The organism is Pseudomonas sp. NY15374 (assembly GCF_048068255.1).
Lineage (GTDB): Bacteria > Pseudomonadota > Gammaproteobacteria > Pseudomonadales > Pseudomonadaceae > Aquipseudomonas > Aquipseudomonas machongensis.
Genome location: NZ_JBLUPZ010000009.1, coordinates 1 through 57671 on the forward strand (window position 1 = coordinate 1; position 57671 = coordinate 57671).

Consider the following 57671-nt stretch of genomic DNA (forward strand, 5'->3'; position numbering starts at 1 on the left):
GGCCCCCCGGGGGTGGTGGTGGGGCCAGTGTCTCCCGGGGGGGGGGGGGGGCGGCCCCGACTTGGGGGGGGGGGCACAAACCTGCCTGGGGGGGCCACCCCCGCTCCCACAGAGGAACACACCTCCATCAGAGGGCGGGCCGAGGGTCTATCAGACGTCCTGATAGCTCTCGATCGACGGGCAGGCGCAGACCAGATTGCGGTCGCCGTACACGTTGTCGACCCGACCGACCGGTGGCCAGTACTTGCTTTCGACCAGGCTCGGCAGCGGATAAACCGCCTGCTCGCGGCTGTAGCCGTGGGACCATTCGCCGACCAGTTCCGCCGCGGTGTGCGGGGCGTTCTTGAGCGGGTTGTCGTCCTTGTCCAGGCTGCCGTTCTCCACGGCGCGAATCTCTTCGCGGATCTGGATCATCGCATCGCAGAAACGGTCCAGTTCTTCCTTGGACTCGCTTTCGGTCGGTTCGATCATCAGCGTGCCCGCCACCGGGAACGACATGGTCGGAGCATGGAAGCCGAAGTCGATCAAACGCTTGGCCACGTCATCGACGCTGATGCCGCTGGTGTCCTTGAGCGGACGCAGGTCGAGGATGCATTCGTGGGCGACCAGGCCGTTGCCACCGGTGTACAGCACAGGATAGTGCTCTTCCAGGCGACGGGCGATGTAGTTGGCGTTGAGGATCGCCATCTGCGACGCACGCTTGAGGCCTGCTCCACCCATCATGCGAATGTACATCCAGGTGATCGGCAGGATGCTGGCGCTGCCGAACGGTGCAGCGCAGACCGTACCGGCAGTGTTTTCCAGCGCGGCATGGCCGGGCAGGAACGGCGCCAGGTGCGACTTGACGCCGATCGGGCCGACGCCCGGGCCGCCACCGCCGTGGGGGATGCAGAAGGTCTTGTGCAGGTTGAGGTGCGACACGTCGCCACCGAACTTGCCCGGAGCGCACAGGCCGACCATGGCGTTCATGTTGGCGCCATCGATGTACACCTGGCCGCCGTTGTCGTGAATGATCGCGCAGATCTCGCCGATCGCTTCCTCGAACACGCCGTGGGTCGAGGGGTAGGTGATCATGATCGCGGCCAGGCGCTCGCGGTGTTCGAGGGCCTTGGCGCGCAGGTCGTCGATGTCGACGTTGCCCCGGGCGTCGCAGGCGGTGACCACCACGCGCATCCCGGCCATGTGTGCGGTGGCCGGGTTGGTACCGTGTGCCGACGACGGGATCAGGCAGATGTCGCGGTGGCTTTCGCCGCGGCTGCGGTGGTAGGCGCGGATCGCCAGCAGGCCCGCGTATTCGCCCTGGGAACCGGCGTTGGGCTGCAGCGACACGGCATCGTAGCCGGTGGCGGCGCAGAGCATGGCTTCAAGCTCGGTGGTCATCTGCAGGTAGCCCTGGCTCTGCTCGGCCGGGGCGAAGGGGTGCAGGTTGCCGAACTCGGCCCAGGTGACCGGAATCATTTCGCTGGCAGCATTGAGCTTCATGGTGCACGAGCCCAGCGGGATCATGCTGCGATCCAGCGCCAAGTCCTTGTCGGCCAGGCGGCGCAGGTAGCGCATCAGTTCGGTTTCGCTGTGGTAGCGGTTGAACACCGGGTGCTCGAGGATCGCCGATTGGCGCACCAGTGCAGCTGGCAGGCGCGGGCTGTGGTTGGCGGCGAGGGTGGCGAAGTCCGGCAGCGCCTGTCCATTGGCGAACAATGCCCAGAGCGCCTCGACATCTGCCTGGGTGCTGGTTTCGTCCAGCGACAGCCCCAGGTGTGCGGTGTCGACCTGGCGCAGGTTCAAGCCCTTGGCGCGCGCTTGCTCGTGCAGGTTGGCGGTGGCGGCACCGGTGGCCAGGGTCAGGGTGTCGAAGAATTCACCGGTAACGACCTTGGCGCCGAGCTTGGCCAGACCCGCAGCGAGAATCGCGGTGAGGGCGTGGGTACGTTCAGCGATGCGCTTGAGGCCGGCCGGGCCGTGGTAGACGGCGTACATACTGGCGATGTTGGCCAGCAGGACCTGTGCGGTGCAGATGTTGCTGGTGGCCTTTTCGCGGCGGATGTGTTGCTCGCGGGTTTGCATGGCCAGGCGCAGGGCGGTCTTGCCGAAACGGTCGATCGAAACGCCGACCAGGCGGCCCGGCATGTCACGTTTGAAGGCATCGCGGGTGGCGAAGTAGGCCGCGTGCGGGCCGCCGAAGCCCAGCGGTACGCCGAAGCGCTGGGCACTGCCGATGGCCACGTCGGCGTCGAATTCGCCCGGAGGAGTCAGCAAGGTCAGGGCCAGCAGGTCGGCGGCCACGGCCACCAGGGCACCGGCGCCGTGCAGGCGCTGCACCAGCTCGCGGTAGTCGAACACATCACCGTTGCTTGCCGGGTATTGCAGCAGGGCGCCGAAGAAGGCGCTGACATCGCCCAGTTCACGCTCGTCACCGACCACGACCTCGATGCCCAGCGGCTCGGCACGGGTACGCAGCACGTCAAGGGTTTGCGGGTGGCAATGCACGGAGGCGAAGAAGGCATGGCTGCCCTTGTTCTTCGACAGGCGTTTGCAGAAGGTCATGGCCTCGGCAGCGGCGGTGGCTTCGTCGAGCAGCGAGGCGTTGGCGATCGGCAGGCCGGTGAGGTCGCTGATCAGGGTCTGGAAGTTCAGCAGCGCTTCCAGGCGACCCTGGGAGATTTCCGGCTGGTAAGGGGTGTAGGCGGTGTACCACGCCGGGTTTTCCAGAAGGTTGCGCAGGATCGGCGCTGGCGTGTGGGTGTTGTAGTAGCCCTGGCCGATGAAGCTCTTGAACAGCTGGTTCTTGCCGGCGATCGCCTTGAGGGCGGCGAGGGCATCGGCCTCGCTCTGGCCGTCGGCGTCACCGAGCACGCTGGTGCCCTTGATGCTGTCGGGAATGACGGCGGCGGTCATGGCGTCGAGAGAGTCGAAGCCCAGGGTGGTCAGCATGGCCTGTTCGTCGGCGCTGCGTGGGCCGATGTGACGGGCGATGAATTCGTTGGCGGTGCCGAGGTTGATGGTCATGGTCGTGGTCCTCAGGCGTCGTCGTTGGCTTTGAGCAGGCGGTCGTAGGCATCCTGGTCGAGCAGGGCCGTCACCTCGCTCATGTCTGCAGGAATGAAGCGGAAGAACCAGCCTTCGCCCAGCGGGTCTTCGTTGACCTGCTCGGGGTTGTCGTTGAGACCTTCGTTGACCGCGACCACTTCACCGGTAAGCGGCATGTACACGCCGCTGGCAGCCTTGACCGACTCGACGGTGGAGGCTTCGGCGCCTTTTTCATACTGCTGCAGGTCCGGCAGTTGCACGAAGACCACATCGCCAAGGGCGTTCTGGGCATAGGCGGTGATACCTACGGTGACGCTGCCGTCAGCTTCGACGCGCAGCCATTCGTGATCTTCGGTGAAACGCAACTCGCTCATGGGAAATCCTCGGGAAGCAGGGCGTTGGGCGCGGTGGGTCCGCGCTCTTGGGTGGATTTCCCTAAGCAATAATGCGGCCATGAGAATAAATTTCTTATAAATCAGCTATTTAACTGATTTTTACAGACGGACCAATCCTACTATGTAATGAAATCGATACAGCGTAGGGTGTAAACGAAAGCGTCGAGGGATCAAACCCTTGGATAACTGCACTCAAGTCTGCCTGTATCGAAATCATTACGATGTAATGATTTCGATACGTTTGGGTGCAGGTGTACCTTGTGTTAGTCAAACCTTGGCTGGAATCCCGTATTTGCGCAGCCGCTGCGCAATCGCGGTATGCGACGTCTGCAGCCTTCCCGCCAGCTGCCGAGTCGAAGGGTAGCTCGCATACAGGCGCTGCAGCAGCTCGCGCTCGAAGTCGCCCACGGCCTGCTCCAGGCTGCTCACCTCGCCATCCTGGCCACGCGCCACGGAGGTACCGGCAATATCCAGGTCACCGATATCCACCAGGTTGCTCTCGCAGATTGCCGCCGCGCGGAAGATCACGTTCTGCAACTGGCGCACGTTGCCTGGCCAGGGGTTGGCCAGCAGTGCCGGATGGGTGGCTGGGGTCAGGCGGCACGGAGGGCGCTGGATCTGCGTGCAGGCCTGCTGCATGAAGAAGTGCGCCAGCGACAGGATGTCCTGGCCGCGTTCGCGCAGCGGCGGGACCTGCAGGTTGAGCACGTTCAGACGGTAGAACAGGTCTTCGCGGAAGGTGCCTTCGGCGACCATGCGTTCGAGATCGCGGTGGGTGGCGCTGATGATACGCACGTCCACCTTCACCTCACGGTCGCCACCGACCCGGCGAAAGCTGCCGTCGCTGAGAAAGCGCAGCAGCTTGGCCTGCAGGTAGGGCGACATCTCGCCGATCTCGTCGAGAAACACCGTGCCCTGGTTGGCCAGCTCCATCAGCCCTGGCTTGCCGCCACGTTGTGCGCCGGTGAAGGCGCCCGGGGCATAGCCGAACAGTTCGCTCTCGGCCAGGCTTTCGGGTAGCGCGGCGCAGTTCAATGCGAGGAAAGGTGCTGCGTGACGACTGCTGATGGTGTGGCAGGCGCGGGCCACCAGCTCCTTGCCGGTGCCGGTCTCGCCGTGCACCAGCAAGGGCGCATCGAGTGTGGCGACGCGCAGGGCGCGGGCCTTGAGGGTGCGGATCGCCGGGGAGTCGCCGAGCAGGGCGTCGAAGCCTTCGGCGTGATCATGGTGTAGCGCCGAGAGACGTTCGCCCATGCGATTGGGCGGATACAGGGTGAGCAGGCCGCCGGCATTGGTGATCGGCGTCGCATCCAGCAGCAGGCTCTGGCCATTGAGCTGCATCTCGCGCATTGGCAGGTGGAAGTTGTTGTCCAGCAGAGCCTGGAGCAGGTCGCTGTCACCAAACAGCTCGCCCACCGAGCGACCGGCCGATTCGCGTCCGCACAGGGCGATCAGCGCCGGGTTGGCCAGCAGCACCTTGCCAGCGCTGTCCACCGCCAGCACCGGGTCGCTCATGGCCGCGAGCAGGGCGTCGAGTTGCAGGTGTCGGCGCTGGCCGGGGAGGATATCGACCACTTCCACCGACTGCACGCCGCGCACCTCGAACAGCGCATCGTGCAACTCTTCGAGTACGGCTGGGCTGAGCGTGGGAGCGTCGATGTAGACGTTCGGTGGCACCATTTCCACGGCATCGAGGTTGAGGTTGCGGGCACCGAGCAGGGCCAGGACTTCCTGGGTGATGCCAACGCGGTCGATAAAGCTGACGTGGATGCGCATGGGGGCAACGGGCGTAGGGGGAAAGGGCGCCAGTATGCCATTGGCGAGGGGGAAGGCCCAATCACGGGACAAGTCGGGGCGCCGAACCGCCGCTTGCACAGGTATTCCAGCGTGCCTGTGCGAGCGGGCCTGCCCGGCGATGGCAGTATCAGGTATTACCCAGGTGTTCAGGCTTGATCGGATCCCCGGACTTCACATCCAGCTTCTGGCGGATGTCCTCGAACATATGGTCGTAGAGCTTGTGCGGCGAGCCCAGGTTTTCGAATTTCTTCGGCGCCGGCAGGTACGACTGGGCCTTGCGGCTCAACTGCATGAGGAAGCTCGGCAGTACCTGGTCCTTGGCCAGGAAAAACTTCTCGTCGACAGACTTGCCTTCGATGCTGCCATGCATGCGGAACTGGATACCGCGGCCTTCCGTGGGATCCTGGGTGGCTTCGTACTCGATGTTGAGGTCGTAGCTGTGGTCATTCTTGTTCAGCGCCGTGCGCTCGATATGAACATGACCAGGATGGTACTGGGCCATGATGGCGTCCTCCGGAAGGTTGAAAATGGCCGGCGCCGTGCACCGGCCAACTGCACTCAACGGTAGCTGATACCTGGCTTGGCGGTCGACACCCGCGTACCGGCAGTGCCCTTGACGATCTCTTCGATGTTTTCCAGCGAGCTGATCACCGCGACCTTGCCCGTGTTGCGGGCGAAATCGCAGGCGGCCTGCACCTTCGGCCCCATCGAGCCCGCTGCGAAGCCGAGTTTTTCCAGCTCGTCAGGATGCGCCTGGGCAATGGCTTTTTGCGTCGGCTTGCCGAAATCGATGTAGGCAGCATCGACATCGGTGGCGATGATCAGCAGGTCGGCGTCCAGTTGCTCGGCCAGCAGCGCCGAGCACAGGTCCTTGTCGATCACCGCCTCGATGCCTTTGAGCTTGCGGTTTTCGTCGTACATCGTGGGGATGCCGCCGCCGCCGGCGCAGATGACGATGCTGCTTTTTTCCAGCAGCCACTTGATCGGGCGGATCTCGAAGATGCGCTTGGGTTTGGGGCTGGCGACCACGCGGCGGTACTTGTCGCCGTCGGCCTTGACCACCCAGCCTTTCTCCCTGGCCAGGCGCTCGGCCTCGTCCTTGGCGTAGACCGGGCCGATGAACTTGGTCGGATCCTTGAAGGCCGGGTCGTTGGCGTCGACCTCGACTTGTGTCAGCAGGGTGGCGAAGGGCACCTCGAAGTCGAGCAGGTTGCCCAGCTCCTGTTCGATCATGTACCCGATCATGCCTTCGGTCTCGGCACCGAGCACGTCCAGCGGGTAGGCTTCGTCGGGCTTGTAGGCCTGGCCCTGGAGCGACAGCAAGCCGACCTGCGGGCCATTGCCGTGGGCGATGACCAGTTCGTTGCCGGGGTGGATCTTGGCGATCTGCTCGGTGGCAGTGCGGATATTGGTGCGCTGGTTGTCGGCAGTCATTGGCTCGCCGCGGCGCAGGAGGGCGTTGCCGCCCAGTGCAACAACGATACGCATGGGGAAATGTCCTTCAGAAAATGTTCAAGGGTCGGGCAAGGCCTGTGGGAGCGGGTTTACCCGCGAAGCCAGCGACGCGGTGCATGGCACCGGCTATGCCGGTGTTCGCGGGTAAACCCGCTCCCACAAAAGCCCGCCCCTGCAGGGGTGGCCGTCAGAGATCAGCCAGGGTCGATACCAGGATCGCCTTGATCGTGTGCATGCGGTTTTCCGCTTGCTCGAAGGCGATGCACGCTGGTGACTCGAACACGTCATCGGTCACTTCGATGCCGTTGGCCAGGTGCGGGTATTTCTCGGCGATCTGCTTGCCGACCTTGGTCTCGGAGTTGTGGAACGCCGGCAGGCAGTGCATGAACTTGCTGCGCGGGTTACCGGTGGCTTTCATCAGTTCCTTGTTCACCTGATAGGGCAGCAGTTGCTCGATGCGCTCGCCCCAGGCATCCACAGGTTCTCCCATCGACACCCAGACGTCGGTATGGACGAAATCGACGCCCTTGACCGCCGCCTTCGGGTCTTCGGTGAGGGTGATGCGCGCGCCGCTTTCCTCGGCGTACTGCTTGCAGCGCTGCACCAGATCGTCATGCGGCCACAGCGCCTTGGGCGCGGCGATACGCACGTCCATGCCGAGCTTGGCGCCGATCAGCAACAGCGAGTTGCCCATGTTGTTGCGCGCATCGCCCAGGTAGGCGTAGCTGATGTCGTGCAGCGGCTTGTCGCTGTGTTCGCGCATGGTCAGCACGTCGGCGATCATCTGGGTTGGGTGGTATTCGTCGGTCAGGCCGTTGAACACCGGCACGCCGGCGAACTTGGCCAGTTCTTCGACGATCTCCTGCTTGAAGCCGCGGTACTCGATGGCGTCGTACATGCGCCCGAGCACGCGGGCGGTGTCCTTCATGCTCTCCTTGTGGCCGATCTGCGAGGAGTTGGGGTCGATGTAGGTGACGTTGGCGCCCTGGTCGTAGGCGGCGACTTCGAAGGCGCAGCGGGTGCGGGTCGAGGTCTTCTCGAAGATCAGCGCAATGTTGTTGCCCTTCAGGTGCTGCTGCTCGGTGCCGGTGTACTTGGCGCGCTTGAGATCGCGGGAGAGGTCCAGCAGGTAGCGCAGCTCACGGGTGGTGTGGTGCTCTAGGCTGAGCAGGTTGCGGTTGTGGATGTTGAACGCCATGACAGTGTCTCCTTGAATGCGGTGAGTGCCCGGCCCGCGCCTCGTAAGCGTGGGCCGGATTGAGGGCGTTAGTAGTCGATAGGGTCGCGCACGATCGGGCAGGTCATGCAGTGGCCGCCGCCGCGGCCTCGGCCCAGTTCACCGGCGCTGATGGTGATGACCTCGATCCCGGCCTTGCGCAGCAATGTGTTGGTGTAGGTGTTGCGGTCGTAGCCGATGACCACGCCTGGCTCCAGGGCCACCACGTTGTTGCCGTCATCCCATTGCTCGCGTTCGGCGGCGAAGCTGTTGCCGCCGGTCTCGACCACGCGCAGCTTCACCCCGAGCTGCTCGCCGACCACCTCGATGAACGACTTGTTTTCACGGCGCACATCCATGCCGTAGGGCTTGCTTTCGTCGGGGCGGATGATGAACGGGACGATCTCGCGCACCACTTCCGGGAAGACCGTGACCAGGTCGCGGTCGCAGAAGCTGAACACGGTGTCCAGGTGCATTGCGGCACGCGACTTGGGCAGGCCGGCGACGATGACCTTTTCCACTGCGCCCTTGGCGAACAGGTTCTGCGCCAGTTGGCCGATGGCCTGGCGCGAGGTGCGCTCGCCCATGCCGATGAGCACGATGCCCTTGCCGATCGGCATGACGTCGCCGCCTTCCAGGGTGGCGCTGCCGTGCTCCTTGTCAGGGTCGCCGTACCAGACCTGGAAGTCGGCGCCGGTGAATTCCTTGTGGAACTTGTACACGGCAGTGGTCAGCAAGGTTTCCTGGCGTCGTGCCGGCCAGTACATCGGGTTCAGCGTGACGCCGCCGTAGATCCAGCAGGTGGTGTCGCGGGTGAACTGGGTGTTGGGCAGGGGCGGCAGGATGAAGCTGGAGTGGCCGAGGTAGTCGTTGTACATCTTCACCACATCGGCGCCTTCGCTCTGCGGCAGGTCCTGGCCGGCCACGCCGCCGATCAGGAACTCGGCCAGGTGGCGCGGATCGAGGCCTTCGAGCCAGCTGCGCACTTCATTGGTCAGGCCAACGCCGACGGTATTGGGGGTGATCTTGCGATCGAGAATCCACGCCAGGGCCTCCTTGTTCTGCACGATGTCGGTCAGCAGGTTGTGCATTTCCAGCACATCGACGCCGCGCTCGCGCATCTTGGTGACGAAGTCGAAATGGTCACGCTTGGCCTGGTCGACCCAGATCACGTCGTCGAAGAGCAGTTCATCGCAGTTGCTGGGGGTCAGTCGCTTGTGCGCCAGTCCCGGGGCGCAGACCATCACCTTGCGTAGCTTGCCGGCTTCGGAGTGCACGCCGTATTTCTGTTTTTCCGTGGACATGATGATTCCTCCAATCATACGAAGACGTGGTCAAAGGGTCAGGAAGCCGTCGTACAGCCCGTAGGCCGCCACCAGGGCGCCGACGATCACAGCGGCGAAGATCAGTTTTTCCACGTTGGTGAAAATCGGTTGGCCGACCTCGCGCTTGGCCTTGGCGAACAGGATCGCGCCAGGCGCGTAGAGCAGGGCCGACAGCAGCAGGTACTTCACGCCTCCGGCATACAGCAGCCAGATCGCGTACAACAGGGCGATACCGCCGATGATCAGGTCCTTCTTGCGTTCGGCGAGGGCCTGTTCGTAGGTTTCGCTGCGCACCGCCAGCAGTACTGCGTAGGCCGCCGACCACAGGTAGGGCACCAGGATCATCGAGGTGGCGAGGTAGATCAGCGACAGGTAGGTGCTGTTGGAGAACAGGGTGATGACCAGGAAGATCTGCACCATGGCGTTGGTCAGCCACAGGGCGTTGGCCGGCACCTGGTTGGCGTTCTCGCGGCGCAGGAACTCGGGCATGGTGTGGTCCTTGGCGGCGGCGAACATGATCTCCGCGCACAGCAGCACCCATGACAGCAGTGCCCCCAGCAGCGAGATGATCAGGCCGACGCTGATCAGCACCGCACCCCAGTGACCGACCACATGCTCCAGCACCGCGGCCATCGACGGGTTCTGCAGCTTGGCCAGCTCCGGCTGGGTCATCACGCCCATCGACAGCACGTTGACCAGCACCAGGAACAGCAGCACGGTGATGAAACCGATGACCGTGGCCTTGCCCACGTCGGAGCGTTTTTCCGCCCGCGAGGAGAAGATGCTTGCGCCCTCGATGCCGATGAACACCCACACGGTGACCAGCATCATGTTGCGCACCTGATCCATCACGCTGCCGAGGTCGGGCGAGCCCAGGCCCCAGATGTCGGCGGTGAACACATCGAGCTTGAAGGCGAACAGGCAGATCAGCGCGAACAGCGCCAGTGGCACGACTTTGGCCACGGTGGTGACCAGGTTGATGAACGCCGCCTCCTTGATGCCGCGCAGGACCAGGAAGTGCACACCCCACAGCAGCAGCGATGCGCCGATCACTGCCGCCGGGGTATTGCCTTCACCGAAGACCGGGAAGAAGTACCCCAGGGTGCTGAACAGCAGGACGAAGTAGCCGACGTTGCCCAGCCAGGCACTGATCCAGTAGCCCCAGGCTGACGAGAAGCCCATGTAGTCGCCAAAGCCGGCCTTGGCATAGGCGTACACGCCACCATCGAGGTCGGGTTTGCGGTTGGCCAAGGTCTGGAACACGAAGGCCAGGGTGAGCATGCCGACGGCGGTGATGGCCCAGCCGATCAGCACGGCACCGACACCTGCGCTGGCGGCCATGTTTTGCGGCAGGGAGAAGATCCCGCCACCAATCATCGAGCCCACGACAAGTGCAACTAATGCGCCGAGTTTAAGTTTTCCGGGAGAATCAGACATTTAACAACTCCATGCCAGGAGAAAGTTGACGACAGAATAAATCCGGCGCTGTAGTCATTCGCTGATGTGGATCAGTTCATGGCGCAACAGCGTGAGAAAATTCTTGCTCGGGTCTCCTGGAGAGTGCCGACGGCTTTGCTGCAAGCCTTGTGCGCTGGCACCTCCATGTACTTCTAGAGCAAACGCTCTGTTTGGCTTGCGAAATCTGAAAGCTAGTCGTTTCTAGCGGTTTCGCAAATTTTTCACGTGTCATTCGACAGGGCGTCGCGAATTTGCGAGTTGCTCGACAATGTGAATATTGGCGGCCGTCGGCATATAGACAAATGCGTTATGAGTGCTATAGCTTTAATGGCGTTGATTAATAAACAAACTGTAACATTTATATGTAGTGGCCGTTATGTTTCAGACAGGCGTGAGGGAGCTGCAGATGGGCGAACCGGGACATAAGCTTCGCCTGGGGGCGCTGATCGCCCTGGTGGTCGGTTCGATGATCGGCGGCGGGATCTTTTCATTGCCGCAGAACATGGCCGCCCGTGCCGATGTTGGCGCAGTACTGATCGGCTGGAGCATCACGGCGGTCGGCATGCTCGCGCTGGCCTTCGTGTTCCAGACCCTGGCCAACCGCAAGCCCGACCTGGACTCGGGCGTCTACGCCTACGCCAAGGCCGGCTTTGGTGACTACATGGGCTTCTCGTCGGCCTGGGGCTACTGGATCAGTGCCTGGCTGGGCAACGTCGGCTATTTCGTGCTGTTGTTCAGCACCCTGGGTTTCTACTTTCCCGTATTCGGTGAGGGCAATACGCCGATAGCCATCGGCTGCGCTTCGCTGTTGCTGTGGGCAGTGCATTTCCTGGTACTGCGTGGCATCAAGGAAGCGACCTTCATCAACCAGGTCACCACGGTGGCCAAGGTCGTACCGCTGCTGATCTTCATCATCATCGCGGCCTTCGCCTTCCGCGCGGATATCTTCACCCGCGATATCTGGGGGCTGGGCAACCCGAAGTTCGGCAGCGTCCTGGAGCAGGTGCGCAACATGATGCTGGTGACGGTGTTCGTGTTCATCGGCATCGAGGGCGCCAGTGTCTATTCCGGGCGTGCGCTACACCGTTCGGATGTCGGCAAGGCCACGGTGATCGGCTTTCTCGGGGTGCTGGCGCTACTGGTGCTGGTCAACGTGCTGTCGCTGGGGGTGATGACCCAGCCTGAACTGGCGGGGTTGCAGAACCCGTCGCTGGCGTCGGTGCTGGAACATATCGTCGGGCCCTGGGGGGCGATGCTGATCAGTATCGGGTTGGCGGTTTCGTTGCTTGGGGCGCTGCTGTCATGGGCGTTGCTGTGTGCCGAGATTCTCTTCGCAACCGCTCGCGACAAGACCATGCCGCGTTTTCTGGCCAGGGAAAATGCCAATCATGTACCGGCCAATGCACTGTGGCTGACCAACAGCATGATCCAGGGGTTCCTGCTGATCACCCTGTTCTCGGCTGGCACCTATACCAGCCTGATCTACCTGGCGTCGTCGATGATCCTGGTGCCGTACTTCTGGTCGGCGGCCTATGCCGTGTTGCTGGCCTGGCGGGGCGAGAGCTATGCCGGGCAGGCGGGGCTGCGGCGCAAGGATCTGGCCGTGGCGCTGCTGGCGCTGTTGTATGCGGTGTGGCTGCTGTATGCCGGGGGGCTCAAGTACCTGTTGCTGTCGGCCCTGCTCTATGCCCCGGGAGTGATCCTGTTCGCCCGGGCCAGGCACGAGCAGGGGCAGGCATTGTTCAGCCATTGGGAGAAGCTGATATTCGCGGCGGTACTGGTGGGCGCAGGGGTAGCGGCTTATGCGCTGTACTCGGGGGCGCTGAGTTTGTAAGTCGGTGGCGGTTGTTGCGGCCTCATCGCGGGACAAGTCGCAGCGGCGCACCGCTCCCACGCATGCTCACAAACTCGATGGGTCAGCCCCCTTTTGTGGGAGCGGGCTGGTCCCGCGATGAGGCCATAAATCGTCACCAACGCGCTTGAGCCGAACCCAGCTCGCAAGCCCCACGTGCCCAGTGCATCGACGCCTGCCCCACCTTCAACGGCCCCTTGATCCTTTGCGCGGGCCCCCAGGGCGTCTGCTCCAGATGCGGGTCGAGATCCTCCGGCGTTTCTGCGGCCAGGGGCAAGTCATCCGCCATCGTTCCATGCTCCACCAACAGCTTGGCGGTGCGAGCCAAGGACAGCCGTGCCCGGTAACCGGCGCCATGAGCCAGGCGCTGTTCCAGCCCGCGGATCGCCTCGGCTGCCATCAGGTACCCGGTTGCATGGTCCAGCGCCTGCACCGGCAAAGGCACAGGTCTGTCCGTTTGTTGCCAGCGCATGCCTTCGCGGGCGATGCCGCTGCTCATCTGCACCAGGCTGTCGAAGCCGCGGCGTGCTTGCCAGGGGCCGCTCCAGCCGTAGGCGTTGAGGCTCACATCGATCAGGCCTGGGTTGAGCTGGCGCCTGTGCTGCGCGCCAAAACCCAGATGCTCCAGTGCATCGGCGCGATAGCCATGCAGGAGAATGTCGGCCTCGCCTAGCAGCCGTTCGAACACCTCGCGGTCAGGCGTCGCACGCAGATCCAGGCGCGCACAGCGCTTGCCCAGGGTGACTTCGGCGACCACCGCCGGCTCATCCCAACCGAATGGGTCGATGCGCAGCACTTCGGCGCCGAAGGCGGCCAGCAAGCGGCTGGCGGTGGGGCCAGCGAGGATACGCGTCAGATCCAGCACCTTGATACCGGCCAGCGGACGTGTTTCACAGCCTTGCCAGGCCAATGGCGCTGCCGCGTCGAACTGCTCGCGCAGCACCAAGGGCTCCTTGTTCACGGCCTGCCCCTGCGGGTGTTCGCACCATTGCGCCCAGCTGCGCATCTTCGCCGCACAGCCTCCGGCTTCGACCACGGCGCTTTCCAGCGCCTCACCGTCCCAGCGCAGGACCTGCGCCGCGACCGCCTGGCGATCGGCGGGGGTGCCCAGCACGCCGAGTGCGGCCTGACGATGATGGGGGGCGTTGGTGTGCAGGCGAATCCAGCCATCGCGGGTGGGATAGTCACCTGCGACGGCGTCCCACAGGGGAGGGGGCTGCCAGCCATGTGGGCGCAGGCTGGTGGCAAACCAGAACGAGGCCAGGCGCCGATCGACGCTGACCAGCGGGCAGTTGTCGGTCTGGCGCTGCAGCAGGCTGGCCAGTGCCAGCCCGGCAGCGGCCATGCTCGCGGCGGCCAGGTCGGTGACGGCAAACGTCGAGGGCAGCCCACCAACGCCTTGCCAGCGCAGGGCGGCGTGGTCGAGGTCAAGTTCACGGACGATGGTGTCGAGCAACTGGGGCATGCAAGATCCTCCTTGGTGGATCCCATTGCAGTACATCCCGCGCGGGGATGCAAATGCTCAGCGTTGCAGTTGGGCGGGCAGTGGTGCGGTGGGTTGTTCGGGACGCGACCAGATCCACAGGTTGCCCAGGGTCATGCCGGCGATGGCAAGGAACACTGGCCAGTGGTGCTCGAGCATGGTGAGCATCAGCCCTGCGCACAGCAGCATGCTGATGGTGGCGCTGACCTTGGCGCGGCGCTGGATCACCTTGCCGTTGCGCCAGTTCCACAGGATCGGTCCGAACAGACGGTGGTTCTCCAGCCAGGCGGACAGGCGCGGTGAGCTGCGGGTCGCTGCCCAGGCGGCCAGGAGGATGAACTCGGTGGTGGGCAGGCCGGGAATGACGATGGCGACCAGACCTATCCCGAGGCTGACATAAGCCAGGATCGCATACAGCAGGCGGGACAGTCGGGAGCGGGCAAGTCGGGTCATGGTCTCACTGCAAAGCGGTCCGGCCACCCGAATGGTGGCCGGCAAGTGCGTCTCAGGCCAGCGCTGCATCCGTGGCGTAGGCGTGCTTGAGCAGCTCGGTGAAGCGCTCGAAGGCCGCGACTGCGCCACGCTCGGCGGCAGCGTCCTCTTCGGCCGACAGTTCCAGGCTGTCGAGGATGCGGGTGAACTGTTTCCAGCCTTCTGCACGACCACCGGCGGGCTCGCCCAGGTGACGGGCGCCAAAGCTGTCGGACAGGTCCAGGGCCACGGCACGCTTGATCAGGAACGCAGCGCCCAGTTTGGAGCCTTCGGAGACGAAGATCCAGCCCAGGGCTTCGCCCAGGCTTGGTTTGACCAGGGCGCCTGCGACCGGGGCCGGTACTTCGGTGTTCAGGTCGGCCAGGTCCAGGCGCGCCTGTTCGGCCCGGCAACGCTCGGCCAGGTCAGGGACGATGGCGATCAGTGCCGGGTCGGTGTACAGCGCCTGCAGTTCGGACTGGAACAGGTACTGGGCGACGACGAAGCGGGCGAAGCTCTCGCGGCTGTCGAACGGCGCGTGCGACTTGACCAGAGCGTCCAGCTCGGTGTGCGGTGCGTGGGTGACCTGGTTCAGGCGTTGCGAGCGCAGGGCGGCGCGCTCGGAGGTGTGGCGGGTCATGGGGGCATCCTTGGGAAATGGGGCTGTCTAGGTACAAGACGAAAGAGAAGACGCAGGACAGTAAAAAAACCTCACCTGGGAGTGGGAGGCATTTGTGTTCGGGAGGGGGTTACGGGAGCGGCACAAGGCCGCCCCCGCGGGTACCGGGATCAGATATCCCAGACCACATTGATGGCGAAGTTGCGTCCCGGCATGGTCAGGCGGTCGAGGTTGGCCGGCTGGGTCACCGCCGCCTCGCCAAGGCCGTCGTAGCCGCGCACGTCATCCCACTGCCAGTACTTCTTGTCGGTGAGGTTGTAGAGGCCTGCGTTGACGGTCACATCCTCGGTCACCTTGTAGAACCCGGTCAGGTCGAGCACGCCGTAGCCCGGCGTGCGGAACTGCGAGCTGGCGCCATCCGGGGCGAAGAAGGTGCTGTCGTCCACGCGGGTCTTGCGCTTGACCAGTGTCCAGCTGAGCAGGCCGCCGTATTTCTGCTGCTCGTAGCCCAGGCCCATCACCGCGGTCAGCGGGTTGACGCTGTTCAGCGGCTGGCCATTGTCGTCGTTGCGGCCATGGGCATAGGCCAGCGAGCCTTGGGTGTAGAGGCCTTGCGGTGCGCCGAAGTGATCGAGGTTCAGGCGGCCCTTGAACTCGGCGCCCTTGATGGTCGCGTGCTTGATGTTGTTGGCCTGGAAGGTCGAGCCCAGGTTGGCGGACTGCACGGCGTCTTCGTTGATGAAGTCGCGGTACTTGTTGTAGAACACCGCCACGTCGAAATTGCCGGCCTCGAAGTTGCCGCGCAGGCCCGTCTCGTAGCTCTTGCTCTTTTCAGGCTCGAGGTTGGGGTTGGGTTCGACGCGGTAGCCCAGGGTCGGGTTGTCGAAGCGGCCGTACATGGCCTTTGCGGTCGGGGTACGGAAACCCTCGGCGTACTGGCCGTACCAGGTGTAGTTGTCGTTGAAGGCATAGGTGACGCCGAACTTGGGCGAGACGCGGTGCCATTTCTTGTCGCCGTCATCGACGCTGGACGGCGCTGTGCCGGTGCCCTGGATGCCACGCAGGAATTCTGCGGTCATCTTCGGTTCCATGCGGGTGTAGTCGTAACGCGCACCTGGCAGGAAGGTCCAGTTGTTCCAGCGGATCTCGTCCTGGGCGAACAGGCTGTAGGTGTTGATGGTCGGGTCCGGGAAGTCGCTGACCAGCGCCTGGCTATCGCTCACGCTGTTCTGGCCGATGGCGCGGCAGGTGCCACCGATGTTCAGGCAGGTGCCGGTGCCGCTGCGCGAGCCGGTGACCTTCTCGTGCTTGAGGGTGGTGCCGTAGGTGAGCAGGTGATCGGTCTCACCGATGCTGAAGGCCTTGTCGAACTGACCATCGAACACCCATTGGCGATCCTTGTAGGTGGTCTGGCGATCACGGAACACCTGGCGACCGGAGGCGAAATAGAGTTCGTCGGTGCGCTGGTCGGTCTTGGCGATCTGGTAGTTGAGGCTCCACTTCACGTGGTCTGCGACCAGGCTGTCGAGGCCGAATTCGTGGTTGATGCCGAAGCGCTCGCGGGTGACGGTGTCGTTGCCCTGGCGCATGCGATAGGAGTTCATGGCGCCGAAGCCAGGGATGAACGGGCCGCCCACCGCGCTGAGGATGTTCTGGTCGCGGTCGTCCTTGTAGTGCTCGTAGGTGAAGCCCAGGCGCGCGTCGTCGGCGTAGTTCCAGCCCAGCTTGGCCAGTACGTTGGTGGTGCGCACGTCTTCCGGGTTGGCTTCGGTGCGGCCAAGGCCGGTGCCGCCGTGGCCACCGTAGGATTCGGTCTCGTGGCCGTTGCGCTGGCTCAGGTGCAGCAGGCCGTCGAAGTCGCCCTGGCGGCCAGCGACGGTGGCGGAGGTCAGCCAGCTTTCGTCGGCCGAGCTGTAGCCGGTCTTCAGGCGCGCGCCCACGTCCTTGCCAGGCTTGATGATGTCGTCCGGGTCGAGGGTGTAGTAGCTCACCGCGCCGCCGATGGCGTTGCTGCCGTACAGCACCGAGGCCGGACCACGCAGGATCTCGACGCGCTTGACGATTTCGGGGTCGACGTAGTTGCGCTGGGTCTGGGCGTAGGGGCCGTAGAAGAAGCTGTCGGGGATCGATACGCCATCGACCTGGGTGAGGATTCGCTCTCCGTCGATGCCACGGATGTTGTAGCCGTTCAGGCCGCTGCGCTGGCCGACACCGCCAACCGAGACACCCGGCTCGTAGCGCACCAGTTGCTTGATGTCGTTGACGTTCTGGCGGTCCAGTTGCTCGCGGGTCTGCACACTGACGGTGCTCGGTACCTGACTCACGTCCTGGGCGCTGCGGGTGGCGCTGACGGTCAGCTGTTGCAGGGCAATGGCGTTGCCTGCGGTCTGGCGCTCGAGCACGACGTTGCCGTTGCCGATCTTGCGAAAGCCCAGGCCTGTGCCGTGCAGCAGTTTCTGCAGTGCCGCTTCCGGCGCCAGTGCCCCTTGCACGCCCGGCGAAGCCACGCCCTCGGCCAGATCGGCGGAGAAGCCGACCTGCCAGCCGGTGACTTCACTGAACGCGTTGATCGCCGATACCAGTGGCTGCTGGGCGATGGCGAAGCGATAGTCGCCCATCCGCGGGCTGGCGGCCTGGGCCGGCTCTGCGGCCAGCGCCGGCAGGCTGCAGGCGCCGCTGGCCAGCAGGGCCAGGGTCAGCAGGGACAGTTGTCCCATGCGTCGGGAAGAGGGGGATGGGCGGGTTGGACCTGAGGACATCGGAAGCGCTCCCTGTCGCGCGAACTGTTATAGGTGAGTGCAGTTCTTGTTTTCGAACAAGAATCAATTGCATTGGCTATAACGAGACGGGCTTGGGATGGGAGTCGCGTAAAAATAATTGGTGGGAGCAACTGTCTTGCTCAAAAATCACAGGCCTGCCCACCCCCTTTGGGAGCGGCGTCACTCAGTTGAGAATCACCACCGCCGGGTATTCGTGCAACTGCGCCGAGGTGATATGGGCCAGGGCTCGCAGGGTCTCCAGAGGCTGGTCCAGGCGGTAGTTGCCGGTAACGGCCACCTGTTCCAGATGGTCGTTGCGGTTGATGATCCAGCCCGGGTAGTAGCGGCGCAGTTCGGCGAGTACTTGGCTCAACGGGCAGTTCTCGAACACCAGGCGGCCATCGATCCAGGCCAGTTCCTTGTGCAGGTCGGCGCGCTGGCGCTGACCGAAACCGTCTGGCCCGACGCTGATGCTGTCTCCGGCGCTCAGGCGGATGCGCTGGTCGCTGGCGGCCTGCAGGTCGACGTCGCCGCGCTGCACACGTACCTGCGCCTGGCCATCGAGGTAGCGTACGGCGAAGTTGGTGTCGCGCACCTGCGCACGCAAGGGGCCGGCCTGGACTTCAAGCGGTGGCTGGTTGCCGCCGGGCACTTCGAAATAGGCCTCGCCCTGCAACAGCCGTGCAACCTGGCGCCCGTCGCGCTGGTCGCTGGCAAAGGCCGAGTTGGTGTTGAGCAGCACCTTGGCGCCATCGTCCAGTTGCAGGCGCTGGCGTTCGCCGACCACGGTCAGGTGATCGGCCTGCAGGCGCACCGGCAGGTTGCCGAAGGTGAACAGCCCGACCAGCAGCACGGCTGCGGTGGCCAGGGGTTTCCAGTGGCGGCGCAGGCGTCCGCGCAGCGAGGTGCGGCGCTGTTGGTGCAGATCGCCCGCCAGATGGCGCAGGGCGGCGCCATTCCACAGCGCCTCGGCTTCGACATAGGCTTCGGCGTTCTGCTCGGCAGCGCCCAGCCAGGCTTCGAAGTCCTGGGTGTCCTGCTCGGTGGGGCATTGCAGGCGGATCAACCAGTCCTGCGCTTCGTCCATGGCACGGGCGCGGGCATCTGGCTCGGCGGGCGATGGGCGAGGGGCAGGGTTGCTCACGGGGGATCCTTGCATGGCGTTTTTTGCAGATGATCGGCGCTGTGGACAGGCATGGCAAGAGCCAGCACCTGCCCAGGTGGCGAGCGGTCGCTCACTTGAGGCGGTCGGCTACACCCATGCAGATCGCCATGATCAGCTTCAGTTCTTTCTGTACGGTGCTGGCCGAGACTTGCAACTGCTCGGCGATTTCCAGGTAGCTGGCACCGTGCAGGCGGCTGAGGATGAAGATGCGCTGCTGGCGTGCGGTGAGCTGGCCGAGGCTGACGCTCAGGCGCTTGAGCAGTTGCTCGGCATGCACCGCATCCTCGCTGTTGCCCAGCGGCGCGGCGACATTGTGCAGCACTTGCTCGGGCACGTCGTCGACCAGTGTGCGTGACTGCACGCGGCGCGCGCGCAAGTGGTCGAGGGCAAGGTTGCGGGCGGTCTGGAACACGAAGGGTTCGAGGTGTTCGATAGGGCGCTCGCCCAGCGCACGGGTAACCCGCAGGTAGGTTTCCTGCAGCAGGTCTTCCGCCGTGCTGGGGTTGCCGACCATGCGCTGCAAGGTGCGCAGCAGGGTGAGGCGTTGGGTGAGGAAGACTGAGTTGAACCGGGACTGACTCACGGGGAAACCTGGCCGATGAGGGGTGAATGATAATGCTTATCATCCGTGCGTCAGGTCAAGCAGAGAAATGTCATGAAGGGGTAAAGGTGGGGCCGCCAGGCAGCCCCAAGGACTTTTTCATTGTGCCCGGAACAGCGCCAGGCAGTTGTCCAGCATGCGGTTGGAGAAGCCCCACTCGTTGTCGTACCAGGCCAGCACCTTGAGCATGCGGCCGTTGGCGCGGGTGTGGTTGGCGTCGAAGATCGACGACAGCGGGTTGTGGTTGAAGTCGCATGACACCAGCGGCAGGCTGTTGTAGCCGAGCACGCGGGAATGGCGGCTGGCTTCGAGGAACAAGCGGTTGACCTCGTCGGCACTGGCTTCGCGCTTGAGGTTGACGGTCAGGTCGACCAGCGACACGTTGATCACCGGCACCCGTACCGCCATGCCGGTGAGCTTGCCGGCCAGTTCCGGCAGCACCAGGCCCACGGCTTCGGCGGCGCCAGTCTTGCTCGGGATCATCGATTGAGTGGCCGAGCGGGCCCGGTAGGGGTCGCTGTGGTAGACGTCGGTCAGCACCTGGTCGTTGGTGTAGGCGTGGATGGTGGTCATCAGCCCCTGCTCGATGCCGAACTCACGCTGCAGCACCTGGGCGATCGGCGCCAGGCAGTTGGTGGTGCACGAGGCGTTGGAGATGACTTGGTGCGAGGCGCGCAGCACGTCGTGGTTGACGCCATACACCACGGTAGCATCGGCGCCCTTGGCCGGCGCCGAGATGATCACCTTGCCGGCGCCAGCCGTGATGTGGGCCGCGGCCTTGGCGCGGTCGGTGAACAGCCCGGTGCATTCGAACACCACATCGATGGCTTCGGCTTTCCAGGGCAGTTCGGCGGGGTTGCGGATGGCGCTGACGGCGATGCGATCGCCGTTGACCGTCAGGCTTTCATGATCGGCCTCGACGGTGGCATCGAAGGTGCCATGTACGCTGTCGTACTTGAGCAGGTGGGCATTCATCGCGCTGTCGCCCAGGTCGTTGATGGCGACGACCTGCAGGTCCTGGCGGTAGCCTTGGGTATAGAGTGCGCGCAGGACGTTGCGTCCGATGCGGCCGAATCCGTTGATCGCGATGCGAAGGGTCATTGGCATTACCTCTGGCAGTTCGGGTGAAGCCTGTGGCACAAAATGGGATGAGGCTTCACTGAAACGGTTTTGTTATTGGAATTACAAGATTATTCACTCCAAGATAGAAAACAAGCATTTTTAGTGGCAATATTTTGGTAAACCTACAACGAGTGATCGAGCCTTCCACGCCAACGACCTTTCCGGCCCCTGCCTTGAGCCTAGGTCGCAATCGTTTGGAGTGGAAATGCCGGTTCAGGTCGCCCTTACACATAGCCTGGAGTCCAGTACATGCATCCGCGCATCCTTGAGGTCACCGCAAGGCTGACCGAACGCAGCCGTGCCACCCGTGAACGCTACCTTGAGCTCATTCGCGGCGCGGCCAGCGACGGCCCGATGCGCGCCAGCCTGCAGTGCGCCAACTTCGCCCACGGCGTGGCCGGTTGCGGCAGCCAGGACAAGCACAGCCTGCGGATGATGAACGCTGCCAACGTGGCCATCGTCTCTGCCTACAACGACATGCTCTCGGCGCACCAGCCGTACCAGCACTTCCCCGAACAGATCAAACAGGCGCTGCGCGATATCGGCTCGGTCGGCCAGTTCGCCGGTGGCGTACCGGCCATGTGCGATGGCGTGACCCAGGGTGAACCTGGCATGGAGCTGGCGATCGCCAGCCGCGAAGTGATCGCCATGTCCACGGCCATCGCCCTGTCGCACAACATGTTCGATGCCGCGCTGATGCTGGGCATCTGCGACAAGATCGTGCCCGGCCTGATGATGGGTGCGTTGCGTTTCGGCCACCTGCCGACCATCTTCGTGCCTGGCGGGCCGATGCCTTCGGGCATCTCCAACAAGGAAAAGGCCGACGTGCGCCAGCGCTACGCCGAGGGCAAGGCCAGCCGCGAGGAGTTGCTGGAGTCGGAGATGAAGTCCTACCACAGCCCCGGCACCTGCACCTTCTATGGGACAGCCAACACCAACCAGCTGGTGATGGAAGTCATGGGCCTGCACCTGCCGGGCGCCTCGTTCGTCAACCCCTACACTCCATTGCGCGATGCGCTGACCGCCGAGGCGGCGCAGCAGGTCACGCGCATGACCAAGGCCAGCGGCAGCTTCATGCCGTTGGGCGAGATCGTCGACGAGAAGGCGCTGGTCAATTCCATCGTCGCTCTGCACGCCACCGGCGGCTCGACCAACCACACCCTGCATATCCCGGCGATTGCCCAGGCTGCCGGGATCCAGCTGACCTGGCAGGACATGGCCGACCTCTCCGAGGTGGTGCCGACGCTGTCTCACGTCTATCCCAACGGCAAGGCCGACATCAACCACTTCCAGGCCGCAGGCGGCATGAGCTTCCTGATCCGCGAACTGCTCGACGCCGGGCTGCTGCACGAGGACGTCAATACCGTGGCCGGCCATGGTCTGCGTCGCTACACCCAAGAACCGTTCCTCGACGACGGCAAGCTGGTGTGGCGCGAGGGGCCGCAGCACAGCCTGGACGAAAGCATCCTGCGCCCGGTCGCCCGGCCATTCTCGGCCGAGGGCGGGTTGCGGGTGATGGAAGGCAACCTGGGGCGCGGGGTGATGAAAGTCTCTGCCGTGGCGCCGGAACACCAGGTGGTCGAGGCTCCGGCGCGAGTGTTCCACGATCAGCAGTCGCTGGCCGATGCCTTCAAGGCTGGCGAATTGGAGCGCGATTTCGTCGCCGTGGTGCGCTTCCAGGGCCCACGCTGCAACGGCATGCCCGAGCTGCACAAGCTCACGCCGTTCCTCGGTGTGCTGCAGGACCGCGGCTACAAGGTCGCGCTGGTCACCGACGGACGCATGTCCGGTGCTTCGGGCAAGATCCCGGCGGCGATCCACGTGTGCCCCGAAGCCTATGACGGTGGCCCGCTGGCACGGGTGCGCGATGGTGATATCGTGCGCGTCGACGGTGTCGAAGGCACGCTGCAACTGATGGTGTCGGCCGAGGAACTGGCCAGTCGCGATCAGCCTGATGCACCCCAGGGTAATGACCTGGGGTGCGGGCGCGAGCTGTTCGGCTTCATGCGCGTCGCGTTCAGCCCGGCAGAGCAGGGCGCCAGCGCCTTTACCTCTGCCCTGGAGCGTTTCAAATGAAGGCCTCGCTGGTCGGTGACATCGGCGGTACCAACGCCCGCTTTGCCCTGTGGCGTGACAATGACCTGCACGCGGTGCAGGTGCTGGCGACGGCGGACTATTCCAGCCCCGAGCAGGCTATCGAGGCCTACCTCAAGGACCAGGGCCTCGAACGTGGCGACGTCTCGGACGTGTGCCTGTCGGTGGCCGGCCCTGTCGATGGTGACGAATTTCGCTTCACCAACAATCACTGGCGCCTGAGCCGCTCGGCCTTCTGCAAGGTCCTGCAGGTCGAGCGCCTGTCGCTGATCAACGACTTTTCCGCCATGGCGCTGGGCATGACCCGCCTCAAGCCTGGCGAGTTCGTCGAGGTGTGCCCCGGTCAGGCGGACGCCGCGCGCCCGGCGCTGGTCATCGGTGCGGGTACCGGCCTTGGCGTCGGCACCTTGCTCAGCCTTGGCGAGCAGCACTGGATGGCGCTGCCGGGCGAGGGCGGGCATGTCGACCTGCCGGTGGGCAATGCCCGTGAGGCGGCGATCCACCAGCAGATCCACAGCCAGATCGGCCATGTCAGCGCCGAGACCGTGCTCAGTGGTGGTGGGCTGGTGCGGCTGTACCAGGCGATCTGCGCGCTGGATGGCGCTATACCCCGTCACAAGACCCCTGCGCAGATCACCGATGCTGCGCTGGGCGGCGAACCGCAGGCCCTGGCGGTGATCGAACAGTTCTCACGCTTTCTCGGGCGTGTAGCGGGTAACAATGTGCTGACCCTGGGCGCGCGCGGTGGGGTCTATATTGTTGGCGGTGTGGTGCCGCGCTTCGCCGAGCTGTTCCTGCGCAGCGGTTTCGCGACAAGCTTTGCCGACAAGGGCTGCATGAGCGGCTACTTCCCGGGTGTGCCGGTGTGGCTGGTGACGGCGGAGTTTTCCGGGTTGCTCGGAGCCGGTGTGGCCTTGCAGCAGATGCTGGACCACTGAAGGTCGGTTGTGCTGCCATTCGCGGACAAGCCCGTTTCCACAAGGCACTGTGGGAGCGGGCTTGCCCGCGAATGGCCTCGACACCGATAGAATGTCGCCACAACAGGCATCAAGACCTGTAACGACCAAAGGGAATTCATTGTGAGCACTGCCGGTAAAACCATCCTGATGGTCGACGACGATCAGGACATTCGCGAGTTGCTGCAGACCTACCTCAGCCGCTCCGGCCTCCAGGTCCATGCCGAACCCGACGGCCAGGGCTTTCGCCGCGCGCTGGATGCCGGCAACTACGACCTGGTGATCCTCGACGTGATGCTGCCCGACGAGGACGGCTTCAGCCTGTGCCGCTGGGTGCGCCAGCACCCGCGCCAGTCGCGGGTGCCGATCATCATGCTCACCGCCAGCTCCGATGAAGCCGACCGTGTCATCGGCCTGGAACTGGGCGCCGACGATTACCTGGGCAAACCCTTCAGCCCGCGCGAACTGCAGGCGCGAATCAAGGCCCTGCTGCGTCGCTGCGACTTCACCACGGCCACCCCTGCCAGCGCGGTGCTTACCTTCGAAGACTGGCGCCTGGATACGGTCAGCCATCGTCTGTTCCACCGCGATGGCGAAGAAGTGATTCTCTCCGGTGCCGACTTCGCCCTGCTCAAGCTGTTTCTCGACCATCCCCAGCAGATCCTCGACCGCGACACCATTGGCAATGCCACCCGCGGGCGTGAGCCGATGCCGCTGGACCGCATCGTCGACATGGCGGTGAGCCGCCTGCGCCAGCGCCTGCGTGACACCGACAAGCCGCCGCGGCTGATCCGCACCGTGCGCGGCAGCGGCTACCTGCTTGCCGCGAATGTCAGCTGTGCCGGCTGAGCAGGCTGTCGAGCGCCGCTGGCGCCTGCTGCCGCGTTCGTTGCTGGGGCGCATGCTGCTGCTCACCTTGCTGGTGGTGCTGATCGCCCAGGGGTTGTCGAGCGTGATCTGGGTCGCCCAGTTGCGGGCCAGCCAGTTGCAGGGCCTGCGCGCCAGCGCCAGCAGCCTTGCGCACTCGATGAGCGCCAGCGTCAGCTACTTCCGCTCCCTGCCGGTCGCCTACCGGCCGATGGTGCTCGATCAGCTGCGCAGCATGGGCGGTACGCGCTTTTTCGTCTCGCTCAACGAAAAGCCGCTGGACATGCCGGTGCTGCCCATCACCCCGCGCAAGCAAGCGGTGATCGAGGTGTTCCAGCATGTGCTGCACGAACGCCTGGGGCAGCAGATGGAAATCTCCGTCGAGTTCGTCAGCCCCGACGACCTGCGCATCTTCAACAGCGGCCTGAAGCTCGACGAACTGCCGCGCTCCTGGGCCCACTACGCGTTGACCCTCGAACCGCTCAATCCGCCGGTGCTGGTCACCCAGATCCGCCTGGACGAAGGCGAGTGGCTGTACATCGCCTCGCTGTTGCCCGAGCCCTATACCGGTCTTGAACCCGAGCGCCTGCCGCGCCAGCAGATCGGCTTCATCGCCCTCACCACCCTGTTGCTGCTGTTGTTCATCGGCTTGCTGGTGCACTGGCAGAGCTGGCCGCTCAAGCGCCTGGCGCGGGCAGCGCGGGAGATGTCACTGGGGGCGGACGTGCCGCCGGTGGCCGAAGGTGGCGGCAGCGAGGTGGTCGAGGTAGGGCGCGCTTTCAATGCCATGCGTGAGCGTATCAGCCGCTACCTGACCGAACGCTCGCAGCTGTTCAGCGCCATCTCCCACGACCTGCGCACGCCGATTACCCGCCTGCGCCTGCGGGTGGAACTGCTCGAAGACGAGCACCTGCAAGCGAAGTTCAGCCGCGATCTCGACGAGCTGGAGCTGCTGGTCAAGGGCGCTTTGCAGTGCGTGAAGGATACCGACATCCACGAGAACATCGAACCGATCGACCTCAACCAGGTGCTGGAAATCCTCGCCGAACCCTACCTGCGTGATGGTCGAATCACGGTCGAAGGGCGTGTGCTGGCGCCTTATCCGGGCAAGCCACTGGCGTTGCGGCGCTGCATCGGCAACCTGATCGATAACGCCATCAAGTACGGCGAGCGTGCGCACCTGCGCATCATCGACAACGCCGAGGCCTTCGTGCTGCAGGTCGACGACCAGGGCCCCGGCGTGCCGGAGCAGCGCCTGGAGCAGGTGTTCGAGCCGCATTTCCGCCTGGCGGGGCAGCAGCAGGGGTATGGGCTGGGGCTGGGGATTGCGCGTAACATCGCCCACAGCCATGGCGGGGAGGTGAGTTTGTTGAACCTGCGTGAGGGTGGGTTAAGAGTGACCTTGTTCCTGCCCCGGAATATCGATTGATAGGGCCGGCCCTATCGCGGGACAAGCCCGCTCCCACAGGTACCTGTAGGAGCGGGCTTGTCCCGCGATGAGGCCACTGAAATTGTCACGGGACGGTGACATTCACACAGGCCTTCGTGACATGCCCGCCGGGACGGCTGGCTAGAATTCGCTGACGACAGGCACCCGGCCTGTCCCTGGCAAGGATTGAGCAGGTGATGGACAGCGTCGATTTCCCTTTCTGCAGTTGGCTCGACTCCCCGGTTCACAACGCCTGGCTGGTCGCCGAGGGCCAGCGCCTGGTGACCTTCGCCAAGGCCTCGCGCCTGCCTGGCGGTTTTGGCAGCCTCGATGCCCAGGGCCGACTGCCCGACGGCGCAATCGCCGAAACCCTGCACACTGCGCGCATGACCCATTGCTTCGCCATGGCGCATGTGCAGGGCATCCCTGGCTGCCTGCCGCTGGTGGAGCACGGTGTCGCGGCACTGCTCGCAGGATCGCTGCGCGATGCGCGGGATGATGGCTGGTTCGCCCGCGCCGATGGCGAGGGCGATACCGGCAAGACCGCCTACCTGCATGCCTTCGTCGCCTTGGCCGCCAGTTCCGCGGTGGTCGCTGGCGCACCTGGCGCCGAGCAATTGCTCGGGGCGGCCACCGCGGTCATCGAGACGCGTTTCTGGAGCGAGGAAGAGGGCGCCCTGCGCGAGTCCTTCGCCCATGACTGGACGCAGCCGGAAGCCTACCGTGGCGCCAACAGCAACATGCACGCCACCGAGGCCTTCCTCGCCCTGGCCGATGTCACCGGCCACACGCACTGGCTCGACCGCGCCCTGCGCATCGTCGAGCGGATCATCCATACCCATGCCGCGGCTAACGGCTTCGGTGTCATCGAGCATTTCGACGTGCAGTGGCAGGCACTGCACGACTACAACTACGACAACCCCACCGACGGCTTTCGCCCCTACGGCACCACACCCGGCCATGCCTTCGAGTGGGCACGCCTGGTTCTGCACCTGGAGGCCGCGCGCCAGCGTGCCGGCCTGCCTGTCCCGCAGTGGCTACTGGACGACGCGCGGGGGCTGTTCGCCAATGCCTGTCGTCACGCCTGGCACGCCGATGGCGCGCCGGGCATCGTCTACACCCTCGATTGGCAGAACCGGCCAGTAGTGCGGGCGCGTTTGCACTGGACCCACGCCGAAGCCTGTGCGACGGCTGCAGCGTTGTTGCGTCGTACCGGGGAAGGTGAATACGAGCAGTGGTACCGGCGTTTCTGGGACTTCATCGACAGCCATTTCATCGATCGCGTCCACGGCAGCTGGCACCATGAGCTGGACCCGCAGAACCGCCCTGGCGCAAGCATCTGGGGCGGCAAGCCCGATCTTTACCACGCCTACCAGGCGGTGCTCCTGCCGCGCCTGCCGTTGGCACCCAGCCTGGCCACTGCGCTGGCCCTGGGCAATGTAACCAAGTGATGACATTCGCGCATCGCTTCGTTACCTGCCCTGGTCTGCGCGCTCATTAGACTCCATGCAACGCAAGCGAACGACTTGCACCGCATAACAACAAGAAAGGTATACCGATGAATTCCACTCTGCGCCTCGCCGCCGCTATTTCCCTCGCCTCGCTCATGCCCCTCAGCGCCTTCGCCGCCGAATCCAAAGGCAGCGTCGAGGTGGTGCACTGGTGGACCTCCGGCGGCGAGAAAGCTGCCGTCGACGTCCTCAAGGCCCAAGTCGAGAAAGACGGCTTCACCTGGAAGGACGGCGCTGTGGCCGGTGGCGGTGGTTCCACCGCGATGACCGTGCTCAAGAGCCGCGCCGTCGCCGGCAACCCGCCAGGCGTCGCCCAGATCAAGGGCCCCGATATCCAGGACTGGGCCGCCACCGGCCTGCTCGACAGCGATGTGCTCAAGGACGTCGCCAAGCAGGAGAAGTGGGACAGCCTGCTCGACAAGAAAGTCGCCGACACCGTCAAGTACGAAGGTGACTACGTCGCCGTGCCGGTGAACATCCACCGCATCAACTGGCTGTGGATCAACCCCGAGGTGTTCAAGAAGGCCGGCATCGACAAGGCGCCGACCACCCTCGACGAATTCTACGCCGCAGCCGACAAGCTCAAGGCCGCAGGCTTCATCCCCCTGGCCCACGGTGGCCAGCCGTGGCAGGACAGCACCGTGTTCGAGAACGTGGTGCTGGCGGTGATGGGGGTGGAGGGCTACAAGAAGGCCCTGGTCGACCTCGACGAAAAAGCCCTGACCGGCCCGGAGATGGTCAAGGCGCTGACCGAGCTCAAGAAGGTCGCCACCTACATGGACCCTGACGGCAAGGGCCAGGACTGGAACCTCGAGGCCGCGAAGGTCATCAACGGCAAGGCCGGCATGCAGATCATGGGCGACTGGGCCAAGAGCGAGTGGACCCTGGCCAAGAAGACCGCGGGCAAGGACTACCAGTGCGTACCCTTCCCCGGTACCGAAAAGGGCTTCCTGTACAACATCGACTCGCTGGCGGTGTTCAAGCAGAAGAACGAAGGCACCACGGCAGGTCAGCAGGACATCGCCAAGCGTGTACTGGGTGAAGACTTCCAGAAGACCTTCAGCATCAACAAGGGCTCGATCCCGGTGCGCAACGACATGCTGGCCGACATGAGCAAGTATGGCTTCGACAGTTGCGCCCAGACCGCTGCCAAGGACTTCCTGGCCGACGCCAAGTCGGGTGGACTGCAACCGAGCATGGCGCACAACATGGCGACCACGCTCGCCGTGCAGGGGGCGTTCTTCGATGTGGTGACCAACTACATCAACGATCCGAAGGCCGATCCGGCCGATGCGGCGAAGAAGCTCAACGCAGCGGTCAAGGCTGCCCAATAACGGCCCAATCGCGGGACAAGCCCGCTCCCACAGGTTTGGCGCCATGCGCTGAACCTGTGGGTGGGCCAGGTCTTTGTGGGAGCGGGCTTGTCCCGCGATGCGGTGCGCAGCACCGCCCTCGTTCCGGTATCTGAAATCATGACTACGACCACCGCCCAACTGCGGACCTCACCCCTGGACGCGCTCCAGCGCTGGCTACCGAAACTGGTGCTGGCGCCGAGCATGTTCATCGTGCTGGTGGGCTTCTACGGCTACATCCTCTGGACCTTCGTCCTGTCGTTCACCACCTCGACCTTCCTGCCCACCTACAAATGGGCGGGCCTGGCCCAGTACGCGCGGCTGTTCGACAACGACCGCTGGTGGGTGGCGAGCAAGAACCTGCTGGTGTTCGGCGGGATGTTCATCGGCATCACCCTGGTGATCGGCGTGCTGCTGGCGGTGTTCCTCGACCAGCGCATCCGCCGCGAAGGGGTGATCCGCACCATCTACCTGTACCCCATGGCACTGTCGATGATCGTGACCGGTACCGCCTGGAAGTGGCTGCTCAACCCCGGCATGGGCCTGGACAAGCTGCTGCGCGACTGGGGCTGGGAGGGTTTTCGTCTCGACTGGCTGATCGATCCGGACCGGGTCGTCTACTGCCTGGTGATCGCCGCCGTGTGGCAGGCCTCGGGCTTCATCATGGCGATGTTCCTTGCCGGGCTGCGCGGTGTCGACCAGTCGATCATCCGTGCTGCGCAAATCGACGGCGCGAGCATGCCGCGCATCTACTGGACCGTGGTGCTGCCAAGCCTGCGCCCGGTGTTCTTCAGCTCGCTGATGATCCTCTCGCACATCGCCATCAAGAGCTTCGACCTGGTGGCCGCGATGACCGCCGGTGGCCCTGGCTATTCCTCGGACCTGCCAGCGATGTTCATGTATTCGTTCACCTTCAGCCGCGGGCAGATGGGCATGGGTTCTGCCAGCGCGATCCTGATGCTCGGCGCGATCCTCGCGATCCTCGTGCCTTACCTGTATTCCGAGCTGAGGACCAAACGCAATGACCACTAACCTCGACAAACCGGCCCTCAGCCTGGGCCGCATCGCCATCCACGCCGTGCTGCTGCTGGCGGTGCTGCTCTACCTGGTGCCGCTGGTAGTGATGCTGCTGACCAGCTTCAAGACCCCGGAAGACATCAGCACCGGCAACCTGTTGAGCTGGCCCGAGCTGTTCACCACGATTGGCTGGGTCAAGGCCTGGGCCACGGTCAGCGGCTACTTCTGGAACTCGATCCTGATCACCGTGCCGGCGGTGCTGATCTCCACGGCCATCGGCGCGCTGAACGGCTACGTGCTGTCGATGTGGCGCTTCCGTGGCTCGCAACTGTTCTTCGGTCTGCTGCTGTTCGGCTGCTTCCTGCCCTTCCAGACCGTGCTGCTGCCGGCTTCGTTCACTCTCGGCAAGCTGGGACTTGCCAGCACCACCTCGGGGCTGGTGCTGGTGCACGTGGTCTATGGTCTGGCCTTCACCACGCTGTTCTTCCGCAACTACTACGTGAGCATTCCCGAGGCACTGGTCAAGGCGGCACGCCTGGATGGTGCCGGGTTCTTCACCATCTTTCGCCGCATCATCCTGCCGATGTCGACGCCGATCATCATGGTCTGTCTGATCTGGCAGTTCACCCAGATCTGGAACGACTTCCTGTTCGGCGTGGTGTTCTCCAGCGGCGATTCGCAACCGATCACCGTGGCCCTGAACAACCTGGTCAACACCAGCACCGGTGCCAAGGAATACAACGTCGACATGGCCGCGGCAATGATCGCCGCACTGCCAACCCTGCTGGTCTATGTGGTCGCAGGCAAGTATTTCGTGCGTGGGCTGACCGCCGGCGCAGTCAAGGGGTAAGTCATGGCAACGCTCGAACTTCGCAATGTAAACAAGACCTACGGCACCGGCTTGCCGGACACCCTCAAGGATATCCAGCTGGCCATCAAGGATGGCGAGTTCCTGATCCTGGTCGGCCCTTCCGGCTGCGGCAAGTCCACCTTGATGAACTGCATCGCCGGCCTCGAGAACATCACCGGTGGGGCGATCCTGATCGATGATCAGGACGTCTCCGGCATGAGCCCGAAGGATCGTGACATCGCCATGGTGTTCCAGTCCTACGCGCTGTACCCGACCATGAGCGTGCGCGAGAACATCGAGTTCGGCCTGAAGATCCGCAAGATGCCGCAGTCGGCGATCGACGAAGAAGTCGCGCGGGTAGCCAAGCTGCTGCAGATCGAACACCTGCTCAATCGCAAGCCTGGCCAGCTCTCCGGTGGCCAGCAACAGCGCGTGGCCATGGGCCGGGCGCTGGCGCGCAGGCCGAAGATCTACCTGTTCGACGAGCCGTTGTCGAACCTCGACGCCAAGCTGCGGGTCGAGATGCGCACCGAAATGAAATTGATGCACCAGCGTCTGAAAACCACCACGGTGTACGTGACCCACGACCAGATCGAGGCCATGACCCTGGGTGACAAGGTCGCGGTGATGAAGGACGGCGTCATCCAGCAGTTCGGTACGCCCCAGAAGATCTACAACGATCCGGCCAACCTGTTCGTCGCCAGCTTCATCGGTTCGCCACCGATGAACTTCATCCCGGTGCGCATCAGCAAGCAGGACGGGCGCCTGTTCGCCCTGCTCGACAGCGGCCAGGCCCGCTGCGAACTGCCCCTGGGCGCTGCCAGCGAAGCGCTGGACGGCCGCGAAGTGATCCTCGGCGTGCGCCCTGAACAGATCGCACTCGGTAGCGCCGAAGGCAACGGCTTGCCGGCGGTGCGTGCAGAAGTGCAGGTCCTGGAACCTACCGGGCCGGACCTGCTGGTGTTCGTCACCCTCAACCAGACCAAAGTCTGCTGCCGGTTGGCGCCGGACGTCGCCTGCAATGTCGGCGACAGCCTCAACCTGCAGTTCGATCCGGCGCGGGTCCTGCTGTTCGACGCGAGCAGCGGCGAACGCCTGGACCTGCCTGCAGCGGACGCTCCAGCCAAGGACAACGTGACACGTATCAAGGGACGTTGAAGCAAGCAAACCATCGATAACAAGAAAAGAGGAAACAAGGGATGGACCATCGCAAGCGTATCAAGGCACTAGGCTCGCTGACCCTGCTCGCCCTCGTTGGCAGCAATGGCGCGCATGCTGCCGAGGCTTTCTCCAGCGAGTCGAAATGGATGACTGGCGACTGGGGTGGGGCTCGCACCGAGCTGTTGGAAAAAGGCTATGACTTCACCCTCGACTACGTCGGTGAAGTAGCCGGTAACCTGCACGGTGGCTACAACAACGACAAGACCGCGCGCTACAGCGACCAGTTCGCCCTCGGCGCGCACCTGGACCTGCAGAAGATCCTCGGCTGGCACGATGCGGAGTTCAAGCTGGCGATCACCGAGCGTAGCGGTCGCAACCTGTCCAACGACCGCATCAGCGACCCGCGCGCCGGGCAGTTCAGCTCGGTGCAGGAAGTCTGGGGCCGTGGCCAGACCTGGCGCCTGACGCAGATGTGGGTCAAGCAGAAGTACTTCGACGGCGCGCTGGACGTGAAGGTCGGCCGCTTCGGGGAAGGCGAGGACTTCAACAGCTTCCCTTGCGACTTCCAGAACCTGGCGTTCTGCGGTTCGCAGGTGGGTAACTGGGTGGGTGGCATCTGGTACAACTGGCCGGTCAGCCAGTGGGCGCTGCGGGTGAAGTACAACATCACGCCGGAGTTCTTCGTCCAGGTCGGTGCCTACGAGCAGAACCCGTCCAACCTCGAGACCGGCAACGGCTTCAAGCTAAGTGGCAGCGGGACCAAGGGCGCCATCCTGCCGGTGGAGATGGTCTGGTCGCCGAAGGTCAACGGCCTGCCGGGCGAATACCGCCTGGGCTATTACTACAGCACCGCCAAGGCCGACGACGTCTACGACGACATCAACGGCAACCCGCAGGCGTTGACTGGCCAAGCCTTCAAGTCGCACTCGAGCAAACATGGCTGGTGGGTCGTGGCCCAGCAGCAGGTCACCGCGCACAACGGCGATGCCAACCGCGGCCTGAGCCTGTTCGCCAACTTCACCGTGCACGACAAGGCGACCAACGTGGTCGACAATTACCAGCAGGTAGGGATGGTCTACAAGGGCGCCTTCGATGCACGGCCCAAGGATGATATCGGCTTCGGCATCGCCCGCATTCACGTCAATGACGACGTGAAGAAGCGCGCTGAGCTGCTCAACGCCCAGAGCGGTATCAATGACTACGACAACCCTGGCTTCGTACCGCTGCAGCGCACCGAGTACAACGCCGAGCTGTACTACGGCTTCCACGTCACCAACTGGCTGACCGTGCGGCCGAACCTGCAGTACATCAAGAGCCCGGGCGGTGTGGACGATGTCGACAACGCGTTGGTCGCAGGCTTGAAGATTCAGTCGTCATTCTGAGAAAAATTGTTGTAAATTTACGCCATCCATCCCCACACCCCGAGATCCACTGTTCTTCAGTGGATCTCGGGCTTGGGTAAAGACAGCGCTATCTCAAACAACAAGAGCTTTCTGAACATGTCTGAACATCCGCTCCATCGCTTTTTCACTTCGCAGCGGCCCCGGCCGGTTTTCGAGTGGGAGCGTTACCAGCAGCGCGATGTCCTGATCATCGATCACCCGCGCTGCCAGGCGGTGTTCAGCCGCCAGGGCGCACAGTTGCTGCACTTTCAGCCGAGCGGCGAGAAACCCTGGTTGTGGTGCGCCGAGCAATGGCCACAGGTCGGTGCGATCCGTGGCGGCGTGCCGGTGTGCTGGCCCTGGTATGGCCGTCATCCCAGCGAGGACCTGTGGCCGGCCCACGGCTGGGGGCGTTTGCTGGACTGGAAGCTGCTCGACAGCCGCGAGGACGAGGAGGGCGTCACGCTCAAGTGGCGCCTGGACCTGTGCGACTGGCAGGTCGACTTGCACGCCCGGCTGGGCTCGAGCATGGAACTGCGCCTGTGCACGGAGCACCAGGACAGCGAACCCTGCCAGCTGAGCCACGCATTGCTCGCGTTCTGGCGCATCAGCGACGTGTCGCAGATTGCCTTGTCAGGCCTTGAGGATATCGACGGCTACGACCGCCTCAACCGCCAGGCCTGCCGTGAAGACGGCGTGCTCACGCTCAACGGGGGGTGTCAGAGGGTCTACCCCGGTACACCGAAAGTGCAGTTGCATGACTCGGCCTGGGGGCGTGACCTGTGCATCGACACCAGCGACAGCGACGACACGGTGGTCTGGCACCCGGGTAATCGCCCATTGATGGGAGTGAGCGGGCGCGAGAGCCAGGGCTTCGTCTGCGTCGAGGCTGCCAGTGGCAGCGGCGAGGGCCTGAGCCTGGCGCCTGGGCAGCGCGCGCAGTTGCGGCTGCAGGCGCATCGGCTCGCCTGAGTCAGCTGTCTTCGGCAGGGTAGCGGCTGGCGTTGAGGCTTTCCTTGATCTTGCGCAGGTGTGGCTGGAAATCCGAGCCGCGGCGCAGGGTCATGCCGGTCGCCAGTACATCGAGCACCGTCAACTGGATGATGCGCGAGGTCATCGGCATATAGATGTCGGTGTCCTCCGGCAACGGCAGGTGCAGGCTCATGCTGCAGGCCTTGGCCAGTGGCGAGCCGGCGGCCGTGATACCCAGCACCGAGGCGCCGTTTTCCCTGGCCTGCTTCGCCACTTCGACCAGTTCGCGGGTGCGCCCAGTGTAGGAAATGATCACGAACAGATCACCGGTGTGCGCGACCGACGCCAGCATGCGCTGCATCAGCACGTCGGGATGCGCCGACACCGCCAGGTTGAAGCGGAAGAACTTGTGCTGGGCGTCCATGGCCACCGGGGCCGAGGCGCCCAGGCCGAAGAAGTGGATCTGCCGGGCCTGGATCATCATGTCCACGGCGCGGCTGACCTGCTGCGGGTCGATCTGCTGGCAGGCGCTGTCGAGCGAGGCGATGGCGCTGGCGAAGATCTTCTGGGTGTAGGCCGCCGGATCGTCGTCGGCTTCCACTGCGCGGCTCACGTAGGCGGCGCCACTGGCCAGGCTCTGCGCCAGTTGCAGCTTGAGTTCGGGGTAGCCGCTGACGCCGAACGAGCGGCAGAAGCGGTTGACGGTCGGTTCGCTGACCTTGGCCGCCTGGGCCAGGGCGGCAATGCTGAAACGGGTGGCTTGCTGCGGGTTGAGGAGGATGACTTCGGCGACTTTGCGTTCGGCCTTGTTCAGCTCGTCGAGGCGTCCCTGGATCTGTTCCAGGAGGTTTCGCACACGGTCCATGGGATGTCCTTGGGTCGGAAAGACGGCCGGCTGAGGGAACAGTCGGCTTTTTGCACGGTTGTCTATCGTACTGATGGTGGGATTGTCATACCACTTGTCTGTAATCGCTGTACGAGATGTTGTTATTTTTACTACATCGCGCTTGAAAATTGTCATCGAAAACGGTATTTCTAGGCCAACTTTAATAAAAGAACCAACATCATGGTTGCTATCAGTGTAGAACCTTGCACATTCGCCCTCTTTGGCGCCCTTGGCGACCTGGCGTTGCGCAAGCTGTTTCCTGCCCTCTACGAACTGGACCGCGCCGGCCTGCTGCATTCGGATACCCGGCTGCTGGCCCTGGCCCGCGAAGCCGGTACTCCCGAGCAGCACCTGGCGAACATCGAAGCCCAGCTGCGCCGCTTCGTGCCGGCGGCCGATATCGAACCCCAGGCCCTGCAACGGTTTCTCGACCGCCTGAACTACCTGCACCTGGACTTCGTCCAGCCCGAAGGCTACCAGGCCCTGGCCGAGCAGGCCGGTGAAGGGCAGCCACTGATCGCCTATTTCGCCACTGCGGCGGCGGTCTACGGGGCCATCTGCGAAAACCTCGACAAGGCCGGCCTGGCATCGCGCACGCGCGTCGTGCTGGAAAAACCCATCGGGCACGACCTGGAGTCGTCGCGTCGGGTCAATGACGCCGTGGCGCGCTTCTTCCCCGAAAGCCGGGTCTATCGCATCGACCACTACCTGGGCAAGGAAACGGTACAGAACCTCATCGCCTTGCGCTTTGCCAACAGCCTGTTCGAAACCCAGTGGAACCAGAACTCCATCTCCCACGTGGAGATCACCGTTGCCGAGAAAGTCGGTATCGAAGGCCGCTGGGGCTACTTCGACAAGGCCGGCCAACTGCGCGACATGATCCAGAACCACTTGCTGCAGTTGCTGTGCCTGATCGCCATGGACCCGCCCAGCGATCTGTCGGCCGACAGCATCCGCGACGAGAAGGTCAAGGTGCTCAAGGCGCTGGCACCGATCACCGGCGAGGGGCTGAGCACCCGTGTGGTGCGCGGCCAGTACATCGCCGGCTACAGCGACGGCACCCCGGTGCCCGGCTACCTGGAAGAAGAGAACGCCAACGCCCAGAGCGACACCGAAACCTTCGTCGCCCTGCGCGCCGACATTCGCAACTGGCGTTGGTCGGGCGTGCCGTTCTATCTGCGTACCGGCAAGCGCATGCCGCAGAAGCTGTCGCAGATCGTCATCCACTTCAAGGAGACGCCGCACTACATCTTCGCGCCGGAGCAGCGTTTGCAGATCGGCAACAAGCTGATCATCCGTCTGCAGCCCGACGAAGGTATCTCGCTGCGGGTGATGACCAAGGAGCAGGGGCTGGACAAGGGCATGCAACTGCGCAGCGGCCCTCTGCAACTGAATTTTTCCGACACCTGGCGCAGCGCGCGGATTCCGGATGCCTACGAGCGTTTGCTGCTCGAAGTGATGCGTGGCAACCAGAACCTGTTCGTGCGCAAGGACGAGATCGAGTACGCCTGGACCTGGTGCGACCAGTTGATCGCCGGCTGGAAGAACGCCGGTGACGCGCCCAAGCCGTATGCGGCCGGATCCTGGGGCCCGATGAGCTCGATTGCACTGATCACACGCGATGGGAGAGCCTGGTATGGCGATATCTGAACTGCAACTGCCGGCGACCGTGAAGGTTCACGCGCTGACAGACGCCAAGCGCCTGGCCGCGACGCTGGCCAGTGACGTGGCCGAGCGCCTGCGCGCCGCCATCGCCAGCAAGGGCCAGGCCTGCGTGGTGCTATCTGGCGGGCGTAGCCCGGTACCGTTCCTCGAGCAACTGGCCCTGGAAAAACTCGACTGGTCGAAGGTGACCGTGTCGCTGGCCGACGAGCGCTGGGTGCCGGTCGAGCATGCCGACAGCAATGCTGGGCTGCTGGCCCGGCACTTGCTCAAGGGTGAGGCGGCCAAGGCGCGGTTCATGGGCCTGTACCAGCGCGCCGACAACCTCGACGCCGCGGCCCAACAGGCCGACCAGGTGCTTGCCGACCTGCCGCCGATCGACGTGCTGGTGTTGGGCATGGGCGACGATGGCCACACCGCATCGCTGTTCCCGGCCAGCCCGAACCTGGCCGAGGGCCTCGATCCGAAGAGCGCGCGCCGCTGCCTGCCACTGCTGGCACCGAGCGTGCCACACCAGCGCTTGTCGATGACCCGTGCGCTGCTGTCGAGCGCTGCTTTCATCGCTCTGTCCGTGCAGGGGCCAGGCAAACTCGCTACCCTGCGCGCCGCTCTGGCTGGCGACGACCTCACGCAAATGCCCATTCGCGCCTTTCTTCACGACCCCCTGGACATCTACTGGTGCCCATGAGCCAAGGATCCACTGTCATGACCACGCTTGAACGCCCACAACCTTTGCTCTCGATGGCCGAGAAAGCCGCCCGGATCGATGAGATCTGCGGCAAGGCGCGCATCCTGCCGGTGATCACCATCGCCCGCGAGGAAGACATCCTGCCGCTGGCCGACGCCCTGGCAGCCGGTGGTATCCGTACCCTGGAGGTGACCCTGCGTTCGCAGCACGGCCTCAAGGCCATCCAGGTGCTGCGTGAGCAGCGTCCTGAGCTGTGCATCGGTGCCGGTACCGTGCTCGATCCTGCGATGTTCGCGGCCGTGGAAGCGGCGGGTGCGCAATTCGTGGTGACGCCGGGAATTACCCGCGAGGTGCTCGAAGCCGGTGTGCAGAGTGATATTCCATTGCTGCCGGGAATCAGCACGCCGTCGGAAATCATGGCTGGCTACGCACTTGGCTATCGTCGCTTCAAGCTGTTCCCCGCCGAGATCGTTGGCGGCGTGGCAGCAATCAAGGCCTACGGCGGCCCGTTCGGCGATATCCGCTTCTGCCCCACCGGCGGGGTGAATCCGGCCAACGCGCGCAACTACATGGCGTTGCCGAATGTGATGTGCGTGGGCGGGACCTGGATGCTGGACAGCAGCTGGATCAAGAACGGTGACTGGGCGCGGATCGAAGCCTGCAGCGCCGAGGCGATGGCACTGCTGGACTGATACGAATTTCGTTGTGTTCTGTACGGCTTGTGGGGCGCTTGGTCGGCGCCCCTTTTTTTATGTGCAGGTTTTGCCTCCATCATGGCCCGCCATGAAATGAAAAAGCCCGCATCGACCGATGCGGGCTCTGTGTGCTGCGCGTGCGGTTACGCCGCCTTGGCGGCCTGCTGGCTCAGCGAGCGATTCAATGCGCTGAACAGTGCCTTGAAGCTTGCGGTGGTGATGTTCTCATCGATACCCACGCCATGCACCGGACGACCGCCGGCCACACGCAGTTCGATGTAGGCTGCGGCCTTGGCATTGGTACCTGCACCGATGGCGTGCTCGTTGTAGTCCATGATCTCGACCGCGATCGGCAGGCCAGCTACCAGGGCTTCGAGGGCACCGTTGCCCTTGCCGCGCCAGTGCAGGGTGGTCTCGCCTTCGCCGGCGACTTCCACTTCCACGGCACTGCTGCCGTTCTCTTCCTGCAGACGATGGCTGACCAGGGCGTAAGGGGCGTTGGCCTGCAGATACTCTTTGTGCAACAGGCTGTAGATCTGCTGGGCAGTCATTTCCAGGCCGAGACGGTCGGTCTCGCCCTGAACCACCTGGCTGAACTCGATCTGCATGCGGCGCGGCAGGCTGATGCCGTATTCCTGTTCGAGCAGGTAGGTGATACCGCCCTTGCCGGACTGGCTGTTGACGCGGATGACCGCCTCGTAGCTGCGGCCGATGTCGGCCGGGTCGATCGGCAGGTACGGCACCTCCCACAGCTCGCCGTCCTGCTGCTTGGCGAAGCCCTTGCGGATGGCGTCCTGGTGCGAGCCGGAGAAAGCGGTATGCACCAGGTCACCAACGTACGGATGGCGTGGGTGCACCGGCAGCTGGTTGCACTCTTCGACGACCTTGCGCACGCCGTCGATGTCGGAGAAGTCCAGTTGCGGGTCGATACCCTGGGTGTAGAGGTTCAGCGCGAGCGTGACCAGGTCGACGTTGCCGGTACGCTCACCGTTGCCGAACAGGCAGCCTTCGGCGCGGTCGGCACCCGCCATCAGGCCCAGCTCGGTGGCGGCGATGCCGGTGCCACGGTCGTTGTGGGTGTGCAGGCTGATGATCACGCTGTCGCGGCGGTTGACGTTGCGGCAGAACCATTCGATCTGGTCGGCGTAGACGTTTGGCGTGGCGACTTCCACGGTGGCCGGCAGGTTGAGGATGATCTTGTGCTCAGGGGTCGGGTTCCACACCTCGATCACCGCGTCACACACTTCCTTGGCGAACTCAAGCTCGGTGGCGCTGAAGGTTTCTGGCGAGTACTGGAAGGTCCAGTGCGTTTCGGGCTGCTGGGCGGCGTACTTGACGAACAGCTTGGCGGCGTTCACCGCGATGTCCTTCACGCCTTGCTTGTCCTGGTTGAAGACGATGCGGCGGAACGCCGGGCAGGTGGCGTTGTACAGGTGCACGATGGCTTTCTTCGCGCCGCGCAGGGACTCGAAGGTCCGGGCGATCAGGTCTTCACGGGCCTGGGTCAGTACCTGGATGGTGGTGTCGTCGGGGATGTGGCCATCTTCGATCAGGGTACGCACGAAGTCGAAGTCAGTCTGCGAGGCAGACGGGAACGACGCCTCGATCTCTTTCACGCCAACCTGCACCAGGGTTTTCCAGAAACGCAGCTTCTTCTCTGCGTCCATCGGCTCGATCAGCGACTGGTTCCCGTCACGCAGGTCGGAGCTGCACCAGATTGGTGCCTGGGTGATGGCCTTCGATGGCCAGGTACGGTCTGGCAGGTCGATGGTCGGGAAGGCGCGGTATTTCTTCGACGGATCTTTGAGCATGGACATTTGGAGCAATCCTTTAATGTGCGGCCTGATCGGGCCTGCCAAGCGATAACGAGATGAAGAGGCGAGGCGACGCGGTTCACCCAGGTAGTCGTGCACTGACCAGGCAAAGGCTGCGGTGTTGGCGGAGCAGAATGAGGGTGATCGAGGTTTTCATGCCCTCAACCCTAACCAGTGGAAGTGGGGGATGGCAAGTGTTCAAAAAAAATTGAGAGGAATGCTTAAAAAAAGCATTTGAGTGAGATTTTATGGCTGCAGCTTGGTTTTTATTGATTTTTTATTGTGCCGAGGTTCGCTGCTGCGCAAGGTGGTGCGACTGCGGCGCGGCCATCGCGGGACAAGCCCGCTCCCACAGGAAATCCCCGGTGTGAGCGGGCTTGTCACCGATCTCAGGGCTGGAACGCCCCGATGAAGATCGCCGGGTCCACCCGAGCATCGTTCAGGCTGACGTTCCAGTGCATGTGCGGCCCGGTGGCCCGGCCCGTGGAGCCGACCTTGCCGACCACGTCGCCGCGGCGCAGCACCTGCCCCGGTCGCACATCGACCTTGGACATATGGCAGAACATGCTGATGAAACCCTGGCCATGGTCGACGAACACCGTGCGGCCATTGAAGAAGTAGTCGCCAACCAGGATCACCTTGCCGTTGGCCGGGGTCTTGATCGGCGTGCCGGCGGGTACGGCGAAGTCCAGCCCGGCGTGGGGGTTGCGCTCTTCGCCATTGAAGAAGCGGCGCACGCCGAACTTGCTCGACAGTGGGCCGTTGACCGGCTTGTCGAGGATCAGGTTGCTCGGCACGCCCGGGCTGAAGCTGCGGTAGGCCTTGACCTGTTCGGCCAGCTCGCGGTCGATGCGCTTGAGGTCATCCGGCTCGGGATTGACCTGGCGCTTGTTCTTCAGGGTGATGTGTTGCTCGGGGTATTTCTTGCTGCCCACGTTGAAGGACAGGGTGCGAGAACCTTGGCTGAGGGTGGCTGCGCCGGGTTTCTGCGTCAGCGGGATACCGACGATGGCCAGCCAGGTGTCCTGTTCCTTGACCACCAGCACCGGCTTGCCGTCGAAGCGCGCGCTCGGTGCACTGGCGGCAGGGCCGAGGTCGACCACCGCCACGCCGCCGGGGACCGGCTTGTTGAGGGTGCGGGTGATGTAGCTGGCCTGGGCCGTGGCGGCCAGCAGCAGGGCGCAGAGTGCGAGCAGGGGGGCAAGCAGGCGGGGCATGTGTCAGTCCAGTAAGGAGAGGGTGACCGGAGTCTGGTGGTTGTCTTCGACCCGGACCTGCAGTTCGCCTTCGTTCAGGCGTGCGGTCAGGCGCTGGCCGTTGCGGGTCTGGGTGGCGCTGCGGATGGCCTGGCCGCGCTCGTCGAGCAGGATGCTGTAGCCGCGGGCCAGGGTGGCCAGTGGGCTGACCACTTGCAGCGTCTGCAATTGCGCCTGGAAGCGCTGGCGACGGTCCTTGAGCGTTTCGCGCATGGCCCGCGGCAAGCGCTCGGCGAGGCTGTCCAGGCGCTGTCCGAGTAGCTTGAGGGCGCGCCCGGGATGCTGCGCGGCCAGGCGCGTGTCGAGGCGGCCCAGGCGTTGCTGGCGCTGGCTCATGTCGAGCATGAAGGCGCGGCGCAAGCGCATGTCCAGGTCATCCAGGCGTTGGGCCTGCTGGCGCAGGCGTTCGCCGGGGTGACGCAGGCGACGGGCCATGCCTTCCAGGCGCAGGCGATCGTGGCTCAGGCGGTGCTGCATGCGCAGCAGCAGGCGGCGTTGCAGGCTGTCGAGACGCTGTTGCAGGCCGCTGTTGTCAGGCGCGAGCAGTTCGGCGGCCGCCGAAGGCGTCGGTGCGCGCACGTCGGCCACGAAGTCGCTGATCGACACGTCGGTCTCATGGCCCACCGCACTGACGACGGGGGTCACGCAGGCGGCAATGGCACGTGCGACGGCTTCTTCGTTGAAGCACCAGAGGTCTTCCAGCGAGCCGCCGCCACGGGCGAGGATCAGTGCATCGAAGCCGAGGCTGTCGGCTCGCTGCAAGGCTCGCACGATCTGGCCAATGGCTTCGCGCCCCTGTACCGCCGTGGGGATCAGGTTGAGTTCGACTTGCGGTGCACGGCGGCGGAATACACTGATGATGTCGCGGATCACCGCGCCGGTGGGCGAGGTGACGATGCCGATGCGTCGCGGGTGAGCCGGCAGCGGCTGCTTGCGTTCGGCACTGAACAGCCCTTCGTTGCCGAGCTTTTCCTTCAAGGCTTCGAAGGCCAGGCGCAAGGCGCCGTCACCGGCGGGCTCGACGGTATCGACGATCAACTGGTAATCACCGCGCCCCTCGAACAGCGAGACCTTGCCGCGCACCTTGACCGCCAGGCCGTCACGCAGGGCCTGGCGGACCCTGACAGCGTTCTGCCGGAACAATGCGCAGCGGATCTGGGCGCCGCTGTCCTTGAGGGTGAAGTACAGGTGGCCGGAGGCCGGGCGGGCGAGGTTGGATATCTCGCCTTCCACCCAGACACTGCGGAACACGTCTTCGAGCAGCACACGGGCGCGGCCGTTGAGCTGGCTGACGGTGAGGACCTCGCGGTCCAGGCCGAGTCGTTCGAAAGGGTCTCTGATCATGCCGGTCATGATAAGGGGCAGGGTGGGGGGGTTATCAAGGTCAAATCCTGTAAGCTCCAGTGTATTTCCAGCCCACCCCCAAAGGACTACCTCAGGACTCGGCACGATGCTCGAACTTCTCCCCGCCACCCCATTGGAATGGCTCCCCATCCTGCTGGCCGTCGCCGCCGCCTACATCGTCTTCGGCATCGCCGGCTTCGGTACCGCCTTGGTGGCCGGCCCGGTACTGATCCACTTCATGCCGTTGTCGCGGATCATCCCCCTGCTGGTGCTGCTGGACTTCGTCGCCGCCTTCGGCAACCTGTTGCCCTCGCGCCGCGATGTGGTTCGCGGCGAACTGCTGCGTTTGCTGCCGTGCATGGCAGTGGGTTGTGCCTTGGGCGTGGTGTTCCTGCTGCACCTGAAATCCGACCTGCTGTTGTTGCTGATGGGGCTGTTCGTTACCGCCTATGCCATCTACAGCCTGGCGGTGAAGGTGCGGCCGGCGAAGCTGTCCGGGCTGTGGGCGGTGCCGATGGGCACGATTGGCGGGCTGTTCGGTGCACTGTTCGGCAGCGGTGGCTTCCTCTATGCGATCTACTTGAGCGCCCGGCTGGAGGTGAAGGAGCAGGTACGCGCCACCCAGAGCGCGCTGATCAGTTGCAGCACCCTGGTGCGCCTGTCGCTGTTCCTGATCGCCGGGGTCTATGCCGACGCCAGCCTGTTGATGCTGGCAGCCTGCCTGCTGCCGGTGATGTTCGCAGGGCTTTGGGTCGGCAGGCGCCTGAGCCTGAAACTGTCCCGCGAAGCCTTCGTGCGGCTGGTCACCTGGCTGGTGCTGGCCAGCGGGGTGGCGCTGATCGGTCGCTACCTGAGCGGCTGAGCAGGGCGTAGAATTACGCGATTACCGCAGTTTTCAGGCCCGTCCCGTTCATGAACACCCAGAGCATCATCGTCCCCAAGCAGTCCACCGTTCCGGTTCACGAGGCCCGCGCCAGGGCGATCCTGCGCTGGCTGGTGCGCGAGAAGATCGTCGAGGAGCAACTGAGCACCTGCGGGCGCACCGGCAACCGCATGGGGCATGCCCTGGCCCAAGGCGCGCGCAAGGTGGCGCTGCATCCCGAGAAACTGCCCTTCGGCGAGCCGGTCAACGGCCTGGAGGTGATGCTCAAGCGCTGCATCTATACCCCCACCGACGGTTTTCGCGAGGAAGCGGGGTGCCCTGAGTGTCGGCGCGAGGTCGGCGAGCCGCTGTTCGAAAGCCTGGAAGAGTGGATGCCCGGCGTCAGTGACAACTTCACCTGCCCCCTGTGCGGCTTCGAGGACGACATCAACGGCTTTCTTTATCTGCAACCCTGTGCCTTTTCCAACCTGGGGTTCATCTTCAACAACTGGGGCGAGGCCGGGTTTACCCAGGCGTTCCTCGACAGTTTCGCCGACTGGCTGGATCAGCCGGTCGCCGTGGTGCAGGTGAAGGTGGCCTGAGCGGCAGGAACTGGACCGAAGGCCCCTTTTTTGCATTGAGCGGCGCGCCATGGATGAGTATAATGGCGCGCTTCCATTTTTCCCGCCCGGGAGCCCCCGCGATGCTGCGTATCAGCCAAGAAGCCCTGACCTTCGACGATATCCTCCTTGTACCTGGTTACTCCGAGGTACTACCTAATGAAGTCAGTCTCAAGACCCGTTTGACCCGTGGCATCGAGCTGAACATTCCACTGGTCTCCGCTGCCATGGATACCGTGACCGAAGCACGCCTGGCCATCGCCATGGCTCAGGAAGGCGGCATCGGCATCATCCACAAGAACATGACCATCGAACAGCAGGCCGGCGAAGTACGCAAGGTCAAGAAGTTCGAGGCTGGCGTGGTCAAGGATCCGATCACCATCGATGCCGACGCCACCGTGCGCGACCTGTTCGACCTGACCCGCCTGAACAACATCTCGGGTGTTCCGGTGCTGGAAAACGGTGACCTGGTCGGTATCGTCACCTCCCGCGACGTGCGTTTCGAGACGCGTCTGGAAGCCAAGGTACGCGACGTGATGACTCCCAAGGAGCGTCTGGTCACCGTCCGTGAAGGCGCCGACAAGAACGAAGTCCGCGAGCTGCTGCACAAGCACCGCCTGGAAAAAGTCCTGATCGTCGACGACAAGTTCGCGCTCAAGGGCATGATGACCGTCAAGGACATCGAAAAAGCCAAGGCCTACCCACTGGCCAGCAAGGACGACCAGGGTCGCCTGCGCGTCGGCGCTGCAGTCGGCACCGGCAAGGACACCGGCGAGCGCGTAGCCGCCCTGGTTGCCGCTGGTGTTGACGTGGTGGTGGTCGACACCGCCCACGGCCACTCCAAAGGCGTGATCGACCGCGTTCGCTGGGTCAAGGAGAACTACCCGCAGGTGCAGGTGATCGGCGGCAACATCGCTACCGGTGCCGCCGCCAAGGCCCTGGCCGAGGCTGGCGCCGATGCTGTCAAGGTCGGCATCGGCCCAGGCTCGATCTGCACCACCCGTATCGTCGCCGGTGTCGGCGTGCCGCAGATCAGCGCCATCGCCAACGTCGCCGCTGCCCTGGAAGGCACGGGTGTGCCACTGATCGCCGACGGCGGTATCCGTTTCTCCGGTGACCTGTCCAAGGCCATCGTTGCCGGCGCCTCGTGCGTGATGATGGGCTCGATGTTCGCCGGTACCGAAGAAGCCCCGGGTGAAGTCGAGCTGTTCCAGGGCCGTTCGTACAAGGCTTACCGCGGCATGGGTTCGCTGGGTGCCATGGCACAGGCGCAGGGTTCTTCGGACCGTTACTTCCAGGACTCCTCGGCCGGTGCCGAGAAGCTGGTTCCGGAAGGTATCGAAGGCCGCGTCCCCTACAAGGGTGCCCTGGCCGCGATCATCCACCAGCTGATGGGCGGGCTGCGCTCCTCCATGGGCTACACCGGCAGCGCGACCATCGAAGAGATGCGCACCAAGCCGGAGTTCGTGCGCATCACCGGTGCCGGCATGGCCGAGTCCCACGTGCACGACGTGCAGATCACCAAGGAAGCCCCTAACTACCGCGTAGGCTGAGGCTTCAGCAACAACCGAGAGCGGGGCTGTCACGAACAGCCCCGCGTCGTTTCCGATTTCCACTGACGAGATTGAGTCATGGCCCTCGACATTCACGCTCACCGAATCCTGATCCTCGATTTCGGTTCCCAGTACACCCAGCTGATCGCCCGCCGCGTGCGCGAGATCGGTGTCTACTGCGAACTGCACCCGTTCGACATGGACGATGAAGCGATCCGCGCCTTCAACCCGCGCGGCATCATCCTGGCCGGTGGCCCCGAGTCGGTCCACGAAGCCAACAGCCCGCGTGCGCCGCAGGCCGTGTTCGACCTGAACGTACCGCTGCTGGGCATCTGCTACGGCATGCAGACCATGGCCGAGCAACTGGGCGGCAAGGTCGAAGGTTCCGAGCTGCGCGAGTTCGGCTACGCCCGCGTCGACGTGGTCGGCAAGAGCCGCCTGCTCGACGGCATCGAAGATCATATCGACGCTGACGGCGTGCTGGGCCTGGACGTGTGGATGAGCCACGGCGACAAGGTCACCCAGATGCCGGGCGACTTCCACGTGCTGGCCAGCACCCCGAGCTGCCCGATCGCCGGCATGTTCGACGATGCCCGCGGCTACTATGGCGTGCAGTTCCACCCGGAAGTGACCCACACCAAGCAGGGCGGTCGCATCCTCTCGCGCTTCATCCAGGACATCTGCGGCTGCGAAGCCCTGTGGACCCCGTCCAACATCGTCGAAGACGCCATCGCCCAGGTGCGTGAGCAAGTCGGTTCGGCCAACGTCCTGCTGGGCCTGTCTGGCGGCGTCGACAGCTCGGTGGTTGCCGCGCTGCTGCACCGCGCCATCGGCGACCAGCTGACCTGCGTATTCGTCGACAACGGCCTGCTGCGTCTGCACGAAGGCGACCAGGTGATGGCCATGTTCAAGGAGAACATGGGCGTCAAGGTGATCCGTGCCGATGCCGAAGCACAGTTCCTCGGCAACCTGGAAGGCGAAGCCGATCCGGAGAAGAAGCGCAAGATCATCGGCCGCACCTTCATCGACGTGTTCGATGCCGAAGCCAGCAAGCTCGAGAACATCCAGTTCCTCGCCCAAGGCACCATCTACCCGGACGTGATCGAGTCGGCTGGCGCCAAGAGCGGCAAGGCCCACGTGATCAAGTCGCACCACAACGTCGGTGGCCTGCCGGAGGAAATGAACCTCAAGCTGGTCGAGCCGCTGCGTGAACTGTTCAAGGACGAAGTGCGCAAGATCGGCCTGGAACTGGGCCTGCCGTACGACATGGTCTACCGCCACCCATTCCCGGGCCCAGGCCTGGGCGTGCGCATCCTCGGCGAAGTGAAGAAAGAGTACGCCGACCTTCTGCGTCGCGCCGACCACATCTTCATCGAAGAACTGCGCAAGGCCGACTGGTACCACAAGACCAGCCAGGCGTTCGTGGTGTTCCAGCCGGTCAAATCGGTCGGCGTGGTCGGCGATGGCCGTCGCTACGCCTGGGTCGTCGCGCTGCGCGCCGTCGAAACCGTGGACTTCATGACCGCACGCTGGGCGCACCTGCCGTACGAGCTGCTGGAGACTGTGAGCGGTCGTATCATCAACGAGATCGAAGGCATCTCGCGGGTGACCTACGACGTGTCGAGCAAGCCGCCGGCGACGATCGAGTGGGAATGATCCCGCGCGAATACAACCCGCGTTAAATGCACAGAAGCCCGCATAATAGCGGGCTTCTGTACTTAAGGCCTCTGACCGTAACGGCCTCGCATCAGATCCAGACGTAGCGCAGCCCTCTGTTGGTCAGGGCGGTACGCAGTTCCTGCAGGTCGCGCAGACGACGGCCGCTGATCCAGGGCCAGTTCGGCTTGTCGATGTAGAAACGGGATCCTTCCTCCAGGATCGGCGTGTATTGCAATTGTCCGCTGTTGCTGCGATGGATCAGTTGCAACACGTTGTCCTGGCTATCGATGGTAAAGCTGCCGATGTTGCGCAATGTCCGCTCGAAGTTCCTGCCCGCAGGCTCGGGTTGGCGAATAGGTACCTGCAGGCGCAGGTCGCTTTTTACCCGCCGAACCGAAAGATCATCCTGCACCACGGTGAGCCCTGGGTCATTGCCGATCCCACCTGGCTGGTCGAGGGCAATGTCTTCCACACGCATGCCCGTCACGCCCTCAAGTTCGCTCATCCCCGGCACCTGCTCGAAAGTATTGGCGTGCGAATTGCCGACCAGTGCGACCCATTTGCTGGCTGCGCGCCCTTGATCCGCGGCGATGACCTCGTGGGCATAGAAGTTCATCATCTGCTGGCGGATCACCGGTGAAGGTGTTTGAACCCATGCCTGCCGATAGCTCGCCATGCAATCGATGGACTGCAGGCGAATGCCATTTCTCTGGGCTTCGAGCAGCAGGTTCTCGAAGGTATATCGCTCAAACCCGTGCAGGCGAAAACCCAGGTCCAGGCTGCGCACATAGGTTTTCAACGTCGCGGGCATCTGGCCGCTGCGGTTGAACAGGTCGAGGTCGGTTTGCTGGAAGTCGGTCATGAAGTGTTCCAGGTAAAGCACCTTCACCTTTTCCCGCTTCAGCAGCGTCATGTTGTCGATCAGGAATTTCTTGCTGCCGACCTGTGAGTGAGCTTCGCCGATGACCATGCCTTGGCTGTTCTCGAAAACACCACGGATGATTTGCTTGGGCGTTGCCTCGCGTGCCAGTTCGGGCAGTTCGGGACGCGGTGGGGTCTGCACCGAGGCGAGGTATTCCTGTGCATCGGCGGCCAGGCGATCCCTGGTTTCCCGAAATACACCGTTCGCCCGTTCGATTTCCGGGTCAGAGTTGAACATCGTACCGTTCAGGACGCGCTCGTCACCGGGGCTGTTCGCCGAGCTCTCGAGCCTGGGACGCATGTCGGCTGGTATGTCGTAAGCGGAGGTTGGAAGGGGTTCGGGCATCGATGGAGATGTCACCCTTCCCCAGAGCTTGAGCAGTTTGCGCGGCATCATCCCGCCCTTCAGGCCCGGTCGCTCCAATGGCTGCCATAGCCCCTGGTCGTCCATGGCGATGGGGATGTTGCGGTAGAAGGAGTAGGGGTTTTGCGGATCGATCACGACCCAGCCGCGCATCTCGTTCACATAGCGGACCTGATACGGCTCGTCGTCGATCAGTACGTAGAAATTGCCATGTTGAAGATAGATGCCAGGTTGACCACCGCTGCCTTCAGGGGCGCTCAGTATGATGTTGGTTTCATAAGGTTCGAGCAGAGCCTGCTGCTCGGCTGGCCTGAAGGGTTCCGGCACCCAGGCCTGGACATCCTCGACCGTTGCAGTTTCGAGTTCTTCAACCGGTTCTGTTTCAGCAGACGGCTCCGGCTGTACTGCCGGCTCCGTTCCGCTTGCTGCCTCGGCCTCACCCGCCAACTCGCTCACAGACTCGATTTTGCCGGCGGCACTGTGCAGCATGGTGGCGTTGAAGAGTGTATCGATGGCCGCAAATATTGCCCCTTTGACCCCAGCCTGACGTTCCCCTGTGGTATGGCCGTTGACCGCTTGATCGATGTTCAGCCCCATGTCGGCGATACCCGCCCCCACTGCCGCCAGCGCGATCGGCCAGTCAATCGCTGCTATGGGCCCGAACACCTTGGCGAATGCCGCCAGGTAGCCGATCCACATCTGTTTGCGCAGGTCGCCATTGGAGCGCAGGGCAAAGTGCGCGTCGTCGTTCATGCGTTGCCGTGCACTGTCACGCAAATGGCTGAACGCATCACCGGCGATGGTGCGATCGACCTGGTTGAGACAGTGATGATCATCCCCACCCCAGTTGTAGAACAGCAGGTCGATCATGTGGTTGAGACCGACCGAATCACCGGACTGGTCATTGGCCGATAGCGGGAAGTGGCTCATGAAGCGCGTGCGGTTGTCGGCGTGATTGGTGTTGTTCAGTACCCACCAGTACAAGTCCTTGCGGGTGGCAAACAGGTGCAGCGCCTCCCCGTCACCTGGGGTATAGAGCAGTTGCTGGCCATCTTCCATTTCGATGCGCAGCCAGTCGCTCGCGATGTAGCCCGCGATATCGAACGTACAGACGCGATAGCCGCTTTCGGCAACGTTGGATTGGCGTAACTGGGTGAGTGTCGGGGTCTGCACGCCCAGTCCGGTGATGGCCTTGGCCACGCGTCGGGCACGGACCGCCAGTTCGCTGGTGGGGTCGGCCGCACAGGTTTCGATCACCTTGCTCAGGAAGTTGACCTTCGCCAGTAGACGGTAGTTATCTGCATGGTCGCGCCAGAAAGTCGCCAATCTTTCCTGGAACAGGGGGCTGAAGTCGATGTCCCAGAAATCCTCCAGTACATCCTGTGGCTGCAGCGCGATCTCGTTGTGCTCGTCATAGACCGCCTGTCCCGGACCGTCGCAGTAGAAGCCGCTCAGGTAGCCGAGCAGGTCACTGTTGTCCTGGTCATGGACATCGAACCGGTGCATCACCAATTGCGGCAGGGTGTACGACTGGTATGGCGCATCGTGGTGCTCCCAGCCGCTGAAGGTTCTCGGGCTGCTCTGGGCGGCCTCGAAGCGGTTGAGGTGCACGTGATCGGGGTCCAGATCGGGGTGGCCGTGCTTGCGCAGGATTGATGCCGCAGTATCGCGGGCCATCTGGCGCATGTCGGGGCAGGCTGCGATCAGGGACTCGGCGAGATCGCGCAGTTCCTGCTCGGCGTGGGGCATCAACAGTTGCAAACCCATGGGTGTCGACTCGTGGCTGGATGGGTTTGCAAGCGTGGCCGAGCGCAGGTGGTGCCCCGCGGTATCTATTGCAGCTTGTGCGCTGATGGGCCACAGGAGGCCAAGGCCTACCGCCGCGCTATATCCGAAAAGTAGAACTTGAAGAGGTGTTGGCGGCATTGGGTGGGGCAGGAAATCTCCAGTCGCAGCAGTGCGTCGCATTGACCCGCGTGCGCGTGCAGTTGTTGGACCCGGCGCGGCTGGACGAGGGCGCGCTGAAGGCGGCCGGGGTCCCCGGGGTCATGGTGCTGGTGGGTGGGGTCGTGCACCTGCTGGTGGGAGTTGTTTAGCCTGTTCCGGCCCTATCGCGGGACCAGCCCGCTCCCACAGGCGCAAGATCATGGTGCCTCTGAACTGCCCCCAAAGGTTGGATTGGTGTCCAACTTCTTGGGGGCAGTCCATTCTGTGGGAGCGGGCTGGTCCCGCGATGAGGCCCGAACAGGCATGCCCAGCTCCGTCATTCTTTTGTAATGAACGGGTCATGCCCCGGTTTCCCCTGGCTTCGTACAGTGAGCTCACTCCCGTACGCATCCAGAGGAACGCCAATGAAACTCCGCTCGCTCGTCCTTGCCCTGTCACTCACCGGCGCGGCCTTCGCCGCCACCTCCACCTGGGCCGCCGATACCGCGCCGCAGGAAGTGAAGAACATCGTGCTGGTTCATGGCCTGTTCGCCGATGCGTCCAGCTGGGCCAAGGTGATTCCGTTGCTGCAAGCCAAAGGCCTGCACGTGACGGCAGTCCAGAACCCGACCACCTCGCTCGACGACGACGTCGCGGCTGTCAACCGGGCGCTGGCCCAGCAGGACGGCCCGGTGATCCTGGTCGGTCACTCCTACGGCGGCATGGTCATCAGCCAGGCCGGTGATTCGGATAAGGTTAAAGGTCTGGTCTACATCGCCGCCCGTGCTCCGGAAGCGGGCGAAGACTACCCGGCGCTGACCAAGCGCTTCCCGGCAGCACCGGCGGGGGCAGGCCTGCAGTGGTCGGCCGACGGTTACGGCATGCTCAGCGAAAATGCCTTCGTCAACGATTTCGCCGGCGACCTGCCCAAGGCCGAGGCGGAAACCTACTACGCCGTCCAGCAGCCCATCGGTGTTGGCATCAAGACCGCCAAGACCACCGTCGCGGCATGGAAAGACAAGCCCACCTGGTACGCGGTCTCGACCCAGGACCGTACCATCAACACCGAGCAGCAGCGTTTCATGGCCAAGCGCATGAACGCCCACACCGTCGAGCTCGATGCCAGCCACGTCTCGCTGATTTCCCAGCCGCAAGCGGTGGCCAAGCTGATCCTGCAAGCCGCGCATGTTCCAGGCAACTGAGCCAGCCCGGCCTGGCACCACGCTATACTGCGTCGGTGCCGGCAGGCGGGTTGGAGACGCGCGTCAGTGAAAATCCTCATCATCGAAGACGAAGCCAAGACCGCCGACTACCTGGCCGGTGGCCTGGGCGAGGCCGGCTACAGTGTCGATCATGCCGACAATGGTATCGACGGCCTGCACATGGCCCGCGAGACACCCTACGACCTGATCCTGCTCGACGTGATGCTGCCTGGGCTCGATGGCTGGGCCGTGATGCAGAAACTGCGCGCACAGACCCGTACCCCCGTGTTGTTCCTCAGCGCCCGTGGCACCCTCGAAGATCGGCTGCGTGGCCTTGAGCTGGGCGCCGACGAATACCTGGTCAAGCCATTCTCCTTCGCCGAACTGCTGGCGCGCATCCGCATCATCCTGCGCCGCGGCCATGCGCAGCCGGATGAAGATATCCTCAGCCTGGGTGATCTGCGCCTGGACCTGGGCAAGCACCGCTGCGAACGCGCAGGTATGCGCATCGACCTGACCAGCAAGGAGTTCAAGTTGCTGGCGTGTTTTCTCCAGCATCCCGAGCAGGTGCTGTCGCGTACCTTCCTCGCCTCACGAGTGTGGGACATGAATTTCGACAGCGACACCAACGTGGTGGATGTCGCGGTGCGGCGCCTGCGGCAGAAAGTCGACGAACCCTTCGCGGTGCGCCTGATCCATACCGTGCACGGCGTCGGCTATCGCTGCGAGCTCGAGGCATGAGGCGCCTGTCGCTGACCGTGCGCCTGGCGGTGTTGCTGGCAACCTTTTCGTTCGTCGCCCTGGCTCTGCTGGGCGGCGCGCTGTATGTCGCACTCGGGCAACAACTGGCGCTGCGTGACGACGGCGCGCTGCTGACCCGCGTCGAGCAGATCCGTACCCTGCTGCGTGACATGGACGCCCGCGCGTTGGTGCGTGACAAGCCGCAGCTGTTCGCCAACATGCTGGGCAATACCGAATCCTTGCTGGTCATCCGGCCGGTCGCCGGGGCGCCGCTGCTGGAGGTCAACCCAGGGCGCCGCGAGGTGCCGCAGGTCACGCCTCTGCCCGCCGGGGACGCACTGGGGCTGGATGCGGTGCAGCGCAGCACCACCGCCGATGGCACGCCCTTCATCTATACCGCAGTACTCAGCGAGCCACCGGGTGGCGGTGCAGCGCTGGAAATTCTGTCGGGGCGCTTGCTGACCGAGCGCACCCGCATCCTGCGCGAGTACCGCGACAACATCATCCTGTTCTCGTCGGTGATGGCCGTGCTGGCCGCAGCCCTGGCCTATCTGCTTGCCCGCCGCGGCATGTCGCCACTGCGCCGGTTGGCGCGTCAGACGGCAACCATTGGCGTCGGCACCTTGTCGCAGCGGCTGCAGCGCGACGATGCACCCGCCGAGCTGGATGCCCTGATCGAGCAGTTCAATGCCATGCTGGCGCGGCTCGAACGCGGTTTCGAACAACTCAAGCAGGTCAGTGCCGACATGGCCCATGACTTGCGCACACCCATCAACAATCTGCTTGGCCAGACTGAGGTCGGCCTCGGTCAGGTGCGTGAGCCGCATTACTACCAGCGCCTGCTGGGCTCGCACTTCGAGGAGTTGCAACGGCTGTCGCGGATGATCGACAACATGCTGTTCCTGGCCCGCGCCGAGCATGCCGATCACCCTATCGATCGCACCGGCCTGGAGTTGGCCCAGGAGTTGGGGCGTCTGTGCGATTACTTCGAAGACCTGGCCTGCGAGCGCGACGTACGGCTGGCGTGGCATGGCGAAGGCTCGGTGTGGGCCGACGCCGCGCTGCTGCGCCGGGCGCTGGCCAACCTGTTGGCCAATGCGGTGCGCTTTGCCGAGCCTGGCAGTGTCATCGAAGTGACCGCCGGTGAGCAGGGCGATGAGGTGTTGATCCGGGTGCGCAACCGTGGGCAGGCAATCGCCCCTGAGCACCTGGAAAGCGTGTTCGAACGTTTCTACAGGGTCGATGCCTCGCGCCAGCATTCGTCACAGTCCAGCGGGCTGGGCCTGTCGATCGTGCGATCGATCATGCAATTGCACCAGGGACGCTGCTGGGCCGAAAGCAGCGAGGGGGCGACTTGTTTCACCCTCGCGTTCCCGCGCGTCAGCCACGATAGGCCACCCAGCCCTTGAAGGTCCCGCTGAAGTCGGCCTAGTTCAGCAGCGCGACAACAGTTCACTTAATCTTTCTCAATTGCAGGTGTATCGTATTCGCCCTTCATTGCCAGCGGTGCTGGCAGCTTGATTGCGCAAAACGAGGTACCTGCACGTATGTCCTTTACCCGTCGACAAATGCTCAAGGGCCTGACCGGCCTCGTCGTGGTTGGCCTGGGCGCCGGAGGCGCGGCTCGCTACTGGCTGGGCAAGGTCGAGGACGACAATGCCGGGCACGACTACGAGCTGATCGCGGCGCCTCTGGATGTCGAGCTGGTTCCCGGTTTCAAGACCGAAGCCTGGGCTTTCGGGCCCTCGGCACCCGGCACCGAGTTGCGGGTGCGCCAGGGCACCTGGTTGCGGGTACGCTTCATCAATCACCTGCCGGTTGAAACCACCATCCATTGGCATGGCATCCGCCTGCCGCTGGAAATGGACGGTGTACCCTACGTGTCGCAATTGCCGGTCAAGCCGGGTGAGTTCTTCGACTACAAGTTCCGCGTGCCCGATGCCGGCAGTTACTGGTACCACCCGCATGTCAGCAGTTCCGAGGAGCTGGGGCGCGGGCTGGTCGGGCCGCTGATCGTCGAGGAGCGCGAGCCGACCGGCTTCCTGCATGAACGCACCCTGAGCCTGAAGACCTGGCACGTGGACGAGCAGGGCGAGTTCATGCCGTTCAGCGTGCCTCGCGAGGCCGCGCGCAATGGCACCGCTGGGCGCTTGATCACCATCAATGGCCAGGCCGAGGCGGTCACCGAGTTGCCCGCCGGCCAAGTGGTGCGTGTGCGGCTGCTCAACCTGGACAACACCTGGACCTACCGCATCAACCTCAAGGGCAACTACGAGGCGATGATCTATGCGCTCGATGGCAACCCGGTGACCCCGAGGCCGCTCGAGGACGACTACTGGCTTGGCCCCGGCATGCGCATCTGCCTGGCCATCCGAATTCCCGAGGCCGGCGAGGAGATTTCCCTGCGCGACGGCTTCGTGCGCCTGGGCACCCTGCGTTCGGTCGCCAGCAGCGAGGCACCGAGCGACTGGCCCAAGGCGCTGCCGCCGAACCCGATCGCCGAGCCGGACCTGGAGAAGGCCGAGAAGCTGAACTTCAATTTCGAATGGGCGGGCCAGGTTTCGGTGAACACCGACAACGGCAAGCCACCGAGTCTGTGGCAGATCAACGGTCAGGCCTGGGACATCACCGACAAGACCTGCGCCGATCGGCCGATCGCCACGCTGAAAAAGGGCAACAGCTATATCTTCGAGCTGAAGAACATGACCCAGTACCAGCACCCTATCCACCTGCATGGCATGAGTTTCAAGGTGATCGCCTCCAATCGCCGCAAGATCACCGAGCCCTGGTTCACCGACACCTACCTGTTGGGTAGGAACGAGCGTGCCCAGGTGGCGCTGGTAGCGGATAACCCAGGCACCTGGATGTTCCACTGCCATGTGATCGACCACATGGAAACCGGCCTGATGGCCGCGATCGCGGTGGTCTGATGCGTCCGCGGATCATCGATCGCAGCGGCGATCAGGCATTCATGCAGTTGGCGCTGGAACTGGCGGCTGAAGGCGCTTTGCTGGGGGAGGTGCCGGTAGGTGCGGTGCTGGTGCAGCAGGGGCAGGTGATCGGCCGAGGTTTCAACCGACCGATCACCGACAATGACCCCAGCGCCCACGCCGAAATGGTCGCCATTCGCGATGCAGCCAAGGCTGTCAGCAACTATCGGCTGCCGGGCAGCACCCTGTATGTGACCCTCGAGCCCTGCAGCATGTGTGCGGGCCTGATCGTCCATTCGCGGATAGAGCGGGTGGTGTATGGGGCGCTGGAGCCCAAGGCGGGGGTGGTGCAGAGCCAGGGACAGTTCTTCACCCAGGGCTTTTTGAATCATCGGGTGTTGGTAGAGGGGGGCGTGCTGGCGCAGGAGTGCGGGCAGATTCTCAGCGATTTCTTCAAGGCGCGCCGGGCGAAAGCCTAGCTGACGCGATCCCTGTAGGAGCAACTGTCTTGTTCAAAATCTAAAGGCCAGCCCACCCTGTGGGAGCGGGCTTGTCCCGCGATCACCGGCGTAGCCGGTGCCATGCATCGCGGTGTTCCTTTCGCGGGCAAGCCCGCTCCCACAGGGACCTGCGCTCCTGCAAAAGGAGCTGGGATGTCACATCGGCGGTGACTGTTCCGCCGGCTTGTCCTTGTTGACCGCAGGCACATGCAGGTTGCCCTCGGCCACCTGTCCCTCGAGCTGCGGCTGGGTCACCCAGGTGAGGATGTCGTAGTAGCGGCGGATGTTGGCCACGAAGTGCACAGGCTCGCCGCCGCGGGCGTAGCCGTACTTGGTCTTGCTGTACCACTGCTTCTGCGACAGGCGTGGCAGCATCTTCTTCACGTCCAGCCACTTGTTCGGGTTCAGGCCTTCGCGCTTGGCGAGGGTACGGGCGTCTTCCAGATGGCCGCTGCCGACGTTGTAGGCGGCCAGGGCGAACCAGGTGCGGTCCGGCTCCTGGATGCTGTCGTCGAGCTGCTCCTTGATGAGCATGAAGTATTTCGCCCCACCCATGATGCTTTGCCTGGGGTCCAGCCGGTTGGACACGCCCATGGCCTGGGCGGTGCGCTGGGTCAGCATCATCAGGCCGCGTACGCCGGTCTTCGATGTCACCTCGGGCTGCCACATCGATTCCTGGTAACCGATCGCCGCCAGCAGCCGCCAGTCGACCTGCTCGACCTTGGCGTAGCTCTTGAAGTGCTTTTCATACTTGGGCAGGCGCTGCTGCAGGTGCTGGGCGAAGGTGTAGGCACCGACGTAGCCAAGCACGTCGACATGGCCGTAATAACGGTCTTTCAGGCGCTGAAGCGTGCCGTTCTTCTGCGCCTTGTCGAGAAACTCGTTGATCTCGTTGAGCAGGCTGTTGTCTTCGCCGGCCGCCACGGCCCAGCGCTGGTCGCGGGCATCGCCCAGGTCGAAGGCCACGCGCACGTTGGAGAAGTACACCTGGTTCATCGCCAGTTCGTTGGAGTCGACCAGGGTCAGGTCGATCTGGCCTTCGTCAACCATGCGCAATAGGTCGACCACCTCCACAGCGTCGGACTCTTCGTATTCAAGCGTCGGATACTGTTTTTTCAGTTCAGCCAGCTGTTCGGCATGGCTGCTGCCCTTGAGCACCATGATCTTCTTGCCGATCAAGTCCTTGGGTTCGGTGGGGCGGGAACGGCCATTGCGGTAGATGACCTGGGGGGTGACTTCGAGATACGGGTGGGAGAACTTCGCCTGGGTGGTGCGTTGCTCGCTGCTGACCAGGCCAGCGGCGGCCAGCACCGGGCCGGTTGGCTTGCCCAACTGGTCGAACAGGTCGTCGAGGTTGTCGGCGGTCTCGATCTCCAGCTTGACGCCCAGATCGTCGGCGAAACGTTTGACCAGCTCGTATTCGAAGCCGGTTTCGCCGTTGCGGTCCTGGAAGTAGGTGGCCGGGCTGTTGCGGGTTATGACGCGCAGCACGCCGTCCTCCTTCACGCGCTCGAGGGTGCTGGGTTTTTCAACACAGGCACCGAGCATCAGCAAGAGTCCGGTTGCGAAGAGCCATCTGGCGCAGCGCTGGCGCAAAGCAGTGTGGGCGAACATAGGTTGCAGTATACGCAAAGGACCGCCCGCGCCATATCTCGACAACCGTTAGCTTGTCTGGTAGCGGGTTGTGTGTTTGCGGGGGCTTGCCTTCGGAG

Annotated in this window: 45 protein-coding genes and 1 pseudogene; 25 read left to right on the plus strand and 21 right to left on the minus strand. The window is 63.8% G+C overall.

Annotated elements, in window-relative coordinates; genetic code table 11:
• Positions 1-150: 150 nt before the first annotated feature.
• The 8 genes from gcvP to arcD (ACNFHO_RS18640) form a co-directional block, all read right to left on the minus strand.
• Positions 151-3006, minus strand: coding sequence for an aminomethyl-transferring glycine dehydrogenase (gcvP, locus tag ACNFHO_RS18605; RefSeq protein WP_416767053.1), 2856 nt, complete (start codon positions 3004-3006; stop codon positions 151-153).
• Positions 3007-3017: 11 nt separating this feature from the next.
• Complete coding sequence (gene gcvH / locus ACNFHO_RS18610; RefSeq protein ID WP_414154849.1) at positions 3018-3401, minus strand: glycine cleavage system protein GcvH; 384 nt, start codon at positions 3399-3401, stop codon at positions 3018-3020.
• Between the two features lie 288 nt (positions 3402-3689).
• Positions 3690-5198, minus strand: a complete 1509-nt coding sequence (locus ACNFHO_RS18615) for a sigma-54-dependent transcriptional regulator (RefSeq protein WP_063543209.1) — start codon at positions 5196-5198, stop codon at positions 3690-3692.
• A 148-nt stretch (positions 5199-5346) separates the two neighbouring features.
• A complete protein-coding gene (locus tag ACNFHO_RS18620) occupies positions 5347-5721 on the minus strand; it encodes a DUF5064 family protein (protein WP_063543211.1) in 375 nt (124 codons plus the stop codon).
• Positions 5722-5777: 56 nt separating this feature from the next.
• Positions 5778-6707 (minus strand): carbamate kinase, encoded by a 930-nt coding sequence (arcC, locus tag ACNFHO_RS18625; protein ID WP_063543213.1) that lies wholly within the window; start codon positions 6705-6707, stop codon positions 5778-5780.
• Between the two features lie 154 nt (positions 6708-6861).
• Complete coding sequence (locus tag ACNFHO_RS18630) at positions 6862-7872, minus strand: ornithine carbamoyltransferase (protein WP_054895515.1); 1011 nt, start codon at positions 7870-7872, stop codon at positions 6862-6864.
• A gap of 68 nt (positions 7873-7940) precedes the next feature.
• Positions 7941-9194 (minus strand): arginine deiminase, encoded by a 1254-nt coding sequence (gene arcA / locus ACNFHO_RS18635; protein WP_054895516.1) that lies wholly within the window; start codon positions 9192-9194, stop codon positions 7941-7943.
• A 30-nt stretch (positions 9195-9224) separates the two neighbouring features.
• Positions 9225-10652 (minus strand): arginine-ornithine antiporter, encoded by a 1428-nt coding sequence (arcD, locus tag ACNFHO_RS18640; protein WP_054925695.1) that lies wholly within the window; start codon positions 10650-10652, stop codon positions 9225-9227.
• 427 nt (positions 10653-11079) lie between these two features.
• On the opposite strand from arcD (ACNFHO_RS18640), the gene arcD (ACNFHO_RS18645) reads away from it, so the two are divergent.
• Positions 11080-12507, plus strand: coding sequence for an arginine-ornithine antiporter (arcD, locus tag ACNFHO_RS18645; RefSeq protein ID WP_125930661.1), 1428 nt, complete (start codon positions 11080-11082; stop codon positions 12505-12507).
• Positions 12508-12640: 133 nt separating this feature from the next.
• Here the strand turns inward: arcD (ACNFHO_RS18645) and ACNFHO_RS18650 are convergent, their stop codons facing one another.
• The 7 genes from ACNFHO_RS18650 to gap all read right to left on the minus strand — a co-directional run bounded on the left by ACNFHO_RS18650 (position 12641) and on the right by gap (position 20724).
• Positions 12641-13990 carry a CoA transferase gene (locus ACNFHO_RS18650; protein WP_416767054.1) on the minus strand — a complete coding sequence of 450 codons (1350 nt, stop codon included), beginning with the start codon at positions 13988-13990 and terminating at the stop codon, positions 12641-12643.
• Positions 13991-14047: 57 nt separating this feature from the next.
• A complete protein-coding gene (locus ACNFHO_RS18655; RefSeq protein WP_054895168.1) occupies positions 14048-14461 on the minus strand; it encodes a YbaN family protein in 414 nt (137 codons plus the stop codon).
• Positions 14462-14513: 52 nt separating this feature from the next.
• Positions 14514-15119 (minus strand): biliverdin-producing heme oxygenase, encoded by a 606-nt coding sequence (locus tag ACNFHO_RS18660; protein WP_063543221.1) that lies wholly within the window; start codon positions 15117-15119, stop codon positions 14514-14516.
• Between the two features lie 149 nt (positions 15120-15268).
• Positions 15269-17857, minus strand: a complete 2589-nt coding sequence (locus ACNFHO_RS18665) for a TonB-dependent receptor (RefSeq protein ID WP_416767055.1) — start codon at positions 17855-17857, stop codon at positions 15269-15271.
• Between the two features lie 184 nt (positions 17858-18041).
• Entirely contained in the window at positions 18042-18944 is a 903-nt protein-coding gene (locus tag ACNFHO_RS18670) for a FecR family protein (RefSeq protein ID WP_231100319.1), read from the minus strand.
• 148 nt (positions 18945-19092) lie between these two features.
• Positions 19093-19605, minus strand: a complete 513-nt coding sequence (locus tag ACNFHO_RS18675) for an RNA polymerase sigma factor (protein WP_054895146.1) — start codon at positions 19603-19605, stop codon at positions 19093-19095.
• A gap of 117 nt (positions 19606-19722) precedes the next feature.
• Positions 19723-20724: a type I glyceraldehyde-3-phosphate dehydrogenase gene (gene gap / locus ACNFHO_RS18680; protein WP_054895147.1), complete on the minus strand. Its 1002-nt coding sequence runs from the start codon at positions 20722-20724 to the stop codon at positions 19723-19725.
• Positions 20725-20994: 270 nt separating this feature from the next.
• Here gap and edd point away from each other — a divergent pair, with 270 nt between their 5' ends.
• The 11 genes from edd (at position 20995) to ACNFHO_RS18735 (ending at position 34336) form a co-directional block, all read left to right on the plus strand.
• A complete protein-coding gene (edd, locus tag ACNFHO_RS18685; protein WP_054895148.1) occupies positions 20995-22821 on the plus strand; it encodes a phosphogluconate dehydratase in 1827 nt (608 codons plus the stop codon).
• The gene (locus ACNFHO_RS18690) at positions 22818-23777 is read left to right on the plus strand and encodes a glucokinase (protein ID WP_416767056.1); all 960 of its coding nucleotides are present in this window, start codon (positions 22818-22820) and stop codon (positions 23775-23777) included. The genes edd and ACNFHO_RS18690 overlap by 4 nt, the downstream gene beginning before the upstream one ends.
• Positions 23778-23945: 168 nt before the next feature.
• Positions 23946-24644: a response regulator gene (locus tag ACNFHO_RS18695; protein ID WP_232233528.1), complete on the plus strand. Its 699-nt coding sequence runs from the start codon at positions 23946-23948 to the stop codon at positions 24642-24644.
• Positions 24625-26091, plus strand: coding sequence for an ATP-binding protein (locus tag ACNFHO_RS18700; RefSeq protein WP_416767057.1), 1467 nt, complete (start codon positions 24625-24627; stop codon positions 26089-26091). The genes ACNFHO_RS18695 and ACNFHO_RS18700 overlap by 20 nt, the downstream gene beginning before the upstream one ends.
• Positions 26092-26288: 197 nt before the next feature.
• Positions 26289-27542: an AGE family epimerase/isomerase gene (locus tag ACNFHO_RS18705; protein ID WP_416767058.1), complete on the plus strand. Its 1254-nt coding sequence runs from the start codon at positions 26289-26291 to the stop codon at positions 27540-27542.
• Positions 27543-27649: 107 nt separating this feature from the next.
• On the plus strand, positions 27650-28936 hold the full coding sequence (locus ACNFHO_RS18710; RefSeq protein WP_063543231.1) for an ABC transporter substrate-binding protein: 1287 nt from the start codon (positions 27650-27652) through the stop codon (positions 28934-28936).
• Between the two features lie 138 nt (positions 28937-29074).
• Positions 29075-29986, plus strand: coding sequence for a carbohydrate ABC transporter permease (locus ACNFHO_RS18715; RefSeq protein ID WP_112899537.1), 912 nt, complete (start codon positions 29075-29077; stop codon positions 29984-29986).
• Positions 29976-30821, plus strand: a complete 846-nt coding sequence (locus ACNFHO_RS18720; RefSeq protein WP_063543233.1) for a carbohydrate ABC transporter permease — start codon at positions 29976-29978, stop codon at positions 30819-30821. The genes ACNFHO_RS18715 and ACNFHO_RS18720 overlap by 11 nt, the downstream gene beginning before the upstream one ends.
• Before the next feature lie 3 nt (positions 30822-30824).
• Positions 30825-31979 (plus strand): ABC transporter ATP-binding protein, encoded by a 1155-nt coding sequence (locus tag ACNFHO_RS18725; protein ID WP_416767059.1) that lies wholly within the window; start codon positions 30825-30827, stop codon positions 31977-31979.
• A gap of 41 nt (positions 31980-32020) precedes the next feature.
• Positions 32021-33364 carry a carbohydrate porin gene (locus tag ACNFHO_RS18730; RefSeq protein WP_054895157.1) on the plus strand — a complete coding sequence of 448 codons (1344 nt, stop codon included), beginning with the start codon at positions 32021-32023 and terminating at the stop codon, positions 33362-33364.
• A gap of 117 nt (positions 33365-33481) precedes the next feature.
• Positions 33482-34336 carry a D-hexose-6-phosphate mutarotase gene (locus tag ACNFHO_RS18735; RefSeq protein WP_416767060.1) on the plus strand — a complete coding sequence of 285 codons (855 nt, stop codon included), beginning with the start codon at positions 33482-33484 and terminating at the stop codon, positions 34334-34336.
• Between the two features lies 1 nt (position 34337).
• Here the strand turns inward: ACNFHO_RS18735 and hexR are convergent, their stop codons facing one another.
• Entirely contained in the window at positions 34338-35192 is an 855-nt protein-coding gene (gene hexR / locus ACNFHO_RS18740) for a DNA-binding transcriptional regulator HexR (RefSeq protein ID WP_200604055.1), read from the minus strand.
• 210 nt (positions 35193-35402) lie between these two features.
• On the opposite strand from hexR, the gene zwf reads away from it, so the two are divergent.
• The 3 genes from zwf to ACNFHO_RS18755 are packed head-to-tail and all read left to right on the plus strand — an operon-like array spanning position 35403 to position 38264.
• Entirely contained in the window at positions 35403-36872 is a 1470-nt protein-coding gene (gene zwf, locus ACNFHO_RS18745) for a glucose-6-phosphate dehydrogenase (RefSeq protein ID WP_054895160.1), read from the plus strand.
• Positions 36859-37572 (plus strand): 6-phosphogluconolactonase, encoded by a 714-nt coding sequence (gene pgl / locus ACNFHO_RS18750; RefSeq protein WP_063543239.1) that lies wholly within the window; start codon positions 36859-36861, stop codon positions 37570-37572. The genes zwf and pgl overlap by 14 nt, the downstream gene beginning before the upstream one ends.
• Positions 37573-37589: 17 nt before the next feature.
• Positions 37590-38264, plus strand: coding sequence for a bifunctional 4-hydroxy-2-oxoglutarate aldolase/2-dehydro-3-deoxy-phosphogluconate aldolase (locus ACNFHO_RS18755; protein WP_054895162.1), 675 nt, complete (start codon positions 37590-37592; stop codon positions 38262-38264).
• Between the two features lie 146 nt (positions 38265-38410).
• Here the strand turns inward: ACNFHO_RS18755 and leuA are convergent, their stop codons facing one another.
• From leuA to xseA, 3 genes are all read right to left on the minus strand, one after another.
• The gene (gene leuA / locus ACNFHO_RS18760; RefSeq protein WP_054895163.1) at positions 38411-40084 is read right to left on the minus strand and encodes a 2-isopropylmalate synthase; all 1674 of its coding nucleotides are present in this window, start codon (positions 40082-40084) and stop codon (positions 38411-38413) included.
• A 386-nt stretch (positions 40085-40470) separates the two neighbouring features.
• Positions 40471-41298: a peptidoglycan DD-metalloendopeptidase family protein gene (locus ACNFHO_RS18765; protein WP_323454661.1), complete on the minus strand. Its 828-nt coding sequence runs from the start codon at positions 41296-41298 to the stop codon at positions 40471-40473.
• A 3-nt stretch (positions 41299-41301) separates the two neighbouring features.
• Positions 41302-42681, minus strand: coding sequence for an exodeoxyribonuclease VII large subunit (gene xseA / locus ACNFHO_RS18770; RefSeq protein WP_416767061.1), 1380 nt, complete (start codon positions 42679-42681; stop codon positions 41302-41304).
• Between the two features lie 106 nt (positions 42682-42787).
• On the opposite strand from xseA, the gene ACNFHO_RS18775 reads away from it, so the two are divergent.
• The 4 genes from ACNFHO_RS18775 to guaA all read left to right on the plus strand — a co-directional run bounded on the left by ACNFHO_RS18775 (position 42788) and on the right by guaA (position 47372).
• Entirely contained in the window at positions 42788-43543 is a 756-nt protein-coding gene (locus ACNFHO_RS18775; protein WP_416767062.1) for a sulfite exporter TauE/SafE family protein, read from the plus strand.
• Positions 43544-43593: 50 nt separating this feature from the next.
• On the plus strand, positions 43594-44145 hold the full coding sequence (locus ACNFHO_RS18780; RefSeq protein ID WP_054895166.1) for a hypothetical protein: 552 nt from the start codon (positions 43594-43596) through the stop codon (positions 44143-44145).
• Positions 44146-44246: 101 nt separating this feature from the next.
• Positions 44247-45716 (plus strand): IMP dehydrogenase, encoded by a 1470-nt coding sequence (gene guaB, locus ACNFHO_RS18785; protein WP_054895167.1) that lies wholly within the window; start codon positions 44247-44249, stop codon positions 45714-45716.
• A 78-nt stretch (positions 45717-45794) separates the two neighbouring features.
• Positions 45795-47372: a glutamine-hydrolyzing GMP synthase gene (gene guaA / locus ACNFHO_RS18790; RefSeq protein WP_063543246.1), complete on the plus strand. Its 1578-nt coding sequence runs from the start codon at positions 45795-45797 to the stop codon at positions 47370-47372.
• Between the two features lie 91 nt (positions 47373-47463).
• Here the strand turns inward: guaA and ACNFHO_RS18795 are convergent, their stop codons facing one another.
• Entirely contained in the window at positions 47464-50427 is a 2964-nt protein-coding gene (locus tag ACNFHO_RS18795) for a dermonecrotic toxin domain-containing protein (protein ID WP_416767063.1), read from the minus strand.
• Between the two features lie 143 nt (positions 50428-50570).
• Between ACNFHO_RS18795 and ACNFHO_RS18800 the strand changes: the two are divergent.
• The 6 genes and pseudogenes from ACNFHO_RS18800 to tadA form a co-directional block, all read left to right on the plus strand.
• Positions 50571-50756: pseudogene (locus ACNFHO_RS18800) on the plus strand (PTS glucose transporter subunit IIB); the annotation flags it as partial.
• Positions 50757-51104: 348 nt separating this feature from the next.
• Positions 51105-51788 (plus strand): alpha/beta fold hydrolase, encoded by a 684-nt coding sequence (locus ACNFHO_RS18805; RefSeq protein WP_231100320.1) that lies wholly within the window; start codon positions 51105-51107, stop codon positions 51786-51788.
• A 66-nt stretch (positions 51789-51854) separates the two neighbouring features.
• A complete protein-coding gene (locus ACNFHO_RS18810; protein ID WP_416767064.1) occupies positions 51855-52529 on the plus strand; it encodes a heavy metal response regulator transcription factor in 675 nt (224 codons plus the stop codon).
• The gene (locus ACNFHO_RS18815) at positions 52526-53938 is read left to right on the plus strand and encodes a heavy metal sensor histidine kinase (RefSeq protein WP_063543254.1); all 1413 of its coding nucleotides are present in this window, start codon (positions 52526-52528) and stop codon (positions 53936-53938) included. The genes ACNFHO_RS18810 and ACNFHO_RS18815 overlap by 4 nt, the downstream gene beginning before the upstream one ends.
• A 138-nt stretch (positions 53939-54076) precedes the next feature.
• A complete protein-coding gene (locus ACNFHO_RS18820; protein WP_063543256.1) occupies positions 54077-55459 on the plus strand; it encodes a multicopper oxidase family protein in 1383 nt (460 codons plus the stop codon).
• A complete protein-coding gene (gene tadA / locus ACNFHO_RS18825; protein ID WP_065863196.1) occupies positions 55459-55938 on the plus strand; it encodes a tRNA adenosine(34) deaminase TadA in 480 nt (159 codons plus the stop codon). Before ACNFHO_RS18820 ends, tadA begins: the two co-directional genes overlap by 1 nt.
• A 177-nt stretch (positions 55939-56115) precedes the next feature.
• Here the strand turns inward: tadA and mltF are convergent, their stop codons facing one another.
• Positions 56116-57573, minus strand: coding sequence for a membrane-bound lytic murein transglycosylase MltF (mltF, locus tag ACNFHO_RS18830; protein WP_063543260.1), 1458 nt, complete (start codon positions 57571-57573; stop codon positions 56116-56118).
• Positions 57574-57671: the final 98 nt, after the last annotated feature.

Bases quoted from the DNA above. Each gene is read 5' to 3' on its own strand.
- ACNFHO_RS18795 (WP_416767063.1), bottom strand. From the start codon at position 50,427: ATGGGTTTGCAACTGTTGATGCCCCACGCCGAGCAGGAACTGCGCGAT.
- ACNFHO_RS18765 (WP_323454661.1), bottom strand. From the start codon at position 41,298: ATGCCCCGCCTGCTTGCCCCCCTGCTCGCACTCTGCGCCCTGCTGCTG.
- ACNFHO_RS18615 (WP_063543209.1), bottom strand. From the start codon at position 5,198: ATGCGCATCCACGTCAGCTTTATCGACCGCGTTGGCATCACCCAGGAA.
- ACNFHO_RS18660 (WP_063543221.1), bottom strand. From the start codon at position 15,119: ATGACCCGCCACACCTCCGAGCGCGCCGCCCTGCGCTCGCAACGCCTG.
- edd (WP_054895148.1), top strand. From the start codon at position 20,995: ATGCATCCGCGCATCCTTGAGGTCACCGCAAGGCTGACCGAACGCAGC.
- pgl (WP_063543239.1), top strand. From the start codon at position 36,859: ATGGCGATATCTGAACTGCAACTGCCGGCGACCGTGAAGGTTCACGCG.
- ACNFHO_RS18650 (WP_416767054.1), bottom strand. From the start codon at position 13,990: ATGCCCCAGTTGCTCGACACCATCGTCCGTGAACTTGACCTCGACCAC.
- arcC (WP_063543213.1), bottom strand. From the start codon at position 6,707: ATGCGTATCGTTGTTGCACTGGGCGGCAACGCCCTCCTGCGCCGCGGC.
- ACNFHO_RS18670 (WP_231100319.1), bottom strand. From the start codon at position 18,944: ATGGACGAAGCGCAGGACTGGTTGATCCGCCTGCAATGCCCCACCGAG.
- ACNFHO_RS18820 (WP_063543256.1), top strand. From the start codon at position 54,077: ATGTCCTTTACCCGTCGACAAATGCTCAAGGGCCTGACCGGCCTCGTC.
- ACNFHO_RS18720 (WP_063543233.1), top strand. From the start codon at position 29,976: ATGACCACTAACCTCGACAAACCGGCCCTCAGCCTGGGCCGCATCGCC.
- ACNFHO_RS18695 (WP_232233528.1), top strand. From the start codon at position 23,946: ATGGTCGACGACGATCAGGACATTCGCGAGTTGCTGCAGACCTACCTC.
- ACNFHO_RS18630 (WP_054895515.1), bottom strand. From the start codon at position 7,872: ATGGCGTTCAACATCCACAACCGCAACCTGCTCAGCCTAGAGCACCAC.
- ACNFHO_RS18780 (WP_054895166.1), top strand. From the start codon at position 43,594: ATGAACACCCAGAGCATCATCGTCCCCAAGCAGTCCACCGTTCCGGTT.
- ACNFHO_RS18815 (WP_063543254.1), top strand. From the start codon at position 52,526: ATGAGGCGCCTGTCGCTGACCGTGCGCCTGGCGGTGTTGCTGGCAACC.
- gcvH (WP_414154849.1), bottom strand. From the start codon at position 3,401: ATGAGCGAGTTGCGTTTCACCGAAGATCACGAATGGCTGCGCGTCGAA.
- gcvP (WP_416767053.1), bottom strand. From the start codon at position 3,006: ATGACCATCAACCTCGGCACCGCCAACGAATTCATCGCCCGTCACATC.
- mltF (WP_063543260.1), bottom strand. From the start codon at position 57,573: ATGTTCGCCCACACTGCTTTGCGCCAGCGCTGCGCCAGATGGCTCTTC.
- ACNFHO_RS18775 (WP_416767062.1), top strand. From the start codon at position 42,788: ATGCTCGAACTTCTCCCCGCCACCCCATTGGAATGGCTCCCCATCCTG.
- ACNFHO_RS18705 (WP_416767058.1), top strand. From the start codon at position 26,289: ATGGACAGCGTCGATTTCCCTTTCTGCAGTTGGCTCGACTCCCCGGTT.
- ACNFHO_RS18700 (WP_416767057.1), top strand. From the start codon at position 24,625: ATGTCAGCTGTGCCGGCTGAGCAGGCTGTCGAGCGCCGCTGGCGCCTG.
- xseA (WP_416767061.1), bottom strand. From the start codon at position 42,681: ATGATCAGAGACCCTTTCGAACGACTCGGCCTGGACCGCGAGGTCCTC.
- ACNFHO_RS18620 (WP_063543211.1), bottom strand. From the start codon at position 5,721: ATGGCCCAGTACCATCCTGGTCATGTTCATATCGAGCGCACGGCGCTG.
- arcD (WP_054925695.1), bottom strand. From the start codon at position 10,652: ATGTCTGATTCTCCCGGAAAACTTAAACTCGGCGCATTAGTTGCACTT.
- ACNFHO_RS18755 (WP_054895162.1), top strand. From the start codon at position 37,590: ATGACCACGCTTGAACGCCCACAACCTTTGCTCTCGATGGCCGAGAAA.
- ACNFHO_RS18725 (WP_416767059.1), top strand. From the start codon at position 30,825: ATGGCAACGCTCGAACTTCGCAATGTAAACAAGACCTACGGCACCGGC.
- tadA (WP_065863196.1), top strand. From the start codon at position 55,459: ATGCGTCCGCGGATCATCGATCGCAGCGGCGATCAGGCATTCATGCAG.
- ACNFHO_RS18730 (WP_054895157.1), top strand. From the start codon at position 32,021: ATGGACCATCGCAAGCGTATCAAGGCACTAGGCTCGCTGACCCTGCTC.
- ACNFHO_RS18735 (WP_416767060.1), top strand. From the start codon at position 33,482: ATGTCTGAACATCCGCTCCATCGCTTTTTCACTTCGCAGCGGCCCCGG.
- guaB (WP_054895167.1), top strand. From the start codon at position 44,247: ATGCTGCGTATCAGCCAAGAAGCCCTGACCTTCGACGATATCCTCCTT.
- ACNFHO_RS18690 (WP_416767056.1), top strand. From the start codon at position 22,818: ATGAAGGCCTCGCTGGTCGGTGACATCGGCGGTACCAACGCCCGCTTT.
- ACNFHO_RS18710 (WP_063543231.1), top strand. From the start codon at position 27,650: ATGAATTCCACTCTGCGCCTCGCCGCCGCTATTTCCCTCGCCTCGCTC.
- zwf (WP_054895160.1), top strand. From the start codon at position 35,403: ATGGTTGCTATCAGTGTAGAACCTTGCACATTCGCCCTCTTTGGCGCC.
- ACNFHO_RS18665 (WP_416767055.1), bottom strand. From the start codon at position 17,857: ATGTCCTCAGGTCCAACCCGCCCATCCCCCTCTTCCCGACGCATGGGA.
- leuA (WP_054895163.1), bottom strand. From the start codon at position 40,084: ATGTCCATGCTCAAAGATCCGTCGAAGAAATACCGCGCCTTCCCGACC.
- ACNFHO_RS18715 (WP_112899537.1), top strand. From the start codon at position 29,075: ATGACTACGACCACCGCCCAACTGCGGACCTCACCCCTGGACGCGCTC.
- gap (WP_054895147.1), bottom strand. From the start codon at position 20,724: ATGACCCTTCGCATCGCGATCAACGGATTCGGCCGCATCGGACGCAAC.
- arcA (WP_054895516.1), bottom strand. From the start codon at position 9,194: ATGTCCACGGAAAAACAGAAATACGGCGTGCACTCCGAAGCCGGCAAG.
- ACNFHO_RS18655 (WP_054895168.1), bottom strand. From the start codon at position 14,461: ATGACCCGACTTGCCCGCTCCCGACTGTCCCGCCTGCTGTATGCGATC.
- guaA (WP_063543246.1), top strand. From the start codon at position 45,795: ATGGCCCTCGACATTCACGCTCACCGAATCCTGATCCTCGATTTCGGT.
- arcD (WP_125930661.1), top strand. From the start codon at position 11,080: ATGGGCGAACCGGGACATAAGCTTCGCCTGGGGGCGCTGATCGCCCTG.